Genomic DNA, 57,671 nt, shown 5'->3' with positions numbered 1-57,671 from the left:
GCGTCGCGGGCGTTCGGATGGAGCTTCGGAAACACCGTATTCTCGAGACTCGGCACCCTGGCCATCGGCGTCGCGCTTGCGCGGATGCTCGGGCCGGAAGAGTTCGGTATCTTCGCGATCGCGACGGTGACGCTTCTGGCGATCCTGAGTTTCAATGAACTCGGGGTGAGCCTTGCGGTGATCCGCTGGCGGGACGCGCCGGCCACGATCGCTCCGACGATCAACACGATTGCGGTCGCCAGCAGTGCCGTCCTGACCGCGGCAATGATCTTCGGCGCACCGTGGATCTCCGCCTTGCTCGGTGATGAACGCGCCGCACCCGTGGTGCAGGTGCTCGCCATCTCGATCCTCCTCAACGGCCTGGTCGCCACATCCGCTGCGGTCATGCAGCGCGAGTTCATGCAGAAGCAGCGCACAATCGCCGATCAGGTGAACACCTGGCTGGGTGCGGGCCTGTCGCTTCTGTTCGCACTCCTTGGCTGGGGCGCGATGAGCCTGGCGATCGGCCGACTCATCGCCAGCATTGTCTTCGGAATCATGATCATCCGCTGGTCGCCGGTGCCATACCGCTTCGGCTGGGACCCCGTGATCGCCCGCCGGCTCTTTCGATTCGGGCTGCCGCTTGCCGCGGCCAGCATTGTGGTCTTCGCCTCGGGATACGCGGACCAGATGATCGTTGGCTCGCTGCTCGGCGCTCAGGCGCTGGGCTTCTACGTACTCGCGTTCAATCTCGCGAGTTGGCCGGTGTCGATCTTCTCGCTGCCGTTGCGCGCAGTGGCGCCGGCCGCGTTCTCGGCGCTGAAGACTGAGCCGGAGCGGATGTCGAAGAATTTCACCCGTGTGCTCGCGATCCTCTCCTGTGTCTCGGTGCCGGTCTGCCTGGCGATCAGTGGCGCCGCGGACCCTGTGGTCGAGTTCGTATATGGCTCTGCGTGGCTGCCCGCTGCCGAACCGCTCCTGTGGCTGGCAGCACTGGCCGCATTGAAGATCTGGTTCGAGCTGGCCTACGACTACCTCGTGGTCGCGGGGCGCTCAAGCACGGTGCTGATCATCCAGGCGTGCTCCTTCGTCGCCGCCCTCCCGCTGATGCTGCTTGTCGCCGAGCCATACGGGGTAGGCGGCGTCGCCGCCGTCCAGTTCGGGGTCGGACTCGTGATCGTGGCGCCGCTGTACCTCGCGAGCCTCGGTCGCATCGGCGTTCGGATCCGGAGTGTACTGTCGGCCGTCGCTCTGCCTTTGATTGCCGGCATTCTCACTTGGGCGGCCAGCTGGGTGCTGAGCCGCACGATCGGAATTCCGTTCTTCGCAGCGGCTGCTGCAGGGCTCTTCGCGCTGATGATGATCGCGGTTCTCTGCTGGCGGCAGCGCGATGATCTGAGACTCCTGCGCTCGGCGGCGTGGGGCAAGGAGACGGCATGAGAATCCTCGTGTATCCCCATGACCTGAACATGGGCGGAAGCCAGATGAACGCGATCGAGCTCGCCGCAGCAGTGACCAAGCTGGGTCACGAGTGCATCGTCTACGGTCGGCCAGGGACATTGCGCGCGCGGATCGATGAACTCGGTTTGGAATTCGTCGAGTCGCCAGATCCGGGACGACGACCATCGCTCGGAATTGCACGGGATCTGCGGGCACTCGTCAGCAGCCGCGGGATCGACATCATCCACGGCTACGAGTGGCCGCCTGGTCTGGAAGCCGCGGCCGCTGCTGAGGGAGCGGCGGATGTCGCGGCGGTGTGCACCGTGATGTCCATGGCCGTCGCTCCGTTCCTGCCACGGTCGCTTCCGCTGATCGTCGGCACCCAGCAGATCTCCGCTGTTGAGCAGGCCCGAGGACGCAGCCGCGTGCACCTGATCGAGCCCCCGGTCGACCTGGAACACAACGGATCCGTCGATGACGCCGCCGTGGCACAGTTCCGCGAGGAATGGAGGCTGAGCGACCTGCCCGTTGTGGTCGTCGTGAGTCGCCTCGTACCGGAGCTGAAATCGGAGGGGATCCTCACGGCAATCCAGGCAGTTGGCGACCTTGACCACGTGACTCCGTTCCAGCTCGTCATCGTGGGCGACGGCAAGGCTCGACCCTCCATGGAGGACGCCGCGACACGGGTGAACGAACTGCTCGGCCGTCGCGCCGTCATCCTGACCGGAGAACTCGCTGATCCCCGGGCCGCATACGCTGCGGCCGACATCATGCTCGGCATGGGCGGCTCCGCCCTGAGGTCCCTCGCTTTCGCGAAGCCGCTGATCGTGCAGGGCGAGCTCGGTTTCTTCCGTACTTTGACGGAGGAAACCGCCGACGAGTTCCGCTGGCAGGGCTGGTACGGCGTCGGCGAAGGGGCCCGATCCGGCCAGCGGCGGCTGGCAGTAGAACTCGTCCCGTTGCTGTCCAGCGCACAGCGGAGAGCCGATCTCGGGGCGTTCGGCCGGCGGCTTGTCGAGGAGTTCTCCCTCGAACGCGCGGCGAAGCGTCAGCTCGCGATTTACCGCGATGCCTTCACGACACGTGCCCAGCAGAAGCGGCAGGTCGGCGAGGTCGCCCGGTCGTTCTCGGGACTCGCCGGCTATCACATCGGTCAGCGCGTGGCCCGATTGCGGGGTCGCCAGCGCACCGATGACTTCAACGCGGAACCGGTCGCCACTCGCAATGCGTCGGTGCGCCCCGCCGTCGCGTCCTCGTCTGACGGTCCTATCCTCTGGTTTCCCGGGGTCGGGTGGGACACGCTGGCAGGAACCGATCGTCATCTCGCGATGGAGATCGCGAAAGACCGACAGATAATCTGGGTGGACACGCCGCATTCTGTGCTGCGCAGCCGCGACCGCATTGTCCCGGAGGTGAGCCACCCGCATCCGAACATCGTCCGTCTCAGGGCGAGCACGATCGCCGGTGTCCAACGCCCGTTGCTGCGGGACCTCGCCAACCGGCGTCGCGCGGACGCGGCACGTCGGTACCTCGCCGGCGAGGGTCTGAGTCCGAGCGCCGTGATCGCCTCGACGACGGCCCCGATGCTCGATCTTGTCGACGACCTGCCTGGCCGTCGCGTCTATTACGCCACGGACGACTACGTCGAGGCGGCTGGCATCTGGGGTGTAAGTCGCCGCTATCTGAGCTCCGCGCGCGAGCGCAACCTGCGCAGCGCCGATCTCGTGCTCTCGGTCACACGCGAGCTCGGCCGGCATCTGCAACGGGGAACGGCACTCTCTCGCTGGCTGCCGAATGGGGCGGAGCTGGGGAGATTCGCGGAGATCGAGGGGATTGAGCCAGCAGTGGTGGGTCTGCCCGGCCCGATCGCGGGTGTCTTCGGACAGTTCAATTCGCGCACCGATCTGGACTATCTGCAGGCGGTCAGGGCACAGGGAATGAGCCTGCTTCTCATCGGGCCTCGCTGGTTCACCTCGCAGGGCGACGACGACGCGTTCGATCGTCTCATCGCCGATCCCGGTGTGCGCTGGATCGACGAGCTTGCGCCAACTGAGCTGGTGCCCTATCTGCGCGCATTGGATGTCGGGCTCACGCCGTATCGCGATTCCGTGTTCAACCGGCGCAGCTTCCCACTGAAAACGGTGGAGTACCTGGCTGCAGGAGTTCCGGTGGTGGCGACCGACGTCGCATCACCCGAGGGGCTGGACGCCCGGTGGGTGCACACTGCAAGCACGCCAGCAGCATTTGCTGCGCTTGCTGCGGAGGTCGCGGCGGCGCCAAGGGACTGGGCGGAAATCCGTCGATCTGCGGCAAAACATGGCTGGAATGCAAGAGCGACAGAGCTGCGGACGTGGCTAAACGGGGAGGGTGAATAATGGACACGCAGAACGTTAGAGCACCGCACATCCTGATCATCGTGCAGAACCTGCCGGTTCCTCTCGATCGTCGGGTGTGGCTGGAGTGCCAGGCACTCATCGCGAGGGGATACCGTGTGAGCGTCATCTGTCCGAAGGGGCCGGGCGATCCCGCCAGGCAGACGATCGACGGCGTCGACATCTACAAATATGCGCCCGCACGTGAAGCCGAAGGCTTTCTCGGCTTCGCCTGGGAGTTCGCGTACAGCTGGGTCCGCACAGCCTGGCTCTCGCTGATGGCCTGGCGCCGACGCCCGTTCGATGTCATTCAGGCGTGTAACCCGCCCGACACCTACTGGCTGCTCGCTCTGCTGTGGCGTATCCGAGGTGTGAAGTTCGTGTTCGATCACCACGACCTGAATCCCGAGCTGTTCATTTCTCGCTTCGGGCAGCCCAGCGGCATCGCCCAGAAGCTGCAGTTCCGCGCTCTCCGCTGGCTCGAGCGGCGCTCCTTTCGCACGGCGGAGCGCATTATCTCCACGAATGAGTCGTATCGGGCGATCGCGATGAGCCGCGGCGGCCGGCGCCCCGGCCATGTCACAGTCGTGCGCAGCGGTCCTGATACCCGACGGATGCGGCCCATCTATCCGGAGCATCCGCGCTCGGCCGACAGCATCAATCTCGCGTACCTTGGCATCATGGGGCCTCAAGACGGCGTCGACCAGGTGCTGCTGGTGATGGACGAGCTCGTCCATCAGCGTGGGCGGACGAATGTCACTACGACGCTGCTCGGCTTCGGCGACTGCCTCGAGGACCTCAAGGCGCAGGCCACTCGTCTGGGCCTGGACGACCATGTCACGTTTACGGGACGCGTCGACCGCGTCGCTATCGCCGAATACCTCAGCGGCGCCGACATCGGTCTGTGCCCCGACCTGAAGACGCCCCTGAATGATCTGTCGACCATGAATAAGACGATGGAGTACATGGCGTACGGCCTGCCCGCGATCTCCTTCGACCTCAAAGAGACGCGCGTGTCCGGCGGCGACAGCCTGCTCTATGCGCCATCGGGTGACATCCAGGCGTTCGCCGACGCCGTCGAAAAGCTCATTGACGACCCCGAGCTTCGGATCCGGCTCGGCAGGGAGGGGCGAGAGCGCGTCGCGACCCAGTTGGACTGGCGTCCGCAGGCAGAGGCCTATGTCGCGGTTTTCGACGAGGTCTCCGGTTTCTCTCAGCCTGGTTCCGCCGTCCCCGCAGACGTGCACACTCCGGTCGAAGACCCGCAGGGCCGCCGCTACGTCGATCTCGATGATGCGGAAGAGTTCGACCGGTACCTGCGCGAGCGGAGGGCTTCATGACCATCCGCACCCATATTCACGACCTTCTCAGTCAGGCGGCGTTGCACAGAGCGGACGCCCCAGCCCTCACCTACGGCGACACCACCGTCGGCTACCAACAGCTCTGGGACGAGGCGCGCACGATCGCCGCGAGACTCTCCGCGCTGAGCCTCGGCCGAGGTGATCGGGTCGCGATCTACCTCGAGAAACGCATCGAAACCGTGACGGTGATGTTCGCCGCCTCTCTCGCTGGCGGTGTCTTCGTGCCGGTCAATCACGTGCTCAAGCCGCAACAGGTGGAGCACATTCTCCGCGACAGCGGAGCACGCGTCCTGGTGACATCGATGGATCGACTGGGCCGGTTGGCGGATGCGCTGAAGGGCAGCGCCGTCGCGGATGTGATCGCGATCGGTGCCGAAGAATCCGGCATGATCGGCGACGGCATCTTCGTCCATACCTGGCCGCTTGAGCGTGAGGGAGACCCGATAACGCCACCGACCATCGACATCGACCCGGCGGCGATCCTCTACACCTCCGGCAGCACAGGGCTGCCCAAGGGCGTCGTCCTCAGCCACCGCAACCTGATCGTCGGTGCGGAGAGCGTCAGCAGCTACTTGGACAACACCTCAGACGATGTCATTCTTAGCGTCCTTCCGTTGAGCTTCGACGCTGGCCTCAGCCAGGTGACGACCGCCTTCGCGGTCGGCGCGCACTGCGTGCTGATGAACTATCTGCTGCCGCGCGATGTGCCCAAACTGTGTGCACGCTACGGCGTCACCGGCATCACGGGAGTGCCTCCGCTGTGGCTGCAGATCGCCGACGCGGCATGGCCCGATGAGGTCGCGAGTCGCCTTCGGTACTGGGCCAACACCGGCGGACGGATGCCGCGGGCCCTCCTCGACCGGCTGCGCGAGGTCTTCTCGCACGCCCAGCCCTACCTGATGTACGGACTCACCGAGGCTTTCCGGTCGACTTATCTCGACCCGGCCGAGATCGACCGTCGACCGGATTCGATCGGCAAGGCGATTCCGAACGCCGAGATCCTCGTGCTACGCCCCGATGGCACTCGCTGCGCTCCGGGAGAGGAGGGCGAGCTGGTCCACCGCGGAGCGCTTGTCGCCCTCGGATATTGGAATGACCCGGTGAGGACCGCCGAACGATACCGTCCCGTGCCGCACCTCGATCAGTCGTGGAGAGCGCCAGAGCTGGCGGTCTGGTCAGGCGACATGGTCAAGGCTGACGAAGACGGTTTTCTGTACTTCGTCGGTCGCACGGACGACATGATCAAGACGTCCGGATATCGAGTGAGCCCCACTGAGATCGAGGAAGCCGCCTACGCCACCGGTCTGGTGCGCGATGCGGTGGCCCTGGGCATCGAGGAACCCGGACTCGGTCACCGCATCGTCCTGGTCGTCTCGTCGGCGCAGGGCGATCTCGACACTGCAGCATTGTCCGCTGCGCTGCGGCGAACGCTGCCGTTGTACATGGTGCCGTCACACGTGGAGACGCGCGACGAGCTGCCACGATCTCCCAATGGGAAATTCGACCGGAATCTGATGAAGGCACAGGTGAGCGTATGACACCCCAGGAGCACGTGACCAGATTCGGCGTCGTTGACGGAGAGCTTCGAGTGGGGGGAATGCCCCTCTCTCAGCTGGCCGCACGGGTCGGCTCGACACCGTTCTTCGCCTACGACCGATCGCTGCTGGATCAGCGGATCGATCGTCTGCGGGCAGTGCTGCCGTCTCGTGTCGAGCTCAGCTATGCGATGAAGGCGAATCCGATGCCTGCGGTCGTGCAGCATCTCGTGGGCAGGGTCGACCGCATCGATGTGGCCTCAGGGCTCGAGATGCGCGCTGCGCTGGACACCCCGATCCGTCCGGAGAAGGTCAGCTTCGCGGGCCCTGGCAAGGCACCGGCGGAGATCCGGCAGGCGGTGGCAGCAGGCGTGATCATCGAGGTCGAGTCGACCACCGAGATCGGGCGCGTCATCGCCGCCGGTGACGAGCTCGGCCTGACACCGCGGATCGCCATCCGGGTCAACCCGGATTTCTCCGTCAAAGGGTCAGGCATGCGCATGGGCGGAGGGCCGCAGCAGTTCGGCATCGACGCTGAGCAGGTGCCGGCCGTTCTCGCTGAGTATGGCGCCTCCGGGCTCGATATCCTCGGCTTTCATGTCTTCGCCGGTTCGCAGAACCTCAATGCGCCGATCATCGCCGAGGCGCAGCAGCGGACGCTTGATCTGGTCAGCGGACTCGCGGATCACCTCCACACTCCGGTGCGCTATCTCAACCTGGGCGGCGGGTTCGGCATCCCGTACACCGATCGGGACCGCCCGCTGGATCTCGACGCGGTCGCCGACAGCCTTGGCACACTTGTCGACGGGCCGCTCGCGCAGCGGTTCCCTGAGGCGGCACCGGTGATCGAGCTCGGTCGGTACATCGTCGGCGAGTGCGGTGTGTACGTGACGCAGGTGCTTGATCGCAAGATCTCGCGTGGACGCACCTACCTCGTTGTCGATGGTGGCATGCACCATCAGCTCGCGGCATCCGGCAACTTCGGCCAGGCCATCCGGCGGAACTATCCGCTCGTGGTCGGCAACCGTGTCGACGAGGTCGGCGATGACAGCGCGACAGTCGTCGGCTGCCTCTGCACCCCGCTCGACCTGCTCGGCGACGACATCGTGCTGCCGGCCGCGGACATCGGCGACCTGATCGTGATCTTCCAGCAGGGTGCGTACGGGCTGACCGCCAGCCCGACCGCCTTCCTGGGGCACCCGGCTCCCGCCGAGGTGCTGGTATGACTTCAACGAAGAAAGGCTGACAATGACCCAGACCATCCAGGATGTGCGCGCCGTGCTGATTGACGCGCTCGAGCTTGACCAGAGCCCCGAGGACCTGAGCCGGGAGACGGCTCTCTTCGGATCTCTGCCCGAGCTGGACTCCTTCGGCGTCGTTGCGCTCGTCGGCGCGTTGGAAGACCGATTCGACATCACGATCGACGACGACGAGTTCGGCGCAGAGCTGTTCGAGACCGTCGGCTCGCTGACCGACTTCGTCGACGCAAAGCGCGCCGGCTGACCGTTGCAGAGCATGAACCGGATGCGCGCCCCCGACCTTCCCGGCTTCGTCGCCGGAGCTGAGCCGCTGCGTTTCACAGGACTGGGGGAGTCAGGCTGGCGTCTCACTGAGGATGCTCGCCTGGCCACCTGGGGGCAGGATGAGCATCCGGGCGCCGCGACCATGCTGCTTTCGCCTGTGGTGCGCCGCACGGCGGGCACGATCGATGAGGCGACGGTGGACGACGAGATGCGCAGCCATCCGGAGTCGCTGACCGATCTGCTGCCGCCGTTCGCAGTGATGCGCCGCAATGATGACGGCGTCACGATGGTCGCCGATTCGATGGGGTTCCGGCAGCTCTACCACACGGCTGCGGGGTCTCCGGGGACGGCAATCATGTCGAGCTCGGCGCTTGTCGCCGCGCGCGAATCCAGGAGTGGAATCGACGAGGTCGCCCTGGGGAACCAGTCGCTTCTCGGCTGGCAACTGGGGCAGCGCACGCTCTTCACGGGGGTGCGCAAGCTCGATCCAGGCGCCGTCGCACGGCTGCAGGGCAGTGCTATCGAGATCAGCGACCCTGAACAGCCTCGGCGGAGCGACCAGCCGCAGCGGAGCGACCAGCCGCAGCACGTCGACCTGCGGCTGCAGGATGCCGTGCGACAAGCCGCGGCGCTGTTGCGATCATCGCTGGCAGCCCTGCTCGATGACCACCCGGACGCCGTCCTCCAGCTCACCGGCGGGCTCGACTCCCGTCTGCTGCTGAGCGCGATCCCCGCGCCGCGGCGACGCGGCCTACGGGCGATGACCCTCGGTGTACCCGGCAGTGGCGACGTCGAGATCGCGAGCGCAATCTCGGCTCGCTACGGCATCGACCATGAGGTCAGCGGCCTTGCCGACCTCGCAGAGGTGTCGCCGGCCGACGCATGGATGCTGTCCAGGGATGCGGCGCGGCGGCTGGACGCGATGTCCGACCCGATCGCGCTCGCCGCACTCGGGCTGGCTGAGCAATCGTTCCCGCAGGGCGTGCGGATTTCGGGCCTCGGCGGCGAGGTCGCCCGCGGCTTCTACTACACCGGACGCGTCACCGATCGGCCCTACACGCGCAGGGATGCGGCGCGGCTCGCCGGATGGCGCATGTTCGTCAACGACGCTGTCGAACCGGGCCTGCTCACCGCACAGTTCTCTGCGTGGGCGCGGGACACCGCCGAGGGTGAAGTCCACGATGCGCTCGCTGCGGGCGGCGCGGAATGGTTCCGCGCGACCGACGACCTGTACCTGCGCCATCGGATGCAGAGATGGGCAGGCGCGACCGACACCGCGGTGAGCACGCAGCGCACGGTCATCAATCCGATGCTCGACAGCGGTTTCCTCGACATTGCAGCGCGTCTGCATCCGCAGGAGAAGGCGCAGTCACGGTTCCTCGCGCTGCTGCAGATGGAACTCGACCCCGATCTCGGCCACCTGCCGCTCGAAGGCCGGCCGGCGCCGGCGGCCTATGCACACCCGTCCGTGTGGCGACCGCTCGCGCAGAGGGCGGCCACAGCGAAGCAGTTCACGAGGAAGGCCGCGCAGCGCCTCCGACGTGGCAACCGGCCTCCGGCCGGGGGAGAGGTGCTCGCGGCCAAGGTCGTCGAGCACTGGCGTGCGCATCCGGAGATCGCCGCGGGGCTGTTCGAATTGGCGTACATCGAGCACGGCGTGCTGATGGAGGTTCTCGCGGGTAGTCGGGAGCTGCGACCGAGCTCGGTCGCATTACTGACGAATCTCATCGTCGCCACCGACTTTGACGGACTCAGCGGCCAGTGACCTCGTCGTAGATCCGACTCATACGCTCGACGCGCTGTGGCCAGAGATGCGTGCTCAGCGCGAGCAGACGGCCCGCCTCGCCCATCTCGCGGCGGCGCGCGGGATCTTCGACGAGCGCGCGCACCGCATCGGCGCAGTCCGCTGCCAGCTGCGCCGGAGATTCCGACTCGAGCAGGATCGCGCAGGACTCGTCGACGTTCGCGCCGGGGCCGCCACGTCTGCACACGATGACGGGCAGACCCCAAGACATGGCTTCGAGGCTGACGTTGCCGCCAGGCTCGCGGTAGCTGGGGAACACGAAGAGGTCCGCCTGCTGGTAGAACTCGTCCACTTTCTCGCGCGGCACAGCGCCGTGCAGCGTGATGCGCTCGCCGAGTCCGAGCTCGGCGATCAGCTCTTCGCACGCCTCCCGGTCGTTGCCGTCGCCCAGCACGTCGAGCACAATGTCGAGGTCGCGCAGGGCGGCCATCGCGCGGATGACGTCGCGTAGGCCCTTCGTGCGCACGATGCGGCCGACGTGCAGCAGCCGGACCGGCCCCGTCCTGACGGTGCGGTCGACAGGGTCATGCACCTCCGTCACCGCGGTCTCGCTCAAGATCTCGAATCGCCGAAGCTGCACATCGGCAAGGAACTCACGCACGTAGTCGGCCACGCCGACCACGACATCCGCAGACTCGTATGTTCGGCGCAGCAGCGGGTCATGCCGCATCCGCCACGAGTCCAGCCCGCGCAGTCGCTGATACCAGGCCGTCGCGCCTTCCTCTTCGACGAATCCTGGCGGCGACGTGAGACTGCCGCCGACCGGACCGATTACGAGAGGGATGCCGAGGCCGACCGCGGGCGACGCGTAGCGCATCGCGACGGGGACGACCTGGTGGGCGACATCGAATGTTTCGCCGGCCGTGAGAGCGCGGCGGATCCACCGGCGTGCTCGCATGTGGAAGGGCAGGTATCCGGGCTGCAGCAGGCTGTTGAAGCGTTCGAAGCGCCCGACCCCTGGTGGCTCGGACCACTCGATGACCCTTGCACCCTGGAGCTGACGCGACATCGGCGTGTGGCCGCGCTTGTACGTTGTCAGCAGAGTCAGATTGTGACTCTCGGCGAGGCGGGTCGCCCACTGGGCTGCCACCCAGGCCTCGCCGACGTCCTCCCCGTCACACGCCGGTGCGATCAGCAACACACTCTTCGACATGCGTGCCTCATTCACCGCGGAAGGATGGTGTCGTTGGCGCCCAGCAGCGGAGGTCGAAGCGATGGTTGCAGCAGCGCCCGCACGGTCGGTCGCGACTTGTCATGGCCGAAGACCGCGCGACGCACCTCTATCGCGACGGTCAGCCCGTAGTAGATGGCCGCGCGGAATGTGCCCGTCCGACGGCGGTAGAGGCGGATGCGGTTGATCTGCTTCATCATGTGAGTCGTCGCGCTCTCGCCGGACCCTCCGCCGATATGCATTGCCCCGGCGTCGGGCGTGTACACGGTCGCCCACCCGGCATCCTTCGCGCGGAGGCTGAAATCCGTCTCCTCTGAATACAGGAAGTACGTCTCGTCTAGGCCGCCGACGGCGTCGTAGCACTCTCTGTCCACGAGCAGGATCGCTCCGACAGCCCACTCCACCTCATGCTCGGTCTCGTATTCCCGCGGATCTTCGATCCGCTCGGTGAAGACGGAAAGCCCGGTGAAACTGAGACCGCCCACTCTGCCCATCGTCGGGCCGCGACGGAGCGTGGGAGACAGAGAGCCGTCGGCTTCGCGGACCCTGGGCGCGACGATTCCGACTCCAGGCCGCTCGAGTGTGCGGAGCATACGCGGTACGGACTCGGCGTCGAGTTCCGCGTCGGGGTTCAGGATGAGTATCGTTCGGAAATCCGGAGATGCCTGGACCGCCCGATTCATGCCGGCAGCGTAGCCGTCATTGATGGACTCGACCACGGTGCAGTCGGTGCGCGTGCGAAGCAACTCCACGGTTCCGTCGCTGGACCCGTTGTCCACGACCACGACTGAGTACGACAGCGATCCCATCGCGGACGGAATGCTATCGAGGAGACCCTCGACATGATGGTGGCTGTTGTATGTGACGACGATTGCGGCGACATCGACGGGCATGAGGATCATCCTAAGAGAATGGCGGGGTTGGAACGGGACTGTTCGATGCGGCGTAGGGCTCCGGCCAGGCCAAGGACGAAGAAGAGCGTGCCCATTGACATCGGGAACGCGAACGCATCGAACATGAACAGGCAGGCGAAACCGGCGCAGATGGACGCGACGAGCGCGGTGGAAAGGTCGCGGGTTGGCTCGTCGCGAGAGCGCCCGCGCACTCGGAGCATCGTCACCGCTGCGGTGATCCCGAGAGCGAGGAACGCGAGCGTTCCGATGATTCCGATGGTCACCAGCAGCAGCAAATACTGGTTATCGAAGATTCGGTACTTCGGCAGAAATGTCCCCAGCCCGCGGCCGAACAGCGGATTCTGGGCGATGAACTCGAATGCGAGCGAGAAGCTGTCCGTGCGGGACGTGATGCTGGGGTCTTCCTCGGCGCCCGTGAAGAGTCCGATGATCGAGTCGAGAAATCTGGGAGCGATCACCATGGCAGCCAGAAAGCCGGCCGCGGCGAAGGTGATGACACGCAGCCGTCGGGCTCCAGTCCAGCCACCCATGCAGATGATTAGCGCGATGAGTGCGCCGAGGTAGGCCGACCGCGATGAGGTCATCGGAATGATCGCGCACACTGCGACAGCTGGTAACCAACGGATCAATGCGCGGCGGTGCGTGTGGTGGAATCCGACATGCAGGACGATCGGCAGAATCATCGTCAAGACCACGCCGTACTCGATCGGATGGATCGACGTGCCTGCTGGGCGAGGGTAGCCGCCTCGCGTCGTGAGACCGTATGGCGGGGCGCTGCTCAACCCGGGGATGGAGAGCTGGTCCACCCACAGCTGGCGAGTGACGAGCTGCAGAATGCCCAGGGCGGCGATGAGGCCGCCGCAGACCGCGAATCGCCAGATCAGTGTGTCCAGGCGGCTACGTTCGTGGACGCCGTCGTGGGTCAGCAGCAGCGTCCCTGTCCACGACAAGATGGCGATGAGAGCGACGTCCGCTGGGCTGACTTCGTCCGGGCTCATCGGACGCGACATCGCCAGCACGTAGGAGATTCCGACACAGAACAGGAAAAAGCCGAGCGCGATCCGGATCGGCTGCGGGCCGAGATCCACACGCCGCACTGCCGTGAGGAAGAGGAAACCCCAGAGCAGCATGCTGGCAAGGCCGAAGAGCATCGACGGCGCACCGGCGCTGCCGAGCGGCCCGACGACGAGGCGTGAGGGAATGAAGAGCAGCAACGCCATGTAGAGCGTCAGCCAGGCGACAGCATCGACCTTGACCGTCCCTCGAAGGGCGGTGTGCGGCAGTTGGAGGCTCAACGCTCCCGCCCGGTGAGGGCGGCGACCGGGGTGTGCTCGTCGGACGACTCAGGAGGAACGTCGTCTTCCTTCTGCTCCCTACTAGTCTTCTTTTTCTTCTCGCGCGGCCCGGGCAGAGCACCAGTCCGCCGTAGCTGACGCCGGCGCAGCAGCCCGTCCAGCGCGAATGCAGTGATGCAGGTCGCGACGATACCAACGACGAGCGCGGCGATCATCATGCGGATCGTCCCGCCCATGTCTCGCTCCGCCTTCTGATCGACGGTGAGGTTCATCGAGGTGATCACGGCGTCGGATGGGGCGTCAACCTGATCCTGCAGAGCCGCGAGTTGCGCGGGGATGCGGCCAGTGATGAAGGTCAGAGTGTCCAGCGTTTTCTGCGCGCTGGCGTCTGTCACATCGATCGCGATGACCGGTCCGCGCGTGGAGTCGTCGATGCCCACGACGTACTGGGCCGTCGCCGACTGCTTCTTGACCTCCTCGCGTGCGGGCGCACTACTGAAGTACGCCACGAGGATGCCGGCGGGCTGCTCCAGTCCGTCAAGCGTGAGGAACGGGTTTCCGCCTACTCCCACCGCCGTTTCCGATGGGAGCAGAAGCACCAGCGCTCGCGCGTTGTACTCCGGTGGAGTCGTGACGTACGCACCAACCGTGAGACCAGCCGTCACGATGGCACCTAAAAGGACGACGTACCACCGGCGCCCCAGCGCACGGATGACATCAAGTACCAAGAGCTTCCCCCTCGCCTTGGACCGCGACTCGTCATGGACCCGCGGACTATCACGTAGTCTAGTGCTCGGGGAGCACATGACATTCTGGGAACTTGTCCGGGCACTGATCCGCAACTGGCCGATCGTGCTCATCGGCGCCATGCTCACTGCCGGGAGTGGTCTGGCCGCAGTCAGCGTCGACGGGGTGTACTTCACTCGCACCGAGCTCGTCTTCCTCGCTCCGACCAGCACGCTGTATCCCAACGCGTTGCGTACCCAATCGGAAGATCTCATCATCACGGCCGGTGTGGTCGCGAAGCAGGTCACGGGGCCCGAGAAGGTCACCAAATTTGCCACTCCTGACGTGAATCTCGTCGGTCTCGGTATTCGTGATGGCTGGTCTCTCCGGCTGCCTGACACGGGCGGACAGTGGGCCTCGAACTTCGCCACTCAGCGGCTGTTCCTCGATATCGTCGGACCCTCTGAAGAGCGGGTGCGAGAACAGCAGGATGCGTTGATCAATCAGGTCGATCACGAACTTGATGTCCTGCAGCGTCAGGCGGGGGTTTACTCGGCCAACGACATCACGATGATCACGGCCCCGCAGTCCACGACGATCTACGCGGTCGGTGTGAACAAGGCGCGCGCGCTGGGAATGACGGCATTGCTTGGCGCCGGCGCGACCATAGCCGCTGTGCTCTTCCGGGAGTACCTGCGACGGCGGAAGCGCGTGGACGCGTCCGCCGTGAGTAGCACCGCCGCCGTCCCCGCACCGGCGGTCGTGTCGTGACTGCGGAGGGCGCTGGCAAGTCCGCGCAGACGGTCCAGGTGCGGCCGATAGAAGTGACAGACGTCGTCGCCGTCGCATCCTTCCTCCACCACAATCTGAATGCGCGGGTCGCCACCTCGTCGTGGATCAGCCTGATGACGCCGTCGTGGACGCCCGCGGGGTCGAACCGGGGCTTCCATCTGTTGAACGACGGTGAGATCGTCGGGGTCTATGTCGCTGTATATGCGCAGCGTGAGGTTGGCGACACGAGCGTGTCGATCTGCAACCTCGCGGCTTTCTGCGTGCTCCCCGAGTTTCGGCAGCACTCCCTGCGACTTATGCGCGCGATGCTCGCGCAGAAGGGGCACGTCTTCACCGATCTGTCGCCGAGCGGCGCAGTCCCCGCGATGAACGAACGGATGGGATTTCGGCACCTCGATGTCTCGACCCGGCTCGTGTTCAACGCCCCCGGCCGTAGCCGTGGTGTGTCGGTCACGGATGTCGCGGCGGATCTTGAACGCACGCTCGTCGGCGCCGATGCGGCGCTGTACCGCGATCATCGCGACGCGCCTGCAGCGAGACATCTGCTGGTGCGCGCTGCGGGCGGCTACGCGTATCTCGTGTATCGGCGGGACCGACGCAAGCGACTGCCTCTTTTCGCGACCCCGCTGTACGCGGGCGGGGATCGCGAGATCCTCGTGCGCGGCTGGTCAGCCATCGCATCGCATCTGTTGAGCCAGGGTTTGCCGTTCACGCTCGCCGAGGAGCGCATCCTCGGATTCCGTCCCGCTGGCCCCGGACGCGAGCTGCGCAGCCCGCGTCCCAGGATGCACAAGGGTGAGCCGGCACCGTCCGACCTTCTGTACAGCGAACTGGCCCTGCTCCCCTGGTGAGGGGCGCAGAGCCAGTTCGTGGTCAGGCGGACGCGGTCAGTTCGACGCGCGGACGGCCGTGCCGTTGTCCCAGATGTTGTTTGTCCACACGTTGCCGGGGGCATTGGAGTCGAAGGACGTGATCGGTCCCCAGATTCCGCACTTGCCGCTGGGGCCGCGCATGAAGATGTTGTTGGTGAACTTGATGTTGTTTACTCCGGCCGAGTACGGCTTGCCGGTGGTGGAGCCGCCGTACGCGCAGTAGCCCATGGATCCGTCCGGGCCACCGTCGATCAGGTTGTTGTCGATCGTGTTCTTCTGCACGATGGCGAAGTCGCCGTAGCCGGTGAGAGCGGCCGAGCAGCCGGCGTCCGGCGGCACGGGTGCCGCGTCGCAGGTGATCGTGTTGTGGCGGATCGTGCTGTTCGAACCCATCCGAATGGCGGATTCATGGTCAATTCCGCGCTTGTCGGTGTACTGCCCGTGCAGGTAAGAATCCTGCACAGTGCAGTTCGCTGCACAGTTCACGGAACGGCTACCGCCGGTGACCTCGACCCGAGTGAGCACGAAGTTGACGTCGCCGGCTCCGGTGCCCGCAGACTGCGGCATGCGGATCTCACTGTCGGTCATCGAGTACGAGCCATTGAAGTAGTCCGGGTCGCTGTAGATGTGGCCATTGATGATCGAGTTCGTGATCTTCAGGCCCTGGGCGAGCACTCGCATGTCGCAGTTGATGATCTTCTTGTCGATCACGACGTTGTCGGTCTGGATCGTGCATGAGCCGGTGTACGTACTCAGCGCCGTGCCCGTTGGCACTCCGGTGGTCGCGGCAGAGGGGAAGCTCCGCCCTTGAACGATGATGCCGTTCGGATCCGAGGGAGCCTGCGTCGCCGGGGGAGTTGTCGGAGTTGGCTTCGGAGCAGTCGTAGGCGTCGGCTTTGGCGCGGTGGTCGGCTTCGGAGCGGTGGTGGGCTTCGGGGCAGTCGTCGGCTTCGGAGCGGTAGTGGGCTTCGGAGCGGTCGTCGGCTTCGGTGTGACAGTGCCGGTGGACGGCGTGAACACGACGTCCACTAGATAGTTCGAGCCGCGGTAGCTGTACTCGGGCACCTTGCTGGTCTTGCCATAGCGGTACACGCCTGCGTACGCGTCAACCTTGAAGCCGTTCTGCACCTTCGGAGATTTGAAGGCGTTCTCGGTGACAGGGTAGCCGCCCTTCGGCGCGGCGTAAGAAGCCACATACGTCTTGTTGGCGTTGATTTTCACGGGCTTGTCGAGCGGGATGGTGCGCCATCCGACCGTGGTTGTCGCGGCGAACGTCTGTTGGGCGAGCACCTTGCCGCCCTTGGACCAGAGCGTGGCGGTTTTCACGCCCGTGGCCTTCCGGCCCTGGTAATACTGCAGGGCGGTGACCTGTCCCGAGACGGTGGGGGTGAAGCGGATGCCGAGTTCGACGGCGTCGCGATCGGGATCGGCAGCTGTCTTGGGCTTGAGGGAGTCGGAGAGAATGCCGATGTTCGCCGTGGGGGATCCGGCGTACGCCGGAGCGGCAGTGAATCCGGCAGTGGCGAGAAGGCCGACGACAATCACAGCCAGTGAGAGTCGGGATCGACGGGTTCGCGTGTGGGAACGTTTTCGTATGGGGAGGTTCGTAAACATCACAATCCTGTATCAGTCTTATGTGGAGCCCCCTCCAAACGGCAAGAGTACATGATTAGGATGAACGTGCCTATCCCCTTCTGGGGCCTGTACGGGCTGAACAGTGTAAGGACAAGGGGCGATGGGGAACGACCCGCGTGCGCGACTCCCGGTCTGGGTCGTCGCTGGATTGGCTGTGTATGCCCTCGCGGTGGTCGCGGTTCTGGTACTTCCGGTGTCCTACTCCGGCATCGTGGGTGCGATCGGTGAATGGCTCCATTCCAGACTGGGTATCACCGGATTCGGCACGGGCTGGATCGAGTTCATCGCCAACATTCTGATGTTCGCGCCCCTCGGCATCTTCCTGACGCTACTGTTCGGACGTCCGTGGTTTGGTGTCCTGCTTGCGCTTGCGCTCTCGGTGATGGCAGAGCTCGTGCAGATCATCATCCCTTCACGTCAGCCGAGCCTCCGCGACATCCTCGCGAATGCGTTGGGAGCGTCCATCGGCGCCGCTGTCGCGTGGCTGATCATCTTGCGCCGCCGCCGCCTCCAGGAAAAGCGCCGGTCATCGGATGCTCTTAACCAGGCTCTTCCCAAAGCGAACGACGTCTCCGAGGTCGGCCCGGTGCGTGAGGATCGCGATCACTGAATCGGCAGTATCGGTCGAGGTGACGCTGTAGCGCGGGCGCAGCCAGGCAGTGTTGTTCGCGGGAAATCGGTCGCTGGTGAACACCGTCTCGTACTGGGCCTCCTTGAGGCGACGCAGCAGCCGGCGGTCATACCGCCCGAGAGGGAGAGCGGCCTGAGTGATCTTTGCGCCGCTAGCCTCCTCGAGCACGCTGCGCGCGTCGATGAGCTCTCGTCGCGCGTCGGCATCGGTGAGACCTCTCCACGGCATGTGCCCCCACCCATGCGAGCCGATGCGCATGCCGGAGGCATGAAGCCGCCGCAGGTCGTCGCTGCTCAGGCTGAGCGGGTCGTCGAGCCGCCCGGCCAGGGCGAAGAACGTGGCGTCCAGGCCACGATCGACGAGCGCGGGAAGGGCAATATCGGCATCCGAGCGGTTTCCGTCGTCGAAACTCAGCTCGACATCGGTCCGGCCGGACAGCGCGTCCACGATGCGATGGAACACGTCGGGCGATACCCAGTAGCGCGCCTCGCCCGGCTCCCGCTCCGTCTCGATCGTTCCGATCCCGTGAAAGCACAGCTGAATTGTCATCGTTGCGTCCCCTTCTCCGCGTGCGACAGCACCCGCGTGCTTGCGTCACGTCCCCAGTCGCCGTCCGACGCGCGGCGGGCGCGGAGACCTGCGAGCAGCGTAATGCTCACGTAGGCGACCGCGTCCGCTACGAGAAGAGGATTTCGCACGACGACGTCCCGCAGCCAGGACCAGCGATCAGACGGCCGCACGACGACGTCGACGCCCTCGTCCGACGTGGCGCGGCGCATCTGCGCGTTGCCACGGCGCACCCGCACGAGCCGCTTGACGAGATCCTTCGTGGTGCGGGGCGCCTCCACCACGGCGGTGACGGTGCCGATCTCTGCCTTCTCGGTATCGGTGAACTGCGAGTCGAGGAAGAGGTCGTCGGCGATCATCTCCGGAAACTCTCCGAAGCGGGCGCGACCGGTCTCGGAGACGACGATCAGGCCGCGCCCGAAGAGACCGTGGCGGAACACAGGGAGGCGCTGGTTGATCCGGAAGTACGCGCGGACGGGCCAGGGTCGGCCGGCGGTGTCGACGTGGCGGCGCGGCATCGTGGTGAGGATGCCGCTGCTCTCGTCGAGTGCGTGGACGAGAGCGGCGATGCCGCCCGGGGGGACGAGGATGTCGGCGTCCAGGTACACGCGCGGAAACTCGTCGGCCACGCGTTCAGCTGCGTTCAGGGCACCGGGCTTGCCTGGTTCGGTGCGGTCGACGACGGTCACGTTCCGCGACAGCGCGATCTCGGCCGTGGCATCCGTGCATCCGTTAGCGCTGACAATGATCTGCATCGGCATCCCGCCGAGTGCGAGTGCGTCGAGGCACCGCCCGATGACTGCCTCCTCGTCGTGCGCGGCGATGATCACGCTGACCATGTGTTCCTCATTTCTCTGCCACCACGGCGGGTGACCAGGCATGCTCGATCAGGATTCGCGGCTCGTTTGCGCCGCTGGCGTCCAGCGCCCAGACATCCGAGTCGCCGGGGCTGTTGTTCGGCATTCCGTAAAGCAGAGTGCCGTCGTCGAGCCAGACGATTTGGTCGTCGATGCTGCGCGATTCGGCATCCAACACCGTCACCGTCTCGGAGACGATGTCGTAGATCGCCGGCGTCCAGTGCACCGTGGGCCCTGAGCCGCTGGTCACTCTCTTGAAGGCGATCCGGGTGCCGTCGGGCGAAAGGGACGGACACTCGACGGTCTCGAGCACCGAGGTCATCGTCTTGGTCGCGATGTCCCCTTTGACCAGATAGGTCTGCCCGATTGACGTCATGCCGACGGTCGCATAGAAGGACGTGTCGTCGATGAATGTGATGCCCCAGTAATTGCGGTCGATCGGCGCGCTCGGTGTGCCATCGATGATCAGCGACCATTCCTCGAGGCTGCCGTAACTCTCGGCATCGGCCGTGCGGTGAATCACCGTCTCGGTCGAGAATCCGATCGTCGCGTAGGCATGTCCGGTGACGAACGACGTCGTCGCCACCATCGAGCCGTCCGGCGAGAACCGAGTGCGGCTGGGTATACCCGGTAGCGGCCACTCAAGGTTCTGGTCGTGGCCTGCGGCATCGTAGATTCGGGCGTTGTAGCTCGGAGTGATGCCGCGTTCCGAGCGCAGGCATGAGATCGCGTCGCTGGATGCGGCGACCCGGTCGCAGACGATATCGAGCACAGCACGGGCCTGATCTGGCTCGCCGAGCGGCACGCTCGCGACGTGGCCGTAGCCCTCTCCGGATGCCGTGTTGCGAAACAGGATGCGATCGCCCTCCGGTCCGTCGGACGGAGCAGTCGTCTCGGTGGATGACGGCTGGCTCTGTCGCTGCTGATATTGCGCCCAGGCGTACGCGCCGACGCCGACCGTCGCCCCGATGGCGATCACCGAAACGAGAGTGATCACCAGCCACTTGATTCGAGCCGTCACCTCGTCAGCTCCTGGTCGATTACCTCATCAGCAGGGCCGGCCTCCGGATCAGCCAGGCCTGTCTCAGCCGTCTCCGAGTGTGGAGCGGAGAGCAGCGGGCGCAGCAGCAGTGCGACGAGAGGGATGGCGACGACCAGTACCCCCGCCACGACGAACATCGACACCTCGCGACCGACGAGATACCAGAGGATGCCGAATCCGGCCGCCGAGAGAAAACGACTGATTGCGACGACAGTCTGCGCTGCTGCGATGCCCGTGCCATGGGTCTCCGGCGTGGTCAGCTGTGCCGCGAGTGCCGCAAGCACCCCATCGGTGGCCGCGTAGAACGCGCCGAGGAGTAGGAGGCAGAGCACTGTGGCGGCAGCATCGGCAACGGGCAGAACGGCGGCCAGATATGCGCCCAGCAGTCCGACGTGGCCGTAGACGAACACCCTCGCCCTGCCCACTCGGTCGGCCAGTCGCCCGAGCGGGATGGCCAGGGCGAGGAAGGCGACGTTCGTGCCGACGTACAACAGCGGGAACCATTGAGCCGCGAAATCGTTCCGTGCCTGCAGCGCGAGGTAGACGAAACCATCGCCGATGGTCAGCAGACCGAGGATGCCGGCGGCGGCGAGCACGCGGCGCATCGGACCAGCGGTGATGACGCTCCAGTCGAACTTCGGACGGGGGGCACGTGCGGCCCGCGGCTGTGCTGTCTCGCGCGGCCTGGTGCGTACGTTCGGCACGAACAAGCCGAGGATGGTCACGCCGATGACAGCGAAGGCGAGTGAGGCGACGAAGATCGTGCCGTAGCCGTCGGGGATCATGAGCAGGATGAAGAAGGCCAGCAGAGGGCCGACGGCGGCGCCGATGTTGTCCAACATGCGGTGCACCCCGAACGCCGTGCCGAGGTTGTCGGGTCGCGATGAGGCGGTGATTACCGCATCCCTCGGCGCCGTGCGGATGCCTTTTCCGATGCGGTCGGCAGAGATCACCGCGGTCAGCGCGGTGAAGCCCGAGGCGAACAGCAGCCCGACGCGCGCGATCGCGGCGAGTGCATATCCCGTGAAGGCGACCCACTTGGGCTGGCCTAGGCGATCGGATGTGTAGCCGCCTGCGATTCGCACCAGAGCGCTGATGCCCTGGTAGAAGCCGTCAAGGAAGCCGAACGCTATTGTCGACATCCCGAGGAAGCCGGTCACGTAAAGGGGCAGGATGGCAGTGATTGACTCGGAGGAGATGTCGGTAAGCATCGACACGACGCCGAGGGTGACGACGGTCGATGACACGGTGCGGCGGCCAGGTCGACGTTTGGACCCGTCGGCCGATGACACCTTGGTCGGCTTGGGCTTGTTCGAGAAGGAGATATACACGGTCACTCGGTCCGAAAGACGCCGAAAACCGTATAGCGGTTGCCGGTGCCAGAGGCAGCAACATTCAGCGACAGCGTTTCGTACGCACCGGTGAAGGTGACGGTTTCGTCGGCAGGTCCCTCTCTCAGACCGAGCGTGGCCCAGACCCCGCGATAGTGCGTGCGTATCTCGTCCGGGGACATCGCGGAAATCGCTACCAGGCTGAGCTGCATGACCGAGCCCTCAGTGGCGATCGAGGTCGACACGACGTTCGATCCTTCCAAGGGATCGGCGATGTCGGCAGGGAATCCGTCCACGAGCCCGCCATTACGAGATCCCGCGTCGGGCAGCGGTGCCGTAACCAGTGGCGTGACCGGCTCGAGCGGAGGAAGCCCGGTGGGCGGCCCGGCAGCGGGCGGTACCTCGTCTGATCCGGTCGGCGGCGCTGCAGGCGGCGGCACCTCCGATCCTGTCGTCGGTGTCGCTCCGGGCAGCGGTCCAGACGACGGTGGAGTGTCCAGCGGCGCGGCAGATGGCTCGGAAGGGGACGACGGTGCGGACGTGCCTGGAGCACTCGCTGGTTGCCCCGCCCCGTTCAGCGCGGCGACGGCGATCACGCCGCAGACGACGAGTACGCCGACCGCCGCGATCACGATCTTCATCGCCGACGTCAACGCCGGCTTTCTTGTTGTGTGTGTCATCGATACCGCCTCCCCGCGGTCATGGATGCTCGGTCAAGCCGAGGTTCGGACTGTCAGTACGCTCCCGTCGGAGCGACCATCACTCTGGCTGTGCGCCACATGATCTGCAGGTCGGTCATCACTGACCAGTTTTCGACGTAGCGAAGGTCGAGACGGATGCTCTCGTCCCAGCTCAGATCGCTGCGACCCGATACCTGCCAGAGTCCAGTGATTCCGGGCTTGATGTACAGCCGGCGCGAGACGGTGCCGTCGTAGGCGATGACCTCACTTGGCAGTGGCGGGCGCGGGCCGACGACGCTCATCTCGCCAGCGAGCACGTTCCAGAACTGCGGCAGCTCGTCGAACGACAGCCTGCGCAGCACCTTTCCGACGCGAGTGACGCGCGGGTCGTCCTTCAGCTTGAAAAGGAGGCCAGCGCCGTCATGGTTCGCTTTCAAGGCGGCGAGTTTCCGTTCGGCATCCGTGTGCATCGAGCGGAACTTGACGATCTGGAATCGTTCCCCATCCCGACCCACGCGTTCTTGGAAGAAGAACACGGGGCCGGGAGAATCCAGCTTGATCAGCAGCGCGAGCAGCGGTGTGATCACCGCGATCGGAATCAGCGCGAGTACGGAGACAGCGATGTCGAGTGCGCGCTTGAGTAGGTGCTTGGCACCTTCGTAGGTTGGAATCTGCACCTTGATCAGTGGCAGGCCATCTACCGGTGCGAACGACAGTCGCGGTCCGGCGACGTCGGCGAGGCGGCTCGAGAGCACCAGCTCTGCGGCCGTTCCCTCTAGCTGCCAGCTGAGGTTCTTGACGAAGTCGGGATCGCCTTCGGGACGACCGGCCACGATGATCGTGTCGGCTTCGATCTGACGCGCGACATGCGCGACCGAGGTGACATTGCCCAGCACCGGAATGGTGGTGCCGTCGAGATGTAGCTCGCGGGCGTTACCGTCGAGCAGAGTCGCACCAACGACTTGATATCCGGCGGTGCCGATCGGATGCAGCGCACCCACGACGTAGTCGACGTCGTCGCGGTTGCCCACGACGAGGGTGCGTGAGGTGAAGAAGCCATGACGGCGCCGGTTGCTCAACCAGCGCCGCCATGACCACCTGCTCATCAACAGGCCGAGCACGCCTGCGGGGAGGGAGATGAGCACGATGAGCCGCATTGAGTCCCAGCCGAGCAGCAAGGCGGTTACCGCCACCATGCCAACAGCGAGTCCAGAGGCATGCGCGATGCCTCGGTACTCCTCAGCGCTCGAGCGGAACAGTGCCGCGTTGCGGGTGCGCGTGGTCAGCAGCATGATGAACCATGCGACTGACAGCAGCGTCCCTTGCATCGCGGCGCTCGTGAGCGGCTCACCGTACTGGAGAAGGACACTGGATGCGACACCGACGGTGATCGCGATCACAGCGGCATCCGTCAGCCCGAGACGGGCGCGGTACGCCCGTTCCCATTGCTGACGGCGCTCCAGTGTCGCCGAAACGCGCGGTGTGAACACCGTGGTCGTTTCGGTCCGGACAGCGCGCGGAACAGATGCCGTGAATACGGCCGTTTCGACGCGTGTCAAGCTCAGGGCATCGTCGACGGATGTCATACCCGTCGGCCCCAAGCCGTGAATGTACGCAAAAATCCCCAGTGCGACATTATTTCCCCAGTTTTATCCCCAGACCGCACGTCCCACACGCACGGGTTATCTGTCACCGCAGACTTCACGATGCTGCTCGACTACGTAATCCCACATCACGTTGTGTGTGCCGATTCCCAGCGGCACTCACTATCTAGCAGTTCAGATGTTCGCCACACTAGCGGAGCGCGGGACGAAACGAAAGAGACAATCTGACGAATCGACATATTCGTGTCGATTCCTCATGCCGCGTTCGCGCAGGAACGCTGCCACGACGCGCTCAGCCCTCGAGGCGCTCCGCGAGCCACTGCGTCTGGCGCAACCAGTGGGCGTGCTGACCGCCCTCGTGTCCGTTGAACGAATAGACCTCAATCGAGGCATCCGCTGACGCCAGATGGTTGTATGCGGCGTACACGCTGGAGGGGGGCACGATGGCGTCCATCAGCCCGACCGAGAACAGTGCAGGCTTGGTGATGCGGCGGGCGAAGTTCACTCCGTCGAAGTACGACAGTGTCTCGAACACCTGGTTGATGCGATCGCGGTGCACTGCGAGGTAACGCTCGATCTCGCGGTACGGATGCTCTGGCGTTTGTTCGACCGAACGCCGAAAGTGGCACAGAAACGGCACATCGGGCATCGCCGTGAACACGTCGGGGTGTAGACCTGCCGTGGCCAGTGCGATGCCGCCGCCCTGGCTGGCTCCGGTCACGCTGACCCGCGCAGCATCCACGAACGGGAGCGAGCGCACAGCGTCGACCGCGAGCGCTGCATCGGTGAACAGTCGACGGTAGTAGTACTCGTCGCGATTCAAAATGCCGCGAGTCATGAATCCGGTCGATGCGCCATCCGAGCCGTGCGGGTCGGGCGTATCGCCGCCAGAGCCCCAGTTCGCACCCTGCCCTCGCGTATCCATCAGCACATGCACGTATCCGGCGCTGGCCCACTGCAGGCGCTCCCCGGCCATGCCACGGCCGCCGCCGTAACCGATGTACTCCACCACGGCAGGCAAAGCCTCGCCGCTGCGTGGGCGAGTGACCCACGCGCGGATCGGCTCACCGCCGAAGCCGGAGAACGTCAGATCCTCCACGATCAACTGACTGATCGGAGTCTCCGCAGCCGCGAGTTGCGCCTCTGACCCCGCCGCGCGCGACGAAGCGAGAGTGGCACTCCAGAAGTCATCGAAATCGCTCGGCTCGGCGACATCCGGGCGGAAGGAGCGAAGGTCATCGAGGGGCATATCAGTCAGTGGCACGACGGTTACCGTATCGCAAAATCGGGCCATATTCGAAACGCTTCGCCTGATGGATTGCGGATCGTGGCCTGAGCGGATACTCTCGGTCGAAGCGTTTCGACTTCGAATGCTCTGCCGCATTCCGAAACGCCCTCAATGACCCGAGGTGAGTGGAGATTCGATGACGATTGTTGCCCCCAGAGGCGGTAGGCGATGACGATGCCCACGACGGTCACGAGGACAGTGGCTGAACAGCTCGACAACAAGGGCGAGCGTTCGCCGCGCGCAAAGAAGCGCCTGCAGAAACGGTCTGGCGGTCGGAAGTCCTACGGGATGTTCCTGGTCATCGTGCCGTTCCTGGTGCTGGTATTCCTGTTCAGCTACTTCCCGCTGTACGGCTGGATCTACGCGCTGTTCGACTACAAGCCCGCACTGGGTCTTGAGGGCAGCGAGTTTGTCGGGCTGCAGTGGTTCCGGATGCTGGTCAGCTCGCCGACGCAGATGGCGCAGATCGGCCAGGTGCTGATGAACACCCTGGCGATCAGCTTCCTCGGCATCCTCACCTCGATCCTCCCGCTCGCGTTCGCGGTGTTCCTCAACGAAGTGCGCGCCAAGTGGTTCCGCAACGCAGTGCAGACGCTGACCACACTGCCGAACTTCATCTCGTGGGTGCTCGTCTACATGATCGCCTTCTCGCTGTTCTCGAGCTCCGGCCTCGTCAACAACGTGCTCTCGGACTTCGGCCTCATCACCGCTCCGCTCAAGTTCCTCGACACGAGCGACAACGTCTGGATCGTGATGACGTTGTGGAGCGTCTGGAAGGGGCTCGGTTGGGGCGCGATCATCTACCTGGCTGCCGTCTCCGGAATCGACCCCTCGATGTACGAGTCGGCTCGAATCGACGGCGCCGGGCGCTTCCAGATCATGTGGTACATCACGGTGCCCGCGCTGATGCCGACCTACCTCGTGCTGCTGTTGCTGTCGGTTGCGAACCTGCTCAACAACGGCATGGAGCAGTACTTCGTCTTCCAGAACGCATTCAACATGCAATGGATTCAGGTGCTCGACCTGTACGTCTACAACATCGGCATGACCGGCAACAGCCTGTCGATGGCAACCGCGATCGGCATGCTCAAGAGCATCATCTCGGTCATCCTCCTGTTCACCGTCAACGGCATCGCCAAGCGTGTACGCGGCGAAGCGATCGTCTGAGAGGGATCTGCACATGACCGGTCTCGTCACTGCTCCCACGCTCAAAAGTCCGCTGAAGAACAACGCTGCGCTGTCGCACAAGACGTCGCACCAAAGCGGCGGGGACGTGCTCTTCGCAATCATCAACTACACGGTCTTCGGGCTGCTCGTGGTGATCTGCGCCTATCCGTTCTACTACCTGATCATCAACTCCGTCAGTGCCAACGACGTCTCCGCGCTCGGCGATGTGCGACTGTGGCCGATCGGCTTCCACCTGCAGAATTACAAGGACGTCTTCAATCTGAACGGGCTGGGGATGGCAGCCATCGTCAGCGTCGCGCGCACAGTGATCGGCACAGTCGCCACGGTGCTGGCATCCGCTTTCCTCGGCTTCATGTTCACGCAGAGTCGCATGTGGGCACGCCAGTTCTGGTACCGCTCCGTCATCATCACGATGTACTTCAGCGCTGGCCTGATCCCGGTGTTCATCATCATGAAGAACCTCGGACTGACGAACAACTTCTGGGTCTATGTGCTGCCATTTATCGTGCAGCCGTTCTTCATCATCCTGGTCAAGACCTACGTCGAGTCGATGCCGGAATCTCTGCAGGAAGCCGCCGAGTTGGATGGCGCGAACATCGTGCAGATCTTCTTCAAGGTCTATCTGCCGAACATGACGCCGATCCTGGCGACCGTGGCAATCTTCGCGGCAGTGGCGCAGTGGAACAGCTTCCAAGACACCCTGATCTACATCACCGACCAGAGTCTGTACACGTTGCAGTACCTGCTCTACATGTTCATCAATCAGGCATCCAGCCTCGCCCAGGCGGCGCAAAACGCCGGCGGAAACCTTGGCGCCATCGTCGGAGCTGCGACCTCGCAAACGCCGACCTCGATTCGGATGACGGTCTCGGTGCTCGTGGTGCTGCCGATCATCTTCATCTACCCCCTGTTCCAGCGCTTCTTCGTGAAGGGCATCATGCTGGGCGCCGTCAAGGGCTGACGCGTCCTCGCATCCATAAGAAAGGAAAAGCAATGAAGCTGAAGCGGAAAGTTGCAGCGGGCGTCGTGGCCCTTGTCGCCGCGGGAATGCTCACCTCATGCACGGGCGGAGGTGACGACAAGGCGGAAGCAGAGGCCATCGATTCCTTCCCCTCGCAGTGGGAGGAAGAGATCACGATCGACGTCTTCGATGGCCTGGCCAACTACATGGGCATCCAAGAAGGATGGTTCGCGAAGATCGTCAAGGACAAGTTCAACATGGAGTTGAACATCATCGCCCCGAACGTTGCGGGCGGTGGCGACACCCTCTACAACACCCGAGTCTCTGCTGGCGACCTCGGCGACCTCATCATCACCGACAAGGGTGAGAAGCTCGACGAGCTGATCCAGGGCGGGCTAGTAGCGGATGCATCCGCCTACTACCCGGCTATGGAGAACGCGGCTCGGTTCGACGCCGCCGTCGAGAATCTGAACGCGAGCGCAGACGGCGTCTACGCGTTCCCGAGCTCGGTATCCAGTCTGCTGCCGACCGAGCCCTCCGAGGGCATCGATCCGACGTTCGGGCCATTCCTGCGGTGGGACCTTTACGGCGAGCTCGGCTACCCGGAAATCGACACCCTCGAGGATCTGCTGCCCATTCTGAAGGAGATGCAGGACCTCGAGCCGACCGCGCCGAACGGTCAGAAGGTCTACGCCCTATCGCTGTTCAAAGACTGGGACGGCAACTTCATGAACAACGCTAAGCAGCCCATCACTTACTACGGCTACGACGAGGTCCAATTCGCGCTCGCCAAGGCCGACGGCTCGGAATACGAGGGCATCCTCGACGATGACGGCATGTACGAGCGGGTGTTGAACTTCTTCTACGAAGCGAACAAGCTCGGCCTGGTCGACCCCGAATCGACGACGCAGAACTACGACACACTGTTCTCGAAGATGCAGAACGGTCAGGTGCTGTTCACCTGGTGGCCGTGGCTCGGGCAGTCGGCATACAACACCGACAGCAACATGGCCGAAGGTAAGGGATTCATGATCGCCCCGCTCAAGGATCAGGAGATTTTCTCCTACGGCGCCGAAGCATACGGCGGCAAGCAGGTGCTCGCGATCGGGTCGCAGGCTGAGGACCCGGAGCGCATCGCGGCGTTCATCGACTGGCTGTACTCCGCCGAGGGCTCGCTGTCCAACAGCAGTCAGACCATGGGTGCGGCAGGTCCGCAGGGGCTGACCTGGGACATGAACGCGGATGGCAAGCCGGAACTCACCGACTTCGGCAAGGAAGTTTTCCTCGAAGGCGACGCGACAGTGCCGGAAGAATGGGGCGGCGGCGGGAGCTACCTCGATGGCGCCTCGACGTTGAACATCAGCGTCGTCCTGCCGATCGAAACCGATCCTGGCACCGGCTTCCCGTACAGCTACAAGCTCTGGGAGACCTACCAGGAGCAGACGGCGAACCCGCTGACCGACGACTGGGCAGAGCACATGGGCGGTGCCACGACCACGATGCAGTACCTGGAAGACAACGACCAGCTGCTTGTCGCGCCAGGGGCCAGCTATACGATTCCGGCCGACAACTCTGAGATCGAGACGCTGCGCAACCAGGTCAAGACCATCATCGTGCAGGCCTCGTGGCGGTCGGTCTTCGCCGAGAGCGACGAGCAGTTCGACACGATCTGGGCCGACCTGCAGAAGACCGCGTCCGGCCTCGGCTACGACAAAGTGCTCGAGGTAGACCTCGCGACTGCGAAGGACCAGAACGAGCAGCGCGAGGCAGTCGCCGCTGAGTTCGCCGAGTAGTCAGTAGTTGCAGTAAGCGGGCCCGGAGTGCGCAAGCGTCCCGGGCCCGTTGCCGTGTCCGGGCACCCGTTCGGGCGGAGAACGCACGCTTGGGCGGAGGAATCTTGAGGAATCCTCCGCCCATGAGTGCGAAGTCCGCCCAAGCGTGCGAGCGTCGGGCGCGGGCGCGCGGGCGTCGGGCGAGGCCGAAGGCGCGGGCGAGCTCAGGCGCCGGGAGTGTGGCGGGCGAAGGCGCTGCGGAAGAGGAACGCTGTCACGTAGGCGCCCACCGAGAAACCGACCGTGGCGAGGATCACTCCGAACATCGGAATGACTACGGTGATGCAGATCAGCGCCGCCGGCACCAACAGGATTCCCATCGTTCGCAGTGGCTGCGCCATCGGCAGCAGCAGCGCATTCTTCGCGGTCTGGCGGAACGATGTCTCGTATACGCCGGTGAGCGCCATGGCGAACAAGAACGCCGCGAACAGGTAGAACGCCGCGATGATCGAGATGACCATGGCGACACCTCCGACCACAGTGGCAGAGCCCGACCAGAACACCGCGACTGCCAGCAGCAGGAGCACTGGCAGCAGCAACACCAGAGCCAGCAGCGAGGCGGGCTTGAAGTTGCGAATGAACGCGGGGAAGAAGTCTTTCAGCGGGCGTCCGCTCTCATCATCCGAGTAGCGGATCGTCACCTGGTACAGCGCCGCGGTGGCCGCTCCGATGGTGACGATGGGCAGACACAGCAGCAGGTAGAGCAGGTTCAGCGCCACGAAGCTGAGGAAACCGGTGATGCCCTGCGCCGTGCGGCCTTCTGGATCGATGCGCACTCAGAACTCCGTGCTGGAGAGATCCACGCCCGAGACGAACGTCGGGGCGAGCAGCTGCACCCGCTCGGGCTTCTCGTCGCCCAGCACGGCCAGGATCGCGCGGGTTGCGCTCGCGCCGATCTCAGCCGCCGGCACGTCGATCGTGTCGAGCAGCCCAGGCATATCTCGCACCAGATGCGCCGGGCTCAGTGCGATGACATCGCGTCCGCGGCCCGTCACATGACCGGCGACGTGGGAGAGCGCCGCCTCATTGTGAAACAGGATGCCGGTGATCTCCGCATCCGACTGCAGCACGGCGTCTACGACCCCGACAGCATCCGCTGAACTGGGGCAGGCGTGTACGCTGCCGGTCACGCCGAGTTCCCGGCATGCCGATAGGAATCCGTCGTTCAAACGCTCGGCGTACGAGGTGTGCCGCTGCAGCACCTCGGCGGATGCGCCGAACAGTGCAACGCGTCGGTGCCCGAGCCGGGCCAGGCGTGTGGCGGCCAGCCGACCGGCGGCCGCGAAGTCGAAGTCGACGCAAAGGAGGTCGTCTGCGCCGGCGGGGAGGCCGATGAGAACGCTGGGCGTCGACAGCTCCTGCAGCGTCGCGATGCGCGGGTCATTCGATTCGATATCCATCACCATCAGGGCATCAACCATCGACCCTCGCGCGGCGCGGCCCAGTCCCTCGGCATCGTCGCTGGTGAGTAGCAGGATGTCGTAGTGGTTCTCTCTGGCTTCCTTCACGACGCCCGAGACGATCTCCATGATGACGTTCACGTCGACGCCTGCACGCAGCGGCGCCTGCAGGCCGATGACGTTCGTCAAACGGGACGCGAGCGAACGCGCACTGGCGTGCGGGCTGTACGCCAGCTTGTCGATGGCGGCCTCGACGCGCTCCTTGGTGTCCTGTGAGATCGTGCGTTTGCCGCTCATGACATAGGAAACAGTTGAGATCGAGACACCAGCGGCCTCTGCGACATCAGCGATCGTCACCATGAAAGCTCCCTTGTTTCTATGGTCGGCGGACGTCGGCAACGCAACACGTGGAGGGCCTCCATGGCCCGCGTGGACATCCGCATCTGGTTAGTATATGTTCTCGTTGTTGAAACGCTTCGACAATTCGACGGGGAATCACTGAAAATGTCATCGACGACCAGCGCACGGCATGCCTTCGACGCGCTCATTTCCGACCGCGGACTCGCGTTCGGCGGTGATTACAACCCCGAACAGTGGCCGAGGGAGACGTGGCGTGAAGACGTCGAACTCATGCGCCAGGCCGGAGTCAACTTCGTCACAGTCGGCGTCTTCAGCTGGGCGATGATCGAGCCGCGCCCCGGTGCCCGTGAGTGGGGATGGCTAGACGAGATCCTCGATTTGCTGCACGCCGCCGACATCTCAGTCGACCTCGCCACACCGGTGGCATCCCCGCCGCCGTGGCTGGGTGTGCAGCATCCGGATACCCTGCCCGTCGACCGTGACGGTGTGCGACTGATTGCGGGATCACGCAACCAGTTCTCTCCGGCCTCGCGCACATACCGTGAGCATGCGCTGGCGATTACACGAGACATCGCCGAGCGCTACGCGACTCACCCCGCCGTGCGTATGTGGCATGTCGGCAACGAGTATGGCCAGGTCGACCACGGCGATGAGGGGGCGCGCGAGTTCCGTCGGTGGCTCAAGGAGCGCTACGACTCGATCGATGAGCTGAATCGGGCCTGGAACACCGCGTTCTGGTCGCAGCGGTACGACGACTTCGCCGAGATTCTGCCGCCGAGGCGCATGCCGTATCTGGTCAACCCCGCGCAGTCCCTCGACTTCCGCCGGTACAGCTCCGACCAGCTGCTGGATTGCTACACCGAGTTGCGCGACGCGATTCGTCAGACCGGCGCCGAGCAGCCGATCACCACGAACTTCATGGGCTTCTTCGCCCTGGCCGACTATCACTCGTGGGCGGGCGAGGTCGACGTCGTCGCGGACGACCAGTACCCCGACCCGGCGAGCCCGAACGCGCCGAGCGAGATCGCCCTGGTGCAGGACCTGATGCGTTCTCTCGGTGGCGGTCGCAGCTGGGTGCTCATGGAGCAGTCCATCAGCGCGGTCAACTGGCGCGCGCACAATGTGCCCAAGTCGCCGCTGCGCGCGCGTCAGGATTCGCTTCAGGCTGTCGCCCGCGGCGCAGACGCCATCTGCTTCTTCCAGTGGCGGCAGGCGCGCTCAGGTGCAGAACGCTTCCATTCGTCGATGCTTCCGCACGCCGGCGCAGACAGCGATGTGTTCCGCGGCGTGTGCAGGCAGGGTGCTGATCTCCAATTGCTCGCGTCAGTGGGCGGCGCCCGTGTCGAAACCGATGTCGCGATGCTGTTCGACTGGTCGAGCTGGTGGGCGGGGGAGGAGCCGGCACGCCCCACAGAGCGACTGTCGACGATGACCGAGATGAACCGCTGGTACCGCTCGCTGTGGCGCCGTGGCATTGCGGTCGACGTGCTCAGCCATGACGCCGTGCTGGATGCGTACAAGGTGATCCTGGTGCCGCATGCGTACATTCTCAATCCCGCCACCGCCGCGGCGCTCGCCGCAGCCGCTGCCCGCGGCACGCAGATCGTAATCGGTCCGTTCAGCGGCGTCGCCGACGAGAACGCCGCAATCTCGCAGGGACGATCACCCGTGCTGCTGCGAGAACTTCTCGGCGTGAGCGGCGAAGAATGGGCCGGGATGCCGGATGAGCCTGGCGCCCTGCGATTCGCCGATGGCTTCGGCGATGCTTTCAACGCTGCAGAGCCGCAGACCGCGAGCATCCTCGCCGAGCGCCTCCGCGCTGAGGGCGCCGACGTCGTCGCAACCCACGACAGCGGCGAACTGGCAGGAATTCCGGCGATCACGCGCAACGGCACCGCCTGGTATCTGGGCGCGGTCGTCTCGGATGGCGCGCTGGACTCTGTGGTGGCCGAAGCCCTCGCCGCGGCATCCGTCTCCGGTGCAGTGCCAACGCTCGACGTGCTGCCCGAAGGGCTCGAGGCCGTGCAGCGTGGCGACGTGCTGTTCCTGCTGAATCACGGCATCCATCCCCTTGAAGTGCCGGTGACTGCGGGTCTGGTCGACCTGCTCACCGGAGATGAGACCACCGGAATCGTCGGCATCGCGCCCGGCGAAGTCCGCGCACTGAGCGAAAGGCACACGAGGTGAAGTTCACCGACGGCTACTGGTTGACAAGGCCGGGGCTCACCCCGCTGTTCGCGGTCGAAGTCGACGACATCCGCATCGATGAGGCGGCGGGCACGCTCACCGTGTATGCGCCGACGGCGCACATCCGCCACCGCGGAGACACGTTGAACCGCCCGATGATCACCGTCACGTACTCGTCTCCGGCGCCCGGCGTCGTGAAGGTGCGTGTGCAGCGTCATGCCGGCGGTGTGCATCGTGGGCCCGACTTCGAAATCAACGCAGAGCCCGGGTTCGCGCCGGCCGTATCGGCCGACGAGAACGGCGGCGTGCTGCAGACCGGCGACCTCACGGTGCGCGTCAACCGCGGTGACGGGTGGGATGTCGTCTTCGAGCAGGACGGCCGTGAGCTCACCCGCTCCGAGCAGCGTTCGGTCGGTCACTACAGCGCCGCAGACCAGGCCACGTGGGTGCACCAGCAGCTGGCGCTGGCACCCGGCGAGCGCGTCTACGGATTCGGCGAACGGTTCGGCGCGTTCGTGAAGAACGGTCAGACCGTCGAGAGTTGGAACGCCGATGGCGGCACCTCGAGCGAGCAGTCGTACAAAGCTGTGCCGTTTTACGTCACCTCGCGTGGCTACGGCGTGCTCGTCGACAGTCCGGATGAGGTCTCGTTCGAGGTCGGCAGCGAGGTCAACTCACGCGTGCAGTTCTCGGTGGCGGGTGAGACTCTCGACTACTTCGTCATCGGCGGAGGCACCCCGAAGGCCGTCCTCAGCCGCTACACGAAGCTCACCGGTCGTCCGGCGCGCGTACCGGCGTGGTCGTTCGGCCTGTGGCTGACGACCTCATTCACAGCGAACTACGACGAGGCGACGGTGAACGAGTTCATCGATGGCTTCGCCGAGCGCGAGCTGCCGCTGAGCGTGTTCCATTTCGACTGCTTCTGGATGCGCGAGTACCAGTGGACCGACTTCGAGTGGGACCCACGGACCTTCCCCGACCCAGAGGGGCAGCTGTCTCGTCTGCATGAGCGCGGACTCAAGGTCTCGGCCTGGATCAACCCGTACATCGCGCAGCGCTCGGCGCTTTTCACCGAGGCAGCAGAGAAGGGATACCTTCTCACGCGCACCGACGGCAGCGTTTGGCAGTGGGATCTGTGGCAGGCGAGCATGGGCATCGTCGACTTCACGAACCCTGATGCCGCGGACTGGTACGTCGCGCACCTGGAACGACTGATGGCGCAGGGAGTCGACTCTTTCAAGACCGACTTCGGCGAGCGCATCCCGCATGAGGGCGTGGAGTGGTTCGACGGCTCTGACCCCGCGCGGATGCATAATTTCTATCCGAAGCTGTACAACGAGGTCGTTTTCCGTGCGCTGGAGAAGCATCGCGGTGAAGGGGAGGCTGTGCTCTTCGCTCGTTCGGCGACCGCAGGCACGCAGCAGTTCCCGGTGCACTGGGGCGGCGACAGCGACTCGACGTTCGCGTCTATGGCCGAGTCGTTGCGCGGCGGTCTGTCGCTGGCGATGAGTGGCTTCGGCTACTGGAGTCATGACATCGGCGGCTTCGAGGGCACCCCTGATGCGGGGCTGTTCAAGCGCTGGCTCGCCTTCGGGCTGTTGTCTTCGCACTCGCGGTTGCACGGCTCTGACAGCTTCCGGGTGCCGTGGATGTTCGACGAAGAGGCCGTCGACGTCACTCGCGCGTTCACCACGTTGAAAATGCGACTCATGCCGTATCTGGCTGGTGTCGCCGAGCAGGCGCACACAGACGGCATTCCGATGATGCGTCCGATGGTGCTGGAATTCCCCGAAGACCGCTCTGGCTACGACGCTGACACCCAGTACATGCTGGGCGGCTCGCTGCTGGTGGCGCCGGTGTTCACGTCCGAAGGGGATGCCTCGTATTACCTTCCGGCTGGATCGTGGACGTCTCTGATCGACGGCTCGATCGTGGACGGCAGCCGCTGGATCTCTGAAAACCACGACTACCTGTCGGTGCCGCTGCGCGTGCGTCCGGGCACCGTGCTGCCGTGGGGTGCGACCGGTTCTCGCCCCGATTATGAGTGGGCGGAAGGCGTGACGCTGCGCTGCTTCGAGCTGCCGGATGGCTATGACGAAGTGACGGTCGTTCCGGGACTTGCCGGGTCGTCGACGAGCTTCCGTGTGCGGCGCGAGGGCTCGCGTGTCACTGCAACCAGTACCGATGCGACCGCATCGTGGTCGCTGCAGGTGGGCGAGAGTGTCGTTTCGGCGGATGGCGCCGGTGGAGTGTCTATTTCTGTAGAAGCTGCGTCTGTGGAGGATGTGAAGTGAGCGAAGAACTGTTCCGTCGTACCGATCTGTCGGTGTCCGAGCGTGCCGCTGACCTGCTGTCGCAGCTGACGCTCGAGGAGCGCATCGCAATGCTGCATCAGGCGATGCCGGCGATCGAGCGCCTGGGCGTCGCCGAATCTCGCACCGGTGCCGAGACTCTGCACGGGGTTGCCTGGCTGGGCAACGCCACCGTATTTCCACAGCCGGTGGGCATGGCCGCGACCTGGGACACCGAGCTTCTCGAAGCCATTGGAGCCGTGACGTCGACGGAGGCGCGTGCCAAGCGCGCCGAAGACCCGCTGGTGAGTCTGAACGTGTGGGCGCCAGTGGTCAACACGCTGCGCCACCCCCAGTGGGGACGCAACGAGGAGGGCTACTCCGAGGACCCGCATCTGACGGGTCAGCTCGGTGCCGCCTACTCGAAGGGCCTGCGTGGCGACGACGAGCGGGTATGGAAGACGGTTCCAGCGCTGAAGCACTTCCTGGCGTACAGCAACGAGACCGACCGCTCCGCGACGTCGTCCGAGATGTCGCTGCGTACGCTGCACGAGGAAGAGTTGCCTGCGTTCCGTGCGGCGATCGAGCAGGGCGTTGCCGGCAGCATGATGCTGGCATACAACCAGGTCAACGGATCGCCCGCCCACACGCAGCCCGAGCTCGTCGCCGAGGCGCGCAGTTGGGCAGAGGGATCGCTGGCGATCGTGTCGGATGCCGGTGCCCCGACGTTCACCGTGACGATCCAGGGGGCACAGCCCGACAGCATCCATGCGGCGGCGGCGCTGGTGACCAGCGGCATGGACTCGTTCACCGACAATGATGCTGACGCGCAGCCGACGATCAAGAACCTCACGGCCGCGCTGGAGCAGGGACTCCTCACCACAGCCGACATCGATCAGGCGGTGACGCACATCCTCGAGATGCGCATTCGCACTGGTGAGTTCGACGGAGATGCCGACCCATACGCCGGTATCGGCGCGGATGCGATCGACGCACCTGGCGCGCGAGAGTTGGCACGCGAGGCCGCCGGTCGTGCGGTCGCCGTGCTGCGCAATGACCAGGGTGTGCTTCCGTTTGCTTCGCCCAAGCGGATCGCCGTTGTCGGCCCGCTCGCCGATGCGGTGCTGACTGACTGGTACTCGGGCACTCCGCCGTACGCGGTGGGCATCGCGAAGGGGCTTGCCGAGCGGTATCCGTCTGCGGATGTCGTGATCGAGACCGGCGCAGACACGATCTCGCTGCGTGCAACGAACGGCCAATATGTCGTGGCATCCGCCGACGGGAAGACGGTCGCGGCGACCGCACCTTCGGTAGAGGATGCCGCGTTGTTCGACGTCACCGACTGGGGCGATGGGCTGCTGACGCTGCGTGCGCACGCCAGCGGCAAGCTGTTCACGGGCGGCGCCTGGCCTATGCGTGCCGATTCTGCGCGGGTCGGTGAGTGGGTCGTGCAGGAAAGTTTCCGCGCGCACGTGCACGCAGACGGCACCTGGTCGCTGTTGCACCTGGGCTCTGGCCGATGGGTGCGTGTGGCGCGCGAAGTGGGGTTGTTGTTGGCCGAGGGCGTGACTCTCGATCAGGCCGAGCGTTTCGGCGTGCGCACGGTGCGTGCGGGCCACGCCGCGGTCGCTGCCGCGGCGGCCGCGGCGGATGTCGTCGTGGTCGCTGTGGGCAATGATCCGCACCTGGCCGGGCGCGAGACCGAGGATCGTCCGCACCTGATGCTGCCGGAGGCGTTCACGGAGATCTGGCGCACCGCGCAGGAGGCCAACGAGCGCACCGTGCTCACGATTGTGTCGAGCTACCCGTATGTGCTTGGAGAAGCGGATGCCGCGGCCACGGTGGTCTGGTCGAGCCACGGTGGTCAGGAACTCGGACACGGCATCGCCGATGTCTTCAGCGGTGATCGTGAGCCGACCGGGCGTCTGGCACAGTCATGGCCGGCCGATCCCGCGCAGGCGGGCGACCTGTTCGACTACGACACACTGCGACAGCAGGCAACGTACCGGCACCAGCCTGCCCCCTACACTTTCGCCTTCGGGCATGGCCTGACGTACTCAACCGTCGAGTACCGGGGTGTGACGCTCAAAGCGAATCGGGTGGCGGCGCCAGCGCCGACGCACAAGCATCCGGCGCTCGGCGTCCGAGGCGAGATCACGGCCGTTGTCACCGTAGCGAACACCGGCGATCGCGTGGCAGAAGAGCTCGTGCAGGTGTACGTGCTGGCGCCGGCCCTACCGCTGCCGGCACCGCGCCGTCTGCTGGTCGGGTATCGCCGTGTGCGCCTAGAGCCGGGGGAGGAGCGCCAAGTGGAGGTGTCTTTCGGCATCGCGCGGCTGTCAGTGTGGGATGACGCGCTGCGGCTCGACGGTGCCGTGGACGACTGGCTGCACGAGGGCGCGCTGCGCGTGCAGCCCGGCGACTACCGGGTGGCCGCAGGGTCGAGTGCTGATGAGCTGCCGGTAGCGGCGGTGCTCACGGTCGGGTAGCTGTCCGCGTCAGACCAGTGCTGCGCGAACGATGCGCTCGACCTCGTCTAGCGCGGGAATGAGCTGCGCTGCCGATTGTGCGTACACCTCTGAAGAACGGCGATACGGGTCGATCACGTCGTCATTCTTCTGGTCGGTGGCGGCGGTGCGAGGACGCTGATCGGAGACCGCCTGCAGAGCAGCGGCGAATCGAACTTTGAGGTTGCCGCCGGCTGTCTCAGCTGCGTTGCGGGCGTCTTCGGTGCTCAGCCCAGCGGCAAGGCGCGCGAACTCGCGCACCGTGAATGTGCGGCGAACCCGGCTCGGCACCATCGTGACGGCGTGCGTGCGGTGTTCGCGCGTCATCGTGAGAACGAGATCTGCACTGAGCAGCATCGGCTCCACCAGGTAGCGGGCGATATGGCCTGCGGCATCCTCTGTCTTGGCGCCCGACTCGACGGCGAGAGCCTGCGCGGGCTCGGTCATCTCGTGACCGACGAGGGCATGGGTTCCGGCGCTGTGCACGTGGACGCCCAGCGGTTGCAGCCGCGCGCGCAGCACGACTTCACCCATGGGGGAGCGGCAGATATTGCCGGTGCACACGATCAGGATGTTCAGGGGGCTGTCGTCTGAGGGCGAGGGTGCCTCGACCGAAGGATCCGCATGGTGCTCCCGCCAATCGCGACGACTCATGTTGGCAGCAGGATCGGCAGATGAACTCACGTTTCCACCCTAGGTCGTCTGCCCGGTGCGGGCGTGTGCGAGAGCCAGACGAGCACACGAACGATCAGGCACCCGAGCAATGCACCAGCCGTGTTCGCGATCAGGTCGGAGAGCGTGGAGAACCGTGTCGGTAGGAAGATCTGAACGAACTCGATCACCCCGCTTGTCAGCAGGCCCAGCGCGGCCATATGCCACACCTTGAGGCGTGGCCAGGCGAGGGCGAGCAGAATGCCGAACGGCACGAACAGGGCGATGTTCGCCACGAACTCCAGCACGGTGTACGTGAGTGTGAACGAGACGTCGAGGCGGTATGCCAGCGATCGTGCGAGCTGCCCGACGATACCGGTGACCTTGCCCGCCTGGTCGTCAGGCAGCCAAACGATGAGCGCCACAGCGGCCGTGTAGGGCACCAGGAGCACGCGCGATAGGAACGCGAGCATCGACATGCTCGGCTCAGGACTCACAGGTCGCGACGACCGAGGTTGCCCCGAATGCCGGGGTGACTTCGGCGATGATCTCGTCGGGGATGGCGTTGGGAAGTGAGACGGTGAGTGTCGCGGTCGTCGAGTCGCCCGGCGCCAGGTCGGCCGAGAAGCTCAGCACACGGTACTCGCCGTCGGGGCCGCCGCCGAAGGCGAGATCTCCTGAGAGCGATGACTCGAGCAGGTTCGCTCCAACGGGCAGATAGATGTAGCTCACGACGCGCAGCGTCGCGGCGGGCACGCCATAGCTGCCGCCAACGATAGCCCCCGGCAGGCTGGTGGCCGCGTCGGCCGGCGCGGTGTTAGTCAGCGTGAACGTGAGCGTGGCCTCAGACGTCACCTGCCCGGCACCGCAGCGGTCCCATGCGACCTGTGAGTCGACATCGAGGTAGGAGCCGAGCTTCGACCCGGTGCCGTCGTTGAGGTAGATGCCGAAGCGCGCGGCATCCTCGTCGGTGACGGGGCGATGGCCCGAGAGCGTCGTCTCGGCGAGTATCTGCTGCTCGTCTTCATGGGCACTCCACAGCAGCAGCCGTCGCTCATCGGACGCGCGGCTGAGCGCCGAGAGGATCTTTGTGGCGTCTGCTGTGCCGCTCATCAGCGTGTCGAACACGGTGGCCGCGGCCTGGGCGAACACGAGGTTCTGCTCGACAGGATCGTCATAGCGCAGATAGACATCGTGCAGAAGCAGATTCACGGCATTCTCAGCGGTCAGTGTCTCGCCGGTCGGCAAGTCGATGGGTCCGGTGGCCTCGAGCAGGTACGAAAGAACGATGGGGTCGATGGAGACGACACCGTCGGCGCTCGTGCCGTGCGCGCGTTCCCACATCTCCCGCGCGAGAGGAGCGGCGAGAGAGAAATCCGGGAGGATCGTTGTGCCTGAGAAGAACAGGGCAGGGCGATTTCCGTACAGCGCCTGCAGTTCTGGGTCGAGCGGGATGACCGGCTCAGGGAAGCGCGGCATATTCGCATCGCCTTGCTCCGCCAGACTGACTTGGCCGTTCTCCGCGGTGAGCACCGCAGTGGCCCCCGGCATACCGCCGAGCGAGCGGAGCTCGGCCGGGTTCTGGAAAAGCAGCAGCCAGGTGCGCTTCTCTTCACCGCCGAGCATCGTGGGCAGCAGCGTGGCCGTGCGCTGCAGCGTGTCTGCCGCATTGGCGACATCTTCGACCTGCGCCGCAGAAGTCTCGACCACTTCGCGCAGGGGCTGCAGAAGCGGCTTCGTATCGATCGCGTTCAGCGCGGCAGACGCGGAAGACATTCCGGCCGCGGCCTGATCGGCGGCATCCTGAATGGTCGTGAACACCGAGAGGTCGATTCCGCCGCCCTCGAAGCGGAACGCATCCATGTCGACGCTCGAGAGCACGTGTGCGAGCGGAGTCAGGGTGGTGGTGCTGATGTCGTCAAGGGTTGCTGCGATCGTCGACACTGCTCCGAGCTGAGGCCCGACCCACGGCAACTGTGACCCCGCCCACCAGATCGGATCGCTCGTCAACCCGTGGGCGGCGCGCGCGTTCTCGCGGATCTCTCGGATGGCGATGGCGGCGGCGTCGGGGTCGCTCATGGCTTCGGCGGCGGTATCGATCTGCGCGCGGGCGGCTTGCATATGTTGGGCGGCAGAGACACCGCGGAACGTGATCCACAGCGTTGCGGCCAGTACGGCGATGAGAATTGCGGCCAGCGTCCATCCGACAATCCTGCCGATGCGTTTGCTGTGTGCAGACGAGATCGACATCAGCGGACGACCTGAATCATGTCATCAGCGGCCCAGACGACCACGCCGTCGCCCGTCGACGCGACCGCGATGGGCTGGGCGACGTCCACGTTCTCCGCACAGCTGATGGGGGTGGTCTCGGTGCCAGAGACGCGGGTCAGAGCGAGTCCGGCGCATTCATCGGTCTGGTGTCCGATGATGAGGTCAGCGTTATCGATGGCAATGGCCTTCACGTTCGGTGCCTCCAGCGCCGTCCATGCATCATTCGTCTGTAGCCAGGCCTGCCCGTCACAGATCAGGGCGACGATGTCTCCCGAGGCCCGCAGACCGGTCGCATTCGCGCACGGTGCGGCGATCTCACCGTTGCGTGTGTGCGCGATGCCTGGATCGGCGAGGTCGAGATAGCGCGAGCGTTCGAGCGCGTCTTCGTAGGATGCCCACGCGTCGCCCCCGCTGAAGGTGCGCAAGGATGCTGCGGTGCACGCATCGTCCACGCCGCCGACCAGCTCTGCCCCGTCGCTGTAGGCGTCGAGTGAGGCGATCTGGCGCAGCTGGTGTTCCCGGGGGACGACGTCCACCCACTGGCCCTGCTCGTTCAGGCGCTGAAGTAGTGGCGCTGCGCCTTCGCAGGAACCGGCCGTCGCACGCCAGTCGCTTCCTCCAGTGAAGGAGAGGAAGCGCTCGTCGGCGCGATTCGCTGGCCGAGAGTCGGGCGTCGGCGTCGGCGTCGGAGTGGTGCTCGTCGTCGGGCTCAGGGCCGGCAACGGCTCAGCACCACTGTCGTTGGTCGTCGAATGCGGCCGCGTGAGCGCGATGCCACACAGCACTGCCACGACGACACCGAGTACGGCGACGATCGCGATGGTGGCAGCCCTACGGCCTGCGGTGGGCGGGCGCATTGATCCTCACACCGGGCCGTCAGCGGACGCAGCGCGCCTTTTACGACGCGGCTCCTCGGCTGGCTCGTCGCCGTAGCGCTGCTCGCCGTATCCATAGCCGTAGCCGTAAGTGGCGGCATCCGCGCCGCGCGTCGGCACCTTGGTGATCACGATGCCCGCCTGGTTCGCATCGACGTGCTCCAACGCTGACATCGCGGCGTTGAGCTGCTGCTTTGTCGTCTCACCGGCGGCGACGACAGTGATGACCCGGCTCGTTGCCTTCGACAGCACTGCGGCATCGGTCACCGGCAGCAGCGGCGGCGAGTCGCAGATCACGACATCGAAGTCTCGCTCAAGCACTTCGAGCAGCTGGCGCATCTGTGATGAACCGAGCAGTTCGCTCGGGTTCGGGGGAATGCGCCCTGCGGGCAGTATCCACAGACTGCGCTCGCCCCACGGCAGCATTACATCTCCGAGGCGCACGCTGCCGATGAGTACGTCAGAGAGACCGATCGCCCCATCGATCTGGCAATATTCGGCGACCTTGGGCTTGCGCAGATCGGCATCGAGTAGAGCGACCTTCTTGCCGGCGTCGGCGAGAGCGATCGCCAAGTTGATCGAGGTGCTGCTTTTGCCCTCAGACGGCATGGAAGATGTGACCGTGAAGCTGTGCTTGCCGTCGAACTCGACGAATTGCAGGTTGGTGCGCAGCGAGCGGAACGCCTCGGCGCGCGGGCTCAACGGGTCGACGTTGATGATCAGCGGGCGCTGCTTCCACTTCGGGTCGAATGGGATCGCCCCGATCACAGGCACATCGGTGATGTGCTGCACGTCGCGCTTCGTGCGTACACGCGTGTCGAGCACGGTGAGCAGCATGGCGATGCCGACACCGGCGGCGATACCGAGGAGCAGCCCGAGAGCGAGGTTGAGCGGCACATTGGGACTGGCAGCCTGCGACGGCGGAAGAGCATTCTCCACGCGCGTCAGTCTGACCGGGCTCGCCTGACCATCGAGCGTGTCAAGGCTTTCCACGGTCGTGGTGAGGCTGCCGGATATCGCGTTGGAGATCTCTGCTGCCTGAGCGGGGTCGGCATCCGATACGGTGATCGTGATCAGGTTCGTGCCCGTCTGCGCTGTCGCTGTGACCCGGCTCGCCTGCGATGCGGCGGTCGAATCGAGGCTGAGCTCGGTGATCACCGGGTCGATGACGACCGGCTTCGTCGCGAGTGCGGCATAGGTTGCGACGCGCGCCTGGGTGAAGGTCTGGCCCTGCTGCAGTTCGGCAACCGATTCACCAGCCTGCGTCGAGACATAGACCGTGCTCGATGCGTTGTACATGGGAGTGCGGGTGAGGGACCACACAGCAGCGGCACCGACGCCGACGAGAGTCGTGATCACAATCAGAACCGCGTACTTACGCAGAACGTGGAGGTAGTCGCGCAGTTCCATGAGCTCCCTGTCGATATTCGCCTCAATCCTGCCATAGTGCGGACGCGAGATCCGGCTGTGACGGTGGCATAGAAGGCGGCTCACGGTAGCGTGGGAGCCGTGGTCGCCGACATCTCCTCCGCAGGGCTGACCTCCTCCCGCGTCCGTCGCCGGCGTGACTGGCGGGATGGTGGCCGCACCGTTAAGCCCTGGGACGAGACAGTTCTCGCCATCGCCTTGGTTGTGCTCGGCCTGGCACTTCTGGTCGCTGCCGCCATTCGTGGCTTCGATCCGGCGACGACGGCACCGTTGGTCGCGAGCATTGTGGTGCTGGTGGGCATGCTGGTTGCCGTGGTCATTGCGTTCCTGCGAGCAAAGCCGCGCCCGTTGCTGCAGCTGCGCGCTGTAGACATTCTTTACGGCCTAGCGTTCGGCCTGGCCCTGCGGTTGGTTCAGGGATGGCTGGCCGTTGCGGCCGGCGGCGTGGGTGCGCTTCCGAGCTACGGATCGGGTCAGCAGAATGTCTGGTTGTTCGCCGATGTCGGATCGTTCTTGTTCGTCGCCCCCCTGATCGAAGAACTGTTCTTCCGAGGAGTGCTGTTGGTGACCGCGTACTCCGTCGTGCGACGTGTGGCGGGACGTGTTCCGGCCGTGCTCACCTCTCTTGCGCTCAGCACCGCGGCATTCATCGCAACGCACGCCTGGACCACTGGCATTTCGTGGGAGGCGTGGGTGATGCCGATGGTTATGGGGCTTGCCTGCGGAGCGCTGGTCCTCGCCACCGGTCGAATCTGGGGAGCAGTTTTCGTGCACTTAGTGTTCAACGCGGCCTACGTCGTGCTCGCGATCATCGGCACACTCTGGGGTTAACGTTCGGGTGTATATATCACCAGTAGTCGCATCCGCGCGTGTTCTATGCCAGAATTCAGTTGATATAGGGGCAACCGCGCACCCGCCGCGGTTCGGCACTGTGCTGGTGAGCCTCCGCAACGTAAAGGGATGCACACATGAAGAAGACGCTGACGAGCCTCGCGCTCGCTGGAGTTCTTGTTGTCGGTGGCGCCTCCGCCGCAAACGCCGCGGAGTACCCGGCAGACGGCCCCGAGATCACCATCAGTGACACCACGCCGGTTCCCGGCCAGGGCGTCAGCCTTACCGTCCAGGTACCCGATGGCGTGACCGAGGTTACGTTCACGATCAACGGTGCACCCGTCGGATCGACGCTCACATCGATGGTCTTCGCTGCCGCCAGCACAGTCGACCTGTCTGTCGTCAAGCCCGTCGTCAACAACACCGCTTCGGCCGTATTCACCCCGGCAGGGCCCGGTTCCTTCGCCGTTGTCGTCACCGGTGAAGGCATGGAGCCGATCACGCTCGACGTCGTAGTCGCAGCAGCTGCCGCACCTGGCACCCCTGGCGATGACGGTCTTGCAGCAACCGGTAGCGACGTGCCGGCCGGCGTGATCTGGGCCGGTGTTGGTGCCATCGGCATCGGCGGCATCGCAGTGGCAGCAGCCGCTGCACGTCGTCGCTCCAACAGCAGCAACTGAGCATCGAGTAATACCGCTGACTCCGAAAACGCCGACCGCCCCGGATCATCCCCCGGGCCGGTCGGCGTTTTCTTTGCGCCCGCCCGAAGTGTTTGATCGCTCTGCACTGGCCATCATTTTGGCGCTGATCGGTGTCGGTGCGAGTGTCGTGCTTCGCGAGCTCTCCACGACCCTCCCGCTTGCTGGTCTCGCGCAGACGGGTGTACTGACACTGGCCACGACCCTGCCGCTACTGGTGGCTGGCATTCTCATCCCTTTCCTGACCACTTCGGCCGGTTTCGCCGCAGCCGTGGGTCTGACGCGACTGCGTCTCACGGATATTGGCATCGGAGTGTGCGCGGGCCTCGTGGTGCGGGCTCTCATCGAGATGCTCTTCCCGACGACGGGCACAGCGAATAATCCGCTCGGCGGGGGTATCGCGCCAGCAATTATGCTGTCGCTCATCGTCGCAGTCGTGGTCTCTCCATTTGCCGAAGAGCTCCTCTTTCGTGGTGTTCTACAGCGAGCGCTGACTGATGGCATGCATGCCTCTGGCATCGCCGTAGCGACGGGGGTCTCGATCGCGATCACGACGGCGGTGTTCGTTCTGGCGCACGTCTCGACGAGCGGGTTGCAGGCAGGACTGCTGGTCTCGACGATCGCGGTCGGCGTGGTGTGCGGTGTGTTGACTGCGGTGACCGGCCGATTGACGGCGGCAATCACTGCGCACACCGTGCACAACGCGCTCGGCGTGGCTTTGCTGCTCTGGTGAGTGTGTGAGACCGCTTTCTCTCCTACGTCAAATATCGGGAGGTTCACGCCCCATTCACTATGCTGATTAATGATGCACATGTGTATCGAAGGGGATAGGTGCACTCCTGAGGACGCGCTTGGCGTGACCGGAGGTGGTTGGCGGGATGGAAGCGGATTCGAGGCGCGACAGGTTGACGTTGGTGCAGCGGCAACGGCGTGTGGCCACCGTCCTCGCTGACTGTCTTGCGTGGGTGGTCGGGATCTTCGCGGCGGTGCTCCTTCGGTTCGAGTTCGACATGACCTCGACGGGCTGGCTCGCCACCCTGACGCTGGCCATGATCGCTGCCGCGCTCCAGGTGCTTCTCGGATACCTTCTAGTGCGATTCCGGGGCCGACTGCGCTATGGGTCCTTCGAAGAGGTGCGTGATCTGAGCCTGCAGGTGATGACTGAGACGATAGTGCTTTCAGTCTTCGTCGTGATCTTCGGCAACAATGTCGGAGTGCCACGTGGAACGATGTTTCTCGCCTTCCCGTGCGTGCTGCTCCTCATGTTTGGGGTTCGCTACACGGCCCGCCTTCTTGGTGACCGCGCGGTCAAGCACACCGGGGCGGCAGAGCCAGCCTTGATCATCGGAGCCGGCGAGCTAGGCGATATGGTCCTGCGCGCCGCAGCTATCGATCCTTCGTCACCGATTCGTCCAGTGGGCATCCTCGATGATGACCCGTCGAAGAAGAACCTTCGGGTTCGGGGCGTGCCCGTCCTTGGCAAGACATCGCACATTGCAGCGGCGGTCGCGCAGACAGGCGCGAAGGTGCTAGTGATTGCGGTGGCCCGCGCCGACAGCGTGCTTCTACGAACCTTGACGGATCGTGCGGAAAAGGCAGGGCTGCGAGTTTCCGTCACGCCTTCATTCGGGAGCCTGGTGTCCGGCGAGAAATCGGCATCCGAACTACGCGACATCAGCATTGAAGACCTTATCGGCCGCACCTCGGTCGACACGAATGTTGAACTCATCGCGGGCTACGTCACCGGTCGGCGTGTGCTGGTGACGGGTGCCGGCGGATCCATCGGCTCAGAACTGTGTCGACAACTGTCGAAATTCGGCCCGAGCGAGCTGATCATGCTCGATCGAGACGAGACGGGCCTTCAGCTCGCGCAGTTAGGCACAGCAGGACACGGACTGCTCGATTCTCGAGACGTCGTGCTCGCCGACATTCGCGAGGCTGACATTCTGAACGCGATCTTTGCCGAGCGTCAGCCTGAGGTGGTTTTTCACGCGGCAGCGCTCAAGCATTTGCCGATGCTTGAGCAATATCCCGACGAGGCGTGGAAGACGAATGTTCTCGGCACGCTCAATGTACTGAATGCTGCGCGCTCGGTGGGCGTCGAAACATTCGTGAACATCTCGACCGACAAGGCGGCGAACCCGACGAGCGTGCTGGGGCATTCCAAGCGTGTTGCCGAGAAGCTCACCGCCTGGGCAGGCCAGGAGACCGGCAAGCGCTACCTGTCGGTGCGGTTCGGTAACGTGATCGGCAGCCGTGGTTCGATGCTGCCGACGTTCCAGGCGCTGATCCAGGCGGGTGGACCGTTGACGGTCACACATCCCGACGCGACGCGTTATTTCATGACGATCCCGGAAGCGTGCCAGCTGGTGGTCCAGGCGGGCGGAATCGGCCGGCTCGGCGAAGTGCTCATTCTCGACATGGGTGAGCCCGTGTCGATTCTCGAGGTTGCCAAGCGCATGATCGCAATGTCAGGCAAGACGATCGAGATCGTTTTCACTGGTCTCCGTCGTGGTGAGAAACTGCATGAAGACCTGGTGGGGGACCGCGAGAGCCTCGAACGCCCATTCCATCCAAAGGTGTCGCACACCAGAGCAGACGTGATCACACCCGAGCGTCTTGACAAGGCAGGCTGGAAGGCGAGGATGTTTGCGCGACCGCGCGACAACGAAACGGCCGTGATCGAACTGACCCACCCGCAAGGAGTACGCGCGCGTGACTGAACGCATTTACATGTCGTCTCCGGACGTAGGCCAGCTCGAAGAGGACGCGGTGATCGCGGCCATGCGATCGGGTTGGATCGCGCCGCTGGGGCCCGACGTCGACGCTTTCGAGCGCGAGCTTGCCGATCGAGTTGGCGTCGCACATGGTGTCGCACTGAGCTCGGGAACCGCAGCATTGCATCTCGGGCTGCTGGCATTGGGCGTCGGACCAGGCGACATCGTGATGACTTCGACGATGACCTTCGTCGCGACGGCAAACGCGATTGTATATACGGGCGCGGAGCCGTACTTCATCGATGCAGATCTCGCGACCGGGAACATGGATCCCGTGTTGCTGCGCGATGCGCTCACGACACTTCGAGCCTCAGGAGAACGGGTAGCGGCGATTGTTCCCGTCGACCTTCTCGGCAAGGCTGTCGACTACACGTCGATCCTGGCGATCGCTGCGGAGTTCGACGTGCCCGTACTCGCGGATGCTGCAGAATCACTTGGCGCGACACACAACGGCAAGGCTGCAGGAAGCTTCGGACGCGCATCGATCGTGTCATTCAACGGAAACAAGATCATGACGACGTCGGGTGGCGGGATGCTGCTCACCGACGACGCAGACTTCGCCCAGCACGTACGCTACCTCGCAACGCAGGCACGGCAACCGGTAGTTCATTATGAGCACACCGACATCGGTTATAACTACCGCATGAGTAACTTGCTGGCGGCACTCGGACGTGCGCAACTTTCGCGACTCGACGAGATGATCGCGAAGCGTCGAGAGATGCGCGAACTGTATGAGGGACTGTTCGACGTCGTTGCTGGTGTAGAAATCTTCGGCGCCGATGGTGATGCGCACGACAACGTTTGGCTGACTTCGATCCTCGTTGACGCGGAGATGACCGACTGGGTGCCGTCCGATCTCTCGGACTCTCTCGCGGCGGACGATATCGAGAGCCGCCCGCTGTGGAAGCCGATGCACCTGCAGCCAGTCTTCGCCGGTTCCCGCGGTGTGATCACCGGTGTATCCGAGTCGCTCTTCGAGCACGGACTCACGCTTCCAAGCGGATCCGCGTTGACAGAGGCGCAACGCGAGCGAGTGCGGGCGTCGATCCTCGTCTTCCTTGATGGGCACTGACGTGGCGCGACCTGCGCGCCGACCCTACGACCTGGTCAAGCGCTTCCTCGACGTGGTCACCGCCTTGACAGGGCTTGTGGTGCTCAGCCCGCTGATCCTCCTCACGGCGATCCTGGTGCGCGTGCAACTCGGTAGCCCTGTGCTGTTCACACAACCGCGGCCGGGCCTCGGCGGTCGTGTCTTCCGCCTGTACAAATTTCGGTCGATGCGAGGCATCGACGAGCGCCGTGGCTGGGTCACCGACGAGCAGCGGCTGACGCGGTTGGGTCATATCCTGCGATCCACGAGTCTCGACGAACTGCCCTCGCTCTGGAACGTGCTCCGCTGCGACATGAGCATCGTGGGTCCGCGCCCACTCCTCGTCGAATACCTTCCGCGTTACTCAGCGGTGCAAGCACGACGGCACGAGGTGCGGCCGGGCATCACCGGGCTCGCTCAAGTGAGTGGCCGCAACACGGTGGACTGGGAAGAGCGCTTCGCGCTCGACGTGCGGTATGTGGACGCCCGTAGCATCGGACTGGACGCCCGCATCCTGCTGGGCACCGTCCGATCGGTGCTGTTGCGACAGGGCATCAGCGCCGAGGGACACGCGACGATGCGGAAGTTCGGAGATGCGGATGGCTGAACGGATCGTGATCTTTGCTGCCGGCGGGTTCGGCCGAGAGACGCTCGACGTCGTCGAGGCGCTGATCGCCGCGGGTGAGCCGCTGCAGCTATTGGGTGTCGTTGATGACGGTCCGCGTGACATCGATCTCGGCCGCCTCGCCGAGCGCGGTGTCGTCTACCTCGGTACCGGTGACGAATGGCTGCCCACATCGGTGGGTGACGAGCGGTTCATTGTCGCGATCGGATCGCCGGTGATCCGACAGAAGGTCGCCCAGCGACTGACGGATGCCGGTCTCCGGCCGACGACCCTCATCCACCCACGCGCCGTGGTCGGATCCCGGGCGCGCATCGGCGCCGGGGTGGTCATCACCTCGGGCGTGCAGGTCTCGACGAACGTCGGCATAGGCGATCACGTGCATCTCAACCCTGCGAGCATCATCGGCCACGACGTCGATCTCGGCGACTTCGTCTCCGTCAATCCGGGCGCGATCGTGTCAGGCAATGTCGTTGTGGAGACCGGCGTGCTCCTCGGTGCGGGCTCGGTGGTGCTGCAGGCGCTCACCGTGGGTGCCGGCGCGACGGTTGGTGCCGCAGCATGCGTAACGAAAGACGTGGCGGCAGGAACGACAGTAAAAGGAGTCCCTGCACGATGACGATCCGTGAGTGCACTCGGTGCATCATGAACTCCGCCGTCGATCCGGATCTGGTCCTCATCGACGGCGTCTGCAATCATTGCCGCCGCTATGGTGCACTCCTGGAGTCCCGGGTAGTTCCCATCGAACAGCGTCCAGCGAAGCTCGCGCAGGTTGTCGACTCGATTGTGAAGGCGGGGCAGGGAAAACAGTACGACTGCATCATCGGGGTCAGCGGCGGAGTTGACAGCTCCTACGTCGCGCTCCAGGTGAAGCGACTCGGAATGCGGCCGTTGGCCGTCCACGTCGACAACGGGTGGAACTCCGCGCTCGCTGTGCTCAACATCGAGCGATTGCTGCGCGTCCTTGACATCGATCTGCACACCGAGGTGCTGCGGCTCGATGAGTTCTATGATCTGCAGCGGTCTTTCCTGAAAGCCTCGACCCCCGATGCGGACATCCCTAGTGACCACGCGATCCAGGCGACTCTGTGGAGGGTGGCACGTGAGCGCGGGGTGCGCTTCATTATCTCGGGTATGAACTTCGCGACCGAATCCATCAGCGTCCCCTCTTGGTCATACGGTCATTCCGACTGGCGTTACATCCACGATGTTCATCGCCGCTTCGGTCGAATCCCCCTGCGGATGTACCCTCATTTCGGGTTCTTCACGCTCGCCTGGACGACCTTCGTGCGCCGGGTGAGGATCGTCTCGATCCTTAACTACGTGGACTACGACAAATCGAGAGCGATGGGAGAGCTCGTCGAGCAGCTCGGCTGGGTCCCGTACGAGGGCAAGCACTACGAGTCTATTTTTACTCGTTGGGTTCAGGGTTTCTACCTGGTGCGGAAGTTCGGCATCGACAAGCGGCGAGGGCATTACTCCGACCTGATCAACTCGGGACAGATCACCCGCTCGGAGGCGCTGGCGGCAGTTGCCGAGAGCGACTACAGTAAGCGACTGCGCACGGAGGACGAGATCCTTCTGCGAAAGAAGCTGTCCCTCACGGCGGAGAAGCTCGACGAGATCGTCCGCGAACCCGCCTCCAGCTATCGCGCGTACCGGAACTCCTACGGATTCGTCCAGTTCCTCCGCGGTCTGGTTAACCGACTCCGCAGATTGGGGCTCTATCCGCGATGAGTGAAAGCGTGAACCTTCACATTTATCCGGCGCCGATCGTCAATGAGAGCCGCATCTTCAGGCAGACGAGTGCCGTAGCCAAGGCGCAGCTTGTAGAACGAGTTGTTATCTGTGGGCAGCGAGCGGACGGGCTTCCCGATGTCGAGGTGCTCGATGACCGTCGATCGATCGAGCGGATCGGCGCGACGGTCGACGAGCGCCCGCGCTCGCTGGTCGGACGGATCAGGGAGCAGATCTCGTGGTCGATGGCGGTCTACCGTCGTTGGGGGACCGCCCGTGTTCGTGTCGTCAACGCACATTCCGTCGCCGTGCTGCCGGTTAGTTACGCGATTGCGCGTCGGCATCGGGCCGCCCTCATCTACGACACGCACGAACTCGAAACCGAGACGTCGACCTCGGGCGGCTTCCAGGGCAGGGTCTTCCGTCTGATCGAGCGGTTCTACATCCGTCAGTGCGATGCGATCCTGGTGGTCAACGAATCGATCGCGGAGTGGTATCGCAACGCGTATCCCGGCACGCACCCGGTCTCCGTGAGGAATGCGCCGACCCGTACCGGAGCGCCTCGCCCGGTCGATCTGCGCGCCCGGTTCGGTATCTCCGAGGAGGACCGGGTCTACGTCCACGTCGGGAACATCGTCGCGCACCGTCACATCTCGCAGATCCTGCAAGCCTTCGCTTCTCGCGCGCATGCCGGTGACCATGTCGTCTTCGTCGGCGATGGTGCGCTCGCGGGAACAGTACGCGAACACGCCGACTCGCACGCCAACATCCATTACCTGGGGTCGGTTCCTACCGATGCGGTGGTGGACACCGTCGCCGGGGGAGACATAGGGCTCTGCCTCATCGAGGCGACGTGTCTCTCCTACGCGCTTTCGCTGCCGAACAAGGCGCTCGAGTACTCGATGGCGGGCATCCCCTTCTTCTATACCGACCTGGTGGAAGTCGATCGCCTGCTAGGCCAGGAGGAATTGTCCTGGAAGATCGCTCCCACGGTGGACGCCCTCATCGAGGCGCTGTCCTCTGTCGATGACGAGCGGGTCGGCGCGGGTCGCGAAGCGATCGCGCAGGTCGCTCTCCCGGACTGGCAGGGAGAGTCCGCGCGGATGCTGAACGAGTACCGCCGGGTTCTGGGGGCATCGTGAGGACGGTGTGGGTCGTCAACCACTATGCGACGGATCCGCAGGAGACGGCCTCGGGCTCGCGGCATTTCTCGCTGGCGCGGGGCCTTGTCGAGCGTGGCTGGACTGCTGTGCTCTTCGCCGCCAGCACTGAGCATCCGTCTGGCCGGCGGCGACGCGGCATCAGCGACGACCGCACGACCGATCGGTCGCGGGCCGGGGTCACCTTCCGTTTCCTCCGTGCGCCGGAGTACCGCGGAGGCGTGGGGCGCCTTGTTAACATGCTGGTCTTCACCACGGCGCTTCTGCGGCCGGCGAGCGCACGGGGGCTAGCGAGACCCGACATCGTTATGGGCAGCACGGTGCATCCGCTTGCTGCGTGGGCCGCCTCGGTCGTCGCTCGGCGTGCGGGAGTTCCCTTCGTCTTCGAGATCCGTGACCTGTGGCCGCAGACCTTGATCGACATGGGAAAGCTCCCTGCTCGAGGACCGCTGACGTGGATGCTGCGACGCCTGGAACGAAAACTCTGCGCGCGGGCGGCCTCCGTGATCACGTTGCTGCCTTTCGCTTCCGAGTACCTCGTGTCGCAGGGCGTGCCGGCGGAAAAGGTCCACTGGATCTCAAACGGCACCGATGCCGATGACTTCGACGGCTTACCGCGAGCGGCCACCGACGACTTCGTCTTCATGTACATGGGGTCCGTGGGGCGGGCGAACGGTGTCGGTGCGATCGTGGACGGGTTCCTCAGCGCTGCCGCCCGCGAACCGAGATTGCGCCTCGTGGTCGTCGGAGACGGAACCGAGCGCTCCGCGATCGAGCGTCGCGCTGTCGACTCGCCAAACGGAGATCGAATCGTGTTCGAGTTGCCCGTGCCGAAGGACCAGGTCCCGACGCTCGTCAATCGCGCCGACTCTTTGGTGATCAACATCCTCGACCTCGACGTCTACCGCTACGGCGTGAGCATGAACAAGCTCTTCGACTACGCCGCCGCCGCGCGGCCGATCCTGATAGCGAGCAGTGCGCGGAACAACCTGGTACTCGACGCCGACGCCGGCATCGTTGTTCCCGCAGACGACGCCGAAGCGCTCGGCAGGGCGATGATCGACATGTCGTCCGCCGACCGAGCCGAGGATCGCAGGCGGTGGGCGGCGAACGGCCGAGCTCACGTCATCGCGAACTACGACTACCGCGCGTTAGCGATGCGTCTCGACGACGTGCTCGTCCTCAGCGGCGCACCAGCAGGAGAGAGGTCAGAATGATCACGATCGTCGACTACGGAGTAGGGAACATCGGCTCGCTCGTCAACATGTTCCGCCGCATTGGTCAGGAAGCCGAGCTCTCGGCGGACCCCGATAGGATCACTGCGGCCGATCGGCTGTTGCTCCCCGGCGTCGGGGCGTTCGACGTAGCGACCGAGAAGCTCCGCGCCGGAGGCTTCGACGAAGCGATCCGCGATCATGCCAGGACCGGCCGACCTGTCATGGGCATTTGTCTCGGGATGCAGCTCCTCTTCGACTCCAGCGAGGAGGGAGTCTCGCGCGGCCTCGAGCTGATCCCGGGCCACAGCGTGCGATTCGACGACTCGCAGGGCCTCCGAGTGCCGCACATGGGGTGGAACCAGCTCGTCGTGCGCAAACCCGTGAAGATCGTCGAGGGTCTTCCATCGAATCACCGGTTCTATTTCGCGCACAGCTATCGCGTCGTCGTGTCAGACGAACGAGACGAACTGGCGTACAGCGACTACGGAGGAGAGTTCACTTCGATGGTGAACCGCGAGAACGTAACCGGAGCACAGTTCCATCCGGAGAAGAGTCATGTGTTCGGCATGCAGATGCTCGATCAGTGGAGCCGTTCGTGACCGCTCCGCGGGTGATCCCCGTCCTCCAGATCGACCAAGGCGGATGGTTGGTGAAGACCCAGCAGTACCAGAGCCCACGCTATCTGGGAGATCCGATCAACGCGGTGAAGATCTTCAACGAGAAGCAGGTCGACGAGTTGGTGGTCATCGACATCGCAGCGAATCGATCGGAGCGGGAACCGGCATACGCCCTCCTCGCCGACATCGCTTCCGAGGCGTTCATGCCAGTCGCCTTCGGTGGCGGACTGCGCACCCCCGACCAGGCTCGGCGTGTGATCGGCCTGGGGATCGAGAAGGTGATTGTCAATTCGGCCCTGTTCACTGGGCCGTCCGCTGTGGCGAGGATGGCCGCCGAGCTCGGCTCCCAGAGCGTCGTTGCCAGCATCGACGTGCGCAGAACAGCAGACGGATCGCTCGTCGCTACGAGCGGGTCGGGCACTCGCAATGAGAGTGAGCCGTTGGACGTGCTGGCCCGTCGTGCGGTCCAGCTAGGCGTGGGGGAGATCATTGTCTCCTCAACCGACCGCGACGGGATGCGGACCGGGTACGACCTCGGCGCGATCCGCACGGTTGCCTCGGCGGTACGGGTCCCGGTGATTGCGCTCGGCGGATCAGCCGATGTGCACGACTTCGGGGCCGCGCTCGACGCCGGTGCGAGCGCCCTTGCCGCTGGGAGTCAGTTTGTGTTCTACGGTCGGCTCGACGCGGTGCTGATCACGTATCCGCAGCCGGAAGTCATCGCCGCCCTGTCCAGGTTCGCCGCTGGATAGCCGTCGCCTGCCAATCCGATGCCTCGAGGGCACTGCCGTTGTAGTCCGGGTTACGCTCTCCTGTATGAGGGATTGGGCGGAGATGTTGCCACCCGGAGGTTTTCCTTGTCTTGTCGCTCGTACTCACTGAACCAGGATCGACGCGCTTCGGTGGCTAACGGACGTAGTCGCTGCGATCGTGCGCGTCTTACGCCTCGACGAAGTGGTCAAGACCGAGCGTTTTACAGACCAGTGCGGATAAGTAGGAATAATGCGTACAGAAAAACGCCAACGGCCCGCCGGCATCGTTGGACCCACCGTTCTGGCTATATTCGTCCACTCTGGATCGTTGAAGTCGAATCCATTACTCGGATGGGTCCCAGGTGACCTCACCGTGCTTCTCGGACTCGTGCTGATTCTGCTGATCCTCGGCGAGCTGATCCGAACGGCCTTCCTCGCGCGCGCGGTGTGGGTACCGTTCACTATCGCCGCGACCATGTTTCTCGGTGTCGCTGCGATCCGCACCCCGTACGGCGGCGACAAGGCCATATCGTTCTTCACTATCACGCTGCTCGCTCTCAGTGGCGCTGTCGTCCTCCTCCGCGAAGACCGCCAGCGCCGAGCGTTCCTCGGGGCTCTCGCTGGGCTCGGACTCATGGTTGCGCTACTCGTCGTCGTCTCGCCACAGCGCAACGCAGACTGGAGCGAAGTCGTCACCCTCGCCGGAACGAATACGATCTCCACCTCGCAAATGATTGTCGCCGGTGCCGTGGTGCTCGGCATGTATGCGATCGTTGGGGAGACCTCGGTTCTGCGCCGCATCGTGGCGACGCTCGCGGCCGTCGCGATGTTCTTCATCGCCCTTGATACCGGATCCCGCGGCCCTGTAATTGCAGTGGCCGTCAGCATCGCGGTCGCGATGCTCCTCGCGCCCGTGTTCCGCAGGCGGCGCGCTCGATCGATCGTCGCCATCCTCCTTGTCGGCGCCATCGGGGCTTTCCTCGCTGTGCAGCAGGGCGGTGAAGGGCTCACCCGAGTACTTGGATTTCTCAGCGGCGAACAGGATACTTCGACGTCCGCGCGGACCTTTCTCTGGTCGACCGCCTGGGACCACATCACCCAGCTTCCGCTTGGCGGCGGTTGGGGATACTTCGGCACCATCCAGGAACTCGGTTTCACGAACATCAACGGCGGTCAGGCATACCCGCACAGCGTGCCACTGGAGATCGCACTTGAGGCAGGCTGGGTGGCCGGAGTGTTCTTCGCACTGCTCGCGATAGCTAGCGTGGCCCGACTCATCCGTCGTGCCTATGACCGGACCTCAGTGATGTTCCTCGTCCTGCTGATCTTCACAATCACGAACTCGATGCTTTCCGGCGACATCAACGACAACCGCCTCATGTGGGTGCTCCTGGCCGCAGCATGGGTGATGCCGACGATGGCGCCTTCCATCCAGACTGGATATGGGACAGTCGAGGCGTCTAAAGGAGCTCGCCTACCTCGAAAAGCGGGAATCAGACGATTCACTTAGCCTCGATCCACCGACGTCCTTGGTGATGAGGTGCTGCGGGGGTCAGCGGGCGCCGGGATGATCAGAGCCTCGGCGGCGAGAGCCCCAAGGAATCGGAACGCGACGGCATCGAGTTGCAGGACGCGCCCGAAGGCGAACGCGCGCAGGAACGACCCCAAACGTTGAGGGTGCGTAGATCGAGGTGAAAGTCTTCCTCATTCTGACATGGCGGGGCAGCGTCATGTCATCGATCGAATCTGCCCCAGCGGCCATTCCGGATATCGACGATGACACCTTTAATTCGGCATTCGAGCCTTGTCCGTCGGGACGGTCAACCACTGATCGGCGAGGCTGCGCAGGCTGGCTTTCTTGGCGAGGCAGACGATCAGGACCAAACCTGGGGCCGATACGAGATTCGAGTCATCGATAACAAGGCGGCGGATCTGGAGACCCGTCAAAGTGCTACTTCCGAGGGATCGGCAGATGCCTGCTCCAGATCAGTCGTCGAGCTATAACGACGCCCACGGTCTCCTCATGCTCTGAAAAGCCGGCGCGCAGGATTCCGCGCTGGGAGGCAACGTTGTCGTTCCCCGTATCGACGAGTACGCGGCGAGCCCCGGAGGCCATCGCCCACGCGGTCAACTCGTGACGCATCTCCGTATAAATGCCGCGCCCGCGATGAGTCGGATCGACGAAGCAATAGTGGATCAGGCAGTCTCCCCGCTGCGAGGCGCGCGTACGAATTCATCACGCGGGGCCTGTTCGCCGGGGCGGTGATCCATGCATATCCGGCGGGGACTGCGTCGACCATCTCGAAGACGCCGTACCGCCCCTCCTCGGAGAACCGCTGGAAGACGCGGGCTCTTCCCGATGGCGCTCACGAGATGCGCACTCCGGGGATCGATTTCCTGCATCGCGACCGAGTGGGCGGGAACGGGTGTCCCCTCGGGCCGCTCAAAGGTCTGATTGCGGTAGATCTTGAGCATGCGCCGCATGCGAAACCTTTCGAGAGACTATTCGTAGCCCGTAGAGCCAGGTGGCGATGTAATTGAGTACCTGCGCCGCGTACATCGCCCAGACCGTCGCCACGACGTCGAGTCCCAGGGCTAGGGCGAGCGCACCCGCAACGAGAATCAACGCCACCCGCGAGGCGTCGATCGCGAGCGAGGCGGCTGACTGGTGGACCGTGTAGACCTGGCTCAGCGGCGAGACGATAAGGCTCACGCTCGCGGAGAGCGCCATCCCCTGGGCGAGATACCCACTGGCCTCCCACTCACCGCCGAGGATCCACGGCAGGACCCAGGGGGAGAG

General features: G+C 64.6%; 50 protein-coding genes and 1 pseudogene (2 of these 51 cut by a window edge). 29 read left to right on the top strand and 22 right to left on the bottom strand.

Going from position 1 to position 57,671, the window contains the following annotated elements:
- The 7 genes in view from AC1C2O_RS07935 to AC1C2O_RS07905 are tightly spaced (at most 22 nt apart) and all read left to right on the top strand, a layout consistent with a single transcriptional unit that may run on beyond the window.
- Positions 1-1,419: the 3' portion of an oligosaccharide flippase family protein gene (locus AC1C2O_RS07935; protein ID WP_495429885.1), read on the top strand. The gene continues 39 nt to the left of window position 1, outside the view; only the last 1,419 of its 1,458 coding nucleotides appear in the window; its start codon lies beyond the left edge, outside the window; it ends in the stop codon at positions 1,417-1,419.
- On the top strand, positions 1,416-3,794 hold the full coding sequence (locus AC1C2O_RS07930; RefSeq protein ID WP_495429884.1) for a glycosyltransferase: 2,379 nt from the start codon (positions 1,416-1,418) through the stop codon (positions 3,792-3,794). Before AC1C2O_RS07935 ends, AC1C2O_RS07930 begins: the two co-directional genes overlap by 4 nt.
- Positions 3,794-5,131 (top strand): glycosyltransferase family 4 protein, encoded by a 1,338-nt coding sequence (locus AC1C2O_RS07925; protein ID WP_495429883.1) that lies wholly within the window; start codon positions 3,794-3,796, stop codon positions 5,129-5,131. The genes AC1C2O_RS07930 and AC1C2O_RS07925 overlap by 1 nt, the downstream gene beginning before the upstream one ends.
- Positions 5,128-6,690: an acyl-CoA ligase (AMP-forming), exosortase A system-associated gene (locus AC1C2O_RS07920; RefSeq protein ID WP_495429882.1), complete on the top strand. Its 1,563-nt coding sequence runs from the start codon at positions 5,128-5,130 to the stop codon at positions 6,688-6,690. The genes AC1C2O_RS07925 and AC1C2O_RS07920 overlap by 4 nt, the downstream gene beginning before the upstream one ends.
- Positions 6,687-7,913 (top strand): pyridoxal-dependent decarboxylase, exosortase A system-associated, encoded by a 1,227-nt coding sequence (locus AC1C2O_RS07915; protein WP_495429881.1) that lies wholly within the window; start codon positions 6,687-6,689, stop codon positions 7,911-7,913. The genes AC1C2O_RS07920 and AC1C2O_RS07915 overlap by 4 nt, the downstream gene beginning before the upstream one ends.
- A gap of 22 nt (positions 7,914-7,935) precedes the next feature.
- Positions 7,936-8,190 carry an acyl carrier protein gene (locus AC1C2O_RS07910; protein WP_495429880.1) on the top strand — a complete coding sequence of 85 codons (255 nt, stop codon included), beginning with the start codon at positions 7,936-7,938 and terminating at the stop codon, positions 8,188-8,190.
- Between the two features lie 21 nt (positions 8,191-8,211).
- Complete coding sequence (locus tag AC1C2O_RS07905; protein WP_495429879.1) at positions 8,212-9,975, top strand: asparagine synthetase B family protein; 1,764 nt, start codon at positions 8,212-8,214, stop codon at positions 9,973-9,975.
- Here AC1C2O_RS07905 and AC1C2O_RS07900 read toward each other — a convergent pair.
- From AC1C2O_RS07900 to AC1C2O_RS07885, 4 genes are read right to left on the bottom strand one after another with little or no spacing between them, the layout of a single operon-like run.
- Positions 9,962-11,167 carry a glycosyltransferase family 4 protein gene (locus AC1C2O_RS07900; RefSeq protein ID WP_495429878.1) on the bottom strand — a complete coding sequence of 402 codons (1,206 nt, stop codon included), beginning with the start codon at positions 11,165-11,167 and terminating at the stop codon, positions 9,962-9,964. The genes AC1C2O_RS07905 and AC1C2O_RS07900 overlap by 14 nt on opposite strands.
- A gap of 11 nt (positions 11,168-11,178) precedes the next feature.
- On the bottom strand, positions 11,179-12,087 hold the full coding sequence (locus AC1C2O_RS07895; protein WP_495429877.1) for a glycosyltransferase family 2 protein: 909 nt from the start codon (positions 12,085-12,087) through the stop codon (positions 11,179-11,181).
- A complete protein-coding gene (locus tag AC1C2O_RS07890; protein WP_495429876.1) occupies positions 12,084-13,394 on the bottom strand; it encodes an O-antigen ligase family protein in 1,311 nt (436 codons plus the stop codon). Before AC1C2O_RS07890 ends, AC1C2O_RS07895 begins: the two co-directional genes overlap by 4 nt.
- On the bottom strand, positions 13,391-14,059 hold the full coding sequence (locus tag AC1C2O_RS07885) for a hypothetical protein (protein WP_495429875.1): 669 nt from the start codon (positions 14,057-14,059) through the stop codon (positions 13,391-13,393). The genes AC1C2O_RS07890 and AC1C2O_RS07885 overlap by 4 nt, the downstream gene beginning before the upstream one ends.
- A gap of 139 nt (positions 14,060-14,198) precedes the next feature.
- Here AC1C2O_RS07885 and AC1C2O_RS07880 point away from each other — a divergent pair, with 139 nt between their 5' ends.
- Together AC1C2O_RS07880 and AC1C2O_RS07875 are read left to right on the top strand one after the other, a co-directional pair.
- Positions 14,199-14,891, top strand: coding sequence for a hypothetical protein (locus AC1C2O_RS07880; protein ID WP_495429874.1), 693 nt, complete (start codon positions 14,199-14,201; stop codon positions 14,889-14,891).
- Positions 14,888-15,763 carry a hypothetical protein gene (locus AC1C2O_RS07875; protein ID WP_495429873.1) on the top strand — a complete coding sequence of 292 codons (876 nt, stop codon included), beginning with the start codon at positions 14,888-14,890 and terminating at the stop codon, positions 15,761-15,763. Before AC1C2O_RS07880 ends, AC1C2O_RS07875 begins: the two co-directional genes overlap by 4 nt.
- A 36-nt stretch (positions 15,764-15,799) precedes the next feature.
- Here AC1C2O_RS07875 and AC1C2O_RS07870 read toward each other — a convergent pair whose 3' ends face one another.
- A complete protein-coding gene (locus AC1C2O_RS07870) occupies positions 15,800-17,329 on the bottom strand; it encodes a DUF4082 domain-containing protein (protein ID WP_495429872.1) in 1,530 nt (509 codons plus the stop codon).
- Between the two features lie 190 nt (positions 17,330-17,519).
- Between AC1C2O_RS07870 and AC1C2O_RS07865 the strand changes: the two genes are divergently transcribed.
- Positions 17,520-18,029, top strand: a complete 510-nt coding sequence (locus tag AC1C2O_RS07865; RefSeq protein WP_495429871.1) for a VanZ family protein — start codon at positions 17,520-17,522, stop codon at positions 18,027-18,029.
- On the opposite strand, the gene AC1C2O_RS07860 is transcribed toward AC1C2O_RS07865, so the two are convergent.
- The 7 genes from AC1C2O_RS07860 to AC1C2O_RS07830 all read right to left on the bottom strand — a co-directional run bounded on the left by AC1C2O_RS07860 (position 17,946) and on the right by AC1C2O_RS07830 (position 25,395).
- A complete protein-coding gene (locus tag AC1C2O_RS07860) occupies positions 17,946-18,599 on the bottom strand; it encodes a polysaccharide deacetylase family protein (RefSeq protein ID WP_495429870.1) in 654 nt (217 codons plus the stop codon). The genes AC1C2O_RS07865 and AC1C2O_RS07860 overlap by 84 nt on opposite strands.
- A complete protein-coding gene (locus AC1C2O_RS07855; protein ID WP_495429869.1) occupies positions 18,596-19,456 on the bottom strand; it encodes a glycosyltransferase family 2 protein in 861 nt (286 codons plus the stop codon). The genes AC1C2O_RS07860 and AC1C2O_RS07855 overlap by 4 nt, the downstream gene beginning before the upstream one ends.
- Before the next feature lie 7 nt (positions 19,457-19,463).
- Positions 19,464-20,495, bottom strand: coding sequence for a TolB-like translocation protein (locus AC1C2O_RS07850; RefSeq protein WP_495429868.1), 1,032 nt, complete (start codon positions 20,493-20,495; stop codon positions 19,464-19,466).
- Positions 20,492-21,847, bottom strand: a complete 1,356-nt coding sequence (locus AC1C2O_RS07845; protein ID WP_495431709.1) for an MFS transporter — start codon at positions 21,845-21,847, stop codon at positions 20,492-20,494. The genes AC1C2O_RS07850 and AC1C2O_RS07845 overlap by 4 nt, the downstream gene beginning before the upstream one ends.
- Before the next feature lie 2 nt (positions 21,848-21,849).
- Entirely contained in the window at positions 21,850-22,527 is a 678-nt protein-coding gene (locus tag AC1C2O_RS07840) for a hypothetical protein (protein WP_495429867.1), read from the bottom strand.
- Positions 22,528-22,580: 53 nt separating this feature from the next.
- Positions 22,581-24,113: a sugar transferase gene (locus AC1C2O_RS07835; RefSeq protein ID WP_495429866.1), complete on the bottom strand. Its 1,533-nt coding sequence runs from the start codon at positions 24,111-24,113 to the stop codon at positions 22,581-22,583.
- 310 nt (positions 24,114-24,423) lie between these two features.
- Positions 24,424-25,395, bottom strand: coding sequence for an acetylxylan esterase (locus AC1C2O_RS07830; protein ID WP_495429865.1), 972 nt, complete (start codon positions 25,393-25,395; stop codon positions 24,424-24,426).
- A gap of 192 nt (positions 25,396-25,587) precedes the next feature.
- On the opposite strand from AC1C2O_RS07830, the gene AC1C2O_RS07825 reads away from it, so the two are divergent.
- The 3 genes from AC1C2O_RS07825 to AC1C2O_RS07815 are packed head-to-tail and all read left to right on the top strand — an operon-like array spanning position 25,588 to position 29,361.
- On the top strand, positions 25,588-26,586 hold the full coding sequence (locus AC1C2O_RS07825; RefSeq protein WP_495429864.1) for an ABC transporter permease: 999 nt from the start codon (positions 25,588-25,590) through the stop codon (positions 26,584-26,586).
- Positions 26,587-26,599: 13 nt separating this feature from the next.
- Positions 26,600-27,568, top strand: a complete 969-nt coding sequence (locus AC1C2O_RS07820; protein WP_495429863.1) for a carbohydrate ABC transporter permease — start codon at positions 26,600-26,602, stop codon at positions 27,566-27,568.
- A 32-nt stretch (positions 27,569-27,600) separates the two neighbouring features.
- Positions 27,601-29,361 carry a type 2 periplasmic-binding domain-containing protein gene (locus AC1C2O_RS07815; RefSeq protein ID WP_495429862.1) on the top strand — a complete coding sequence of 587 codons (1,761 nt, stop codon included), beginning with the start codon at positions 27,601-27,603 and terminating at the stop codon, positions 29,359-29,361.
- Positions 29,362-29,564: 203 nt separating this feature from the next.
- On the opposite strand, the gene AC1C2O_RS07810 is transcribed toward AC1C2O_RS07815, so the two are convergent.
- Together AC1C2O_RS07810 and AC1C2O_RS07805 are read right to left on the bottom strand one after the other, a co-directional pair.
- Positions 29,565-30,176 carry a DUF624 domain-containing protein gene (locus AC1C2O_RS07810; protein WP_495429861.1) on the bottom strand — a complete coding sequence of 204 codons (612 nt, stop codon included), beginning with the start codon at positions 30,174-30,176 and terminating at the stop codon, positions 29,565-29,567.
- On the bottom strand, positions 30,177-31,160 hold the full coding sequence (locus tag AC1C2O_RS07805; protein WP_495429860.1) for a LacI family DNA-binding transcriptional regulator: 984 nt from the start codon (positions 31,158-31,160) through the stop codon (positions 30,177-30,179).
- 144 nt (positions 31,161-31,304) lie between these two features.
- On the opposite strand from AC1C2O_RS07805, the gene AC1C2O_RS07800 reads away from it, so the two are divergent.
- Genes AC1C2O_RS07800 through AC1C2O_RS07790 form a run of 3 tightly spaced genes read left to right on the top strand, consistent with a single transcriptional unit; the run spans position 31,305 to position 38,127 of the window.
- A complete protein-coding gene (locus tag AC1C2O_RS07800) occupies positions 31,305-33,347 on the top strand; it encodes a beta-galactosidase (protein WP_495429859.1) in 2,043 nt (680 codons plus the stop codon).
- Positions 33,344-35,641: an alpha-xylosidase gene (gene yicI, locus AC1C2O_RS07795; RefSeq protein WP_495429858.1), complete on the top strand. Its 2,298-nt coding sequence runs from the start codon at positions 33,344-33,346 to the stop codon at positions 35,639-35,641. Before AC1C2O_RS07800 ends, yicI begins: the two co-directional genes overlap by 4 nt.
- Positions 35,638-38,127, top strand: a complete 2,490-nt coding sequence (locus tag AC1C2O_RS07790; protein ID WP_495429857.1) for a glycoside hydrolase family 3 C-terminal domain-containing protein — start codon at positions 35,638-35,640, stop codon at positions 38,125-38,127. The genes yicI and AC1C2O_RS07790 overlap by 4 nt, the downstream gene beginning before the upstream one ends.
- A 9-nt stretch (positions 38,128-38,136) precedes the next feature.
- Here the strand turns inward: AC1C2O_RS07790 and AC1C2O_RS07785 are convergent, their stop codons facing one another.
- The 5 genes from AC1C2O_RS07785 to AC1C2O_RS07765 are packed head-to-tail and all read right to left on the bottom strand — an operon-like array spanning position 38,137 to position 43,352.
- On the bottom strand, positions 38,137-38,829 hold the full coding sequence (locus AC1C2O_RS07785) for an arsenate reductase/protein-tyrosine-phosphatase family protein (protein WP_495429856.1): 693 nt from the start codon (positions 38,827-38,829) through the stop codon (positions 38,137-38,139).
- Complete coding sequence (locus AC1C2O_RS07780; RefSeq protein WP_495429855.1) at positions 38,826-39,275, bottom strand: VanZ family protein; 450 nt, start codon at positions 39,273-39,275, stop codon at positions 38,826-38,828. Before AC1C2O_RS07780 ends, AC1C2O_RS07785 begins: the two co-directional genes overlap by 4 nt.
- Positions 39,276-39,282: 7 nt before the next feature.
- A complete protein-coding gene (locus tag AC1C2O_RS07775; RefSeq protein ID WP_495429854.1) occupies positions 39,283-41,046 on the bottom strand; it encodes a DUF4012 domain-containing protein in 1,764 nt (587 codons plus the stop codon).
- Positions 41,046-41,924 carry a hypothetical protein gene (locus AC1C2O_RS07770; protein ID WP_495429853.1) on the bottom strand — a complete coding sequence of 293 codons (879 nt, stop codon included), beginning with the start codon at positions 41,922-41,924 and terminating at the stop codon, positions 41,046-41,048. Before AC1C2O_RS07770 ends, AC1C2O_RS07775 begins: the two co-directional genes overlap by 1 nt.
- A gap of 6 nt (positions 41,925-41,930) precedes the next feature.
- The gene (locus tag AC1C2O_RS07765) at positions 41,931-43,352 is read right to left on the bottom strand and encodes a tyrosine-protein kinase domain-containing protein (protein WP_495429852.1); all 1,422 of its coding nucleotides are present in this window, start codon (positions 43,350-43,352) and stop codon (positions 41,931-41,933) included.
- 99 nt (positions 43,353-43,451) lie between these two features.
- Here AC1C2O_RS07765 and AC1C2O_RS07760 point away from each other — a divergent pair, with 99 nt between their 5' ends.
- The 13 genes from AC1C2O_RS07760 (at position 43,452) to AC1C2O_RS07700 (ending at position 56,381) form a co-directional block, all read left to right on the top strand.
- Positions 43,452-44,201: a CPBP family intramembrane glutamic endopeptidase gene (locus AC1C2O_RS07760; protein ID WP_495429851.1), complete on the top strand. Its 750-nt coding sequence runs from the start codon at positions 43,452-43,454 to the stop codon at positions 44,199-44,201.
- Positions 44,202-44,338: 137 nt separating this feature from the next.
- On the top strand, positions 44,339-44,881 hold the full coding sequence (locus tag AC1C2O_RS07755; protein ID WP_495429850.1) for a hypothetical protein: 543 nt from the start codon (positions 44,339-44,341) through the stop codon (positions 44,879-44,881).
- Between the two features lie 73 nt (positions 44,882-44,954).
- Positions 44,955-45,632, top strand: a complete 678-nt coding sequence (locus tag AC1C2O_RS07750; protein ID WP_495429849.1) for a CPBP family intramembrane glutamic endopeptidase — start codon at positions 44,955-44,957, stop codon at positions 45,630-45,632.
- Between the two features lie 181 nt (positions 45,633-45,813).
- Entirely contained in the window at positions 45,814-47,622 is a 1,809-nt protein-coding gene (locus tag AC1C2O_RS07745) for a polysaccharide biosynthesis protein (protein ID WP_495431708.1), read from the top strand.
- Positions 47,615-48,748 (top strand): DegT/DnrJ/EryC1/StrS family aminotransferase, encoded by a 1,134-nt coding sequence (locus tag AC1C2O_RS07740; protein WP_495429848.1) that lies wholly within the window; start codon positions 47,615-47,617, stop codon positions 48,746-48,748. Before AC1C2O_RS07745 ends, AC1C2O_RS07740 begins: the two co-directional genes overlap by 8 nt.
- Positions 48,738-49,373: a sugar transferase gene (locus tag AC1C2O_RS07735; protein ID WP_495429847.1), complete on the top strand. Its 636-nt coding sequence runs from the start codon at positions 48,738-48,740 to the stop codon at positions 49,371-49,373. Before AC1C2O_RS07740 ends, AC1C2O_RS07735 begins: the two co-directional genes overlap by 11 nt.
- Entirely contained in the window at positions 49,366-50,007 is a 642-nt protein-coding gene (locus AC1C2O_RS07730) for a NeuD/PglB/VioB family sugar acetyltransferase (RefSeq protein WP_495429846.1), read from the top strand. Before AC1C2O_RS07735 ends, AC1C2O_RS07730 begins: the two co-directional genes overlap by 8 nt.
- Complete coding sequence (locus AC1C2O_RS07725; protein ID WP_495429845.1) at positions 50,004-51,125, top strand: N-acetyl sugar amidotransferase; 1,122 nt, start codon at positions 50,004-50,006, stop codon at positions 51,123-51,125. The genes AC1C2O_RS07730 and AC1C2O_RS07725 overlap by 4 nt, the downstream gene beginning before the upstream one ends.
- 8 nt (positions 51,126-51,133) lie before the next feature.
- The gene (locus AC1C2O_RS07720; protein ID WP_495429844.1) at positions 51,134-52,267 is read left to right on the top strand and encodes a glycosyltransferase; all 1,134 of its coding nucleotides are present in this window, start codon (positions 51,134-51,136) and stop codon (positions 52,265-52,267) included.
- Positions 52,264-53,502 (top strand): glycosyltransferase family 4 protein, encoded by a 1,239-nt coding sequence (locus tag AC1C2O_RS07715; protein WP_495429843.1) that lies wholly within the window; start codon positions 52,264-52,266, stop codon positions 53,500-53,502. The genes AC1C2O_RS07720 and AC1C2O_RS07715 overlap by 4 nt, the downstream gene beginning before the upstream one ends.
- A complete protein-coding gene (gene hisH, locus AC1C2O_RS07710) occupies positions 53,499-54,101 on the top strand; it encodes an imidazole glycerol phosphate synthase subunit HisH (RefSeq protein WP_495429842.1) in 603 nt (200 codons plus the stop codon). The genes AC1C2O_RS07715 and hisH overlap by 4 nt, the downstream gene beginning before the upstream one ends.
- Positions 54,098-54,871, top strand: a complete 774-nt coding sequence (locus tag AC1C2O_RS07705) for a HisA/HisF-related TIM barrel protein (RefSeq protein ID WP_495429841.1) — start codon at positions 54,098-54,100, stop codon at positions 54,869-54,871. The genes hisH and AC1C2O_RS07705 overlap by 4 nt, the downstream gene beginning before the upstream one ends.
- 250 nt (positions 54,872-55,121) lie before the next feature.
- Positions 55,122-56,381, top strand: coding sequence for an O-antigen ligase family protein (locus AC1C2O_RS07700; RefSeq protein WP_495429840.1), 1,260 nt, complete (start codon positions 55,122-55,124; stop codon positions 56,379-56,381).
- Between the two features lie 44 nt (positions 56,382-56,425).
- On the opposite strand, the pseudogene AC1C2O_RS07695 reads toward AC1C2O_RS07700, so the two are convergent.
- From AC1C2O_RS07695 to AC1C2O_RS07685, 3 genes and pseudogenes are all read right to left on the bottom strand, one after another.
- Positions 56,426-56,818, bottom strand: a pseudogene (locus tag AC1C2O_RS07695) (IS1380 family transposase); the annotation flags it as partial.
- Between the two features lie 4 nt (positions 56,819-56,822).
- Positions 56,823-57,068, bottom strand: a complete 246-nt coding sequence (locus AC1C2O_RS07690) for a GNAT family N-acetyltransferase (RefSeq protein WP_495431707.1) — start codon at positions 57,066-57,068, stop codon at positions 56,823-56,825.
- 246 nt (positions 57,069-57,314) lie between these two features.
- On the bottom strand, positions 57,315-57,671 hold the 3' end of the coding sequence (locus AC1C2O_RS07685) for a lipopolysaccharide biosynthesis protein (RefSeq protein WP_495429839.1). Its footprint extends 939 nt past the window's final position; 357 of the gene's 1,296 nt are visible here — the last part of the coding sequence; the start codon falls outside the window, past its right edge; the stop codon is at positions 57,315-57,317.

This window comes from Microbacterium sp. Y355, from assembly GCF_059445345.1.
This window is presented reverse-complemented; position numbering and strand designations above follow the sequence as displayed.

Excerpts from the sequence above, each read along its gene's own strand:
- AC1C2O_RS07930 (WP_495429884.1), top strand. The coding sequence starts at position 1,416 with ATGAGAATCCTCGTGTATCCCCATGACCTGAACATGGGCGGAAGCCAG.
- AC1C2O_RS07925 (WP_495429883.1), top strand. The coding sequence starts at position 3,794 with ATGGACACGCAGAACGTTAGAGCACCGCACATCCTGATCATCGTGCAG.
- AC1C2O_RS07920 (WP_495429882.1), top strand. The coding sequence starts at position 5,128 with ATGACCATCCGCACCCATATTCACGACCTTCTCAGTCAGGCGGCGTTG.
- AC1C2O_RS07915 (WP_495429881.1), top strand. The coding sequence starts at position 6,687 with ATGACACCCCAGGAGCACGTGACCAGATTCGGCGTCGTTGACGGAGAG.
- AC1C2O_RS07910 (WP_495429880.1), top strand. The coding sequence starts at position 7,936 with ATGACCCAGACCATCCAGGATGTGCGCGCCGTGCTGATTGACGCGCTC.
- AC1C2O_RS07905 (WP_495429879.1), top strand. The coding sequence starts at position 8,212 with ATGCGCGCCCCCGACCTTCCCGGCTTCGTCGCCGGAGCTGAGCCGCTG.
- AC1C2O_RS07900 (WP_495429878.1), bottom strand. The coding sequence starts at position 11,167 with ATGTCGAAGAGTGTGTTGCTGATCGCACCGGCGTGTGACGGGGAGGAC.
- AC1C2O_RS07895 (WP_495429877.1), bottom strand. The coding sequence starts at position 12,087 with ATGATCCTCATGCCCGTCGATGTCGCCGCAATCGTCGTCACATACAAC.
- AC1C2O_RS07880 (WP_495429874.1), top strand. The coding sequence starts at position 14,199 with ATGACATTCTGGGAACTTGTCCGGGCACTGATCCGCAACTGGCCGATC.
- AC1C2O_RS07865 (WP_495429871.1), top strand. The coding sequence starts at position 17,520 with ATGGGGAACGACCCGCGTGCGCGACTCCCGGTCTGGGTCGTCGCTGGA.
- AC1C2O_RS07860 (WP_495429870.1), bottom strand. The coding sequence starts at position 18,599 with ATGACAATTCAGCTGTGCTTTCACGGGATCGGAACGATCGAGACGGAG.
- AC1C2O_RS07855 (WP_495429869.1), bottom strand. The coding sequence starts at position 19,456 with ATGGTCAGCGTGATCATCGCCGCGCACGACGAGGAGGCAGTCATCGGG.
- AC1C2O_RS07840 (WP_495429867.1), bottom strand. The coding sequence starts at position 22,527 with ATGACACACACAACAAGAAAGCCGGCGTTGACGTCGGCGATGAAGATC.
- AC1C2O_RS07835 (WP_495429866.1), bottom strand. The coding sequence starts at position 24,113 with ATGACATCCGTCGACGATGCCCTGAGCTTGACACGCGTCGAAACGGCC.
- AC1C2O_RS07825 (WP_495429864.1), top strand. The coding sequence starts at position 25,588 with ATGACGATGCCCACGACGGTCACGAGGACAGTGGCTGAACAGCTCGAC.
- AC1C2O_RS07820 (WP_495429863.1), top strand. The coding sequence starts at position 26,600 with ATGACCGGTCTCGTCACTGCTCCCACGCTCAAAAGTCCGCTGAAGAAC.
- AC1C2O_RS07815 (WP_495429862.1), top strand. The coding sequence starts at position 27,601 with ATGAAGCTGAAGCGGAAAGTTGCAGCGGGCGTCGTGGCCCTTGTCGCC.
- AC1C2O_RS07805 (WP_495429860.1), bottom strand. The coding sequence starts at position 31,160 with ATGGTGACGATCGCTGATGTCGCAGAGGCCGCTGGTGTCTCGATCTCA.
- AC1C2O_RS07800 (WP_495429859.1), top strand. The coding sequence starts at position 31,305 with ATGTCATCGACGACCAGCGCACGGCATGCCTTCGACGCGCTCATTTCC.
- AC1C2O_RS07780 (WP_495429855.1), bottom strand. The coding sequence starts at position 39,275 with ATGTCGATGCTCGCGTTCCTATCGCGCGTGCTCCTGGTGCCCTACACG.
- AC1C2O_RS07775 (WP_495429854.1), bottom strand. The coding sequence starts at position 41,046 with ATGTCGATCTCGTCTGCACACAGCAAACGCATCGGCAGGATTGTCGGA.
- AC1C2O_RS07770 (WP_495429853.1), bottom strand. The coding sequence starts at position 41,924 with ATGCGCCCGCCCACCGCAGGCCGTAGGGCTGCCACCATCGCGATCGTC.
- AC1C2O_RS07765 (WP_495429852.1), bottom strand. The coding sequence starts at position 43,352 with ATGGAACTGCGCGACTACCTCCACGTTCTGCGTAAGTACGCGGTTCTG.
- AC1C2O_RS07755 (WP_495429850.1), top strand. The coding sequence starts at position 44,339 with ATGAAGAAGACGCTGACGAGCCTCGCGCTCGCTGGAGTTCTTGTTGTC.
- AC1C2O_RS07735 (WP_495429847.1), top strand. The coding sequence starts at position 48,738 with ATGGGCACTGACGTGGCGCGACCTGCGCGCCGACCCTACGACCTGGTC.
- AC1C2O_RS07730 (WP_495429846.1), top strand. The coding sequence starts at position 49,366 with ATGGCTGAACGGATCGTGATCTTTGCTGCCGGCGGGTTCGGCCGAGAG.
- AC1C2O_RS07725 (WP_495429845.1), top strand. The coding sequence starts at position 50,004 with ATGACGATCCGTGAGTGCACTCGGTGCATCATGAACTCCGCCGTCGAT.
- hisH (WP_495429842.1), top strand. The coding sequence starts at position 53,499 with ATGATCACGATCGTCGACTACGGAGTAGGGAACATCGGCTCGCTCGTC.
- AC1C2O_RS07700 (WP_495429840.1), top strand. The coding sequence starts at position 55,122 with ATGCGTACAGAAAAACGCCAACGGCCCGCCGGCATCGTTGGACCCACC.